This window comes from Nocardia sp. NPDC051911, from assembly GCF_040681035.1.
Taxonomy (GTDB): Bacteria; Actinomycetota; Actinomycetes; order Mycobacteriales; family Mycobacteriaceae; genus Nocardia; species Nocardia sichangensis.
In genome coordinates this window covers 1-50,516 of sequence record NZ_JBFAXY010000044.1, presented here as the reverse complement: position 1 = coordinate 50,516, position 50,516 = coordinate 1, and the positions used below count along the sequence as shown (strand labels likewise).

44 protein-coding genes, 1 tRNA gene, 1 pseudogene and 1 riboswitch are annotated in these 50,516 nt (G+C 67.9%); of the genes and pseudogenes, 13 read left to right on the top strand and 33 right to left on the bottom strand.

Annotation, left to right across the window (positions count from 1 at the left end):
- Positions 1 to 172, top strand: a 172-nt coding sequence (locus tag AB0L97_RS35125; RefSeq protein ID WP_364438387.1) for an inorganic diphosphatase, incomplete at its 5' end; no start/stop codon positions are given.
- Between the two features lie 125 nt (positions 173 to 297).
- On the opposite strand, the gene AB0L97_RS35120 is transcribed toward AB0L97_RS35125, so the two are convergent.
- The gene (locus tag AB0L97_RS35120; protein ID WP_067794586.1) at positions 298 to 540 is read right to left on the bottom strand and encodes a hypothetical protein; all 243 of its coding nucleotides are present in this window, start codon (positions 538 to 540) and stop codon (positions 298 to 300) included.
- Positions 541 to 727: 187 nt separating this feature from the next.
- On the bottom strand, positions 728 to 1,549 hold the full coding sequence (locus tag AB0L97_RS35115; RefSeq protein ID WP_355079185.1) for a crotonase/enoyl-CoA hydratase family protein: 822 nt from the start codon (positions 1,547 to 1,549) through the stop codon (positions 728 to 730).
- A 182-nt stretch (positions 1,550 to 1,731) separates the two neighbouring features.
- Here AB0L97_RS35115 and AB0L97_RS35110 point away from each other — a divergent pair, with 182 nt between their 5' ends.
- The 3 genes from AB0L97_RS35110 to AB0L97_RS35100 all read left to right on the top strand — a co-directional run bounded on the left by AB0L97_RS35110 (position 1,732) and on the right by AB0L97_RS35100 (position 3,271).
- Positions 1,732 to 2,052: a 2-oxo-4-hydroxy-4-carboxy-5-ureidoimidazoline decarboxylase gene (locus AB0L97_RS35110; RefSeq protein ID WP_355079187.1), complete on the top strand. Its 321-nt coding sequence runs from the start codon at positions 1,732 to 1,734 to the stop codon at positions 2,050 to 2,052.
- A 54-nt stretch (positions 2,053 to 2,106) separates the two neighbouring features.
- Entirely contained in the window at positions 2,107 to 2,583 is a 477-nt protein-coding gene (locus AB0L97_RS35105) for a YbaK/EbsC family protein (protein WP_356963536.1), read from the top strand.
- Positions 2,584 to 2,719: 136 nt separating this feature from the next.
- Positions 2,720 to 3,271 carry a flavin reductase family protein gene (locus tag AB0L97_RS35100; RefSeq protein ID WP_364438364.1) on the top strand — a complete coding sequence of 184 codons (552 nt, stop codon included), beginning with the start codon at positions 2,720 to 2,722 and terminating at the stop codon, positions 3,269 to 3,271.
- Between the two features lie 10 nt (positions 3,272 to 3,281).
- On the opposite strand, the gene AB0L97_RS35095 is transcribed toward AB0L97_RS35100, so the two are convergent.
- From AB0L97_RS35095 to AB0L97_RS35085, 3 genes are all read right to left on the bottom strand, one after another.
- The gene (locus tag AB0L97_RS35095) at positions 3,282 to 3,533 is read right to left on the bottom strand and encodes a helix-turn-helix transcriptional regulator (RefSeq protein ID WP_356963535.1); all 252 of its coding nucleotides are present in this window, start codon (positions 3,531 to 3,533) and stop codon (positions 3,282 to 3,284) included.
- A gap of 34 nt (positions 3,534 to 3,567) precedes the next feature.
- On the bottom strand, positions 3,568 to 3,879 hold the full coding sequence (locus AB0L97_RS35090) for a type II toxin-antitoxin system RelE/ParE family toxin (RefSeq protein WP_364438361.1): 312 nt from the start codon (positions 3,877 to 3,879) through the stop codon (positions 3,568 to 3,570).
- A gap of 112 nt (positions 3,880 to 3,991) precedes the next feature.
- On the bottom strand, positions 3,992 to 5,311 hold the full coding sequence (locus AB0L97_RS35085) for an aminotransferase class V-fold PLP-dependent enzyme (RefSeq protein ID WP_364438358.1): 1,320 nt from the start codon (positions 5,309 to 5,311) through the stop codon (positions 3,992 to 3,994).
- Between the two features lie 47 nt (positions 5,312 to 5,358).
- A riboswitch (SAM riboswitch) is annotated at positions 5,359 to 5,472 on the bottom strand.
- Between the two features lie 534 nt (positions 5,473 to 6,006).
- On the opposite strand from AB0L97_RS35085, the gene AB0L97_RS35080 reads away from it, so the two are divergent.
- Both AB0L97_RS35080 and AB0L97_RS35075 read left to right on the top strand, forming a co-directional pair.
- A complete protein-coding gene (locus AB0L97_RS35080; protein ID WP_364438384.1) occupies positions 6,007 to 9,918 on the top strand; it encodes a Pls/PosA family non-ribosomal peptide synthetase in 3,912 nt (1,303 codons plus the stop codon).
- Positions 9,918 to 11,261, top strand: coding sequence for a M1 family metallopeptidase (locus AB0L97_RS35075; protein WP_355079201.1), 1,344 nt, complete (start codon positions 9,918 to 9,920; stop codon positions 11,259 to 11,261). The genes AB0L97_RS35080 and AB0L97_RS35075 overlap by 1 nt, the downstream gene beginning before the upstream one ends.
- On the opposite strand, the gene AB0L97_RS35070 is transcribed toward AB0L97_RS35075, so the two are convergent.
- The 3 genes from AB0L97_RS35070 to AB0L97_RS35060 are packed head-to-tail and all read right to left on the bottom strand — an operon-like array spanning position 11,262 to position 12,355.
- Positions 11,262 to 11,447, bottom strand: a complete 186-nt coding sequence (locus AB0L97_RS35070) for a hypothetical protein (RefSeq protein ID WP_355079203.1) — start codon at positions 11,445 to 11,447, stop codon at positions 11,262 to 11,264.
- Between the two features lie 28 nt (positions 11,448 to 11,475).
- A complete protein-coding gene (locus AB0L97_RS35065) occupies positions 11,476 to 11,934 on the bottom strand; it encodes a DUF2752 domain-containing protein (protein WP_364438353.1) in 459 nt (152 codons plus the stop codon).
- A gap of 49 nt (positions 11,935 to 11,983) precedes the next feature.
- The gene (locus AB0L97_RS35060) at positions 11,984 to 12,355 is read right to left on the bottom strand and encodes a glyoxalase superfamily protein (RefSeq protein ID WP_355079207.1); all 372 of its coding nucleotides are present in this window, start codon (positions 12,353 to 12,355) and stop codon (positions 11,984 to 11,986) included.
- Positions 12,356 to 12,547: 192 nt separating this feature from the next.
- On the opposite strand from AB0L97_RS35060, the gene AB0L97_RS35055 reads away from it, so the two are divergent.
- Together AB0L97_RS35055 and AB0L97_RS35050 are read left to right on the top strand one after the other, a co-directional pair.
- The gene (locus AB0L97_RS35055) at positions 12,548 to 13,600 is read left to right on the top strand and encodes an alpha/beta hydrolase (RefSeq protein ID WP_355079209.1); all 1,053 of its coding nucleotides are present in this window, start codon (positions 12,548 to 12,550) and stop codon (positions 13,598 to 13,600) included.
- Between the two features lie 289 nt (positions 13,601 to 13,889).
- Positions 13,890 to 14,345 carry a hypothetical protein gene (locus AB0L97_RS35050; protein ID WP_364438348.1) on the top strand — a complete coding sequence of 152 codons (456 nt, stop codon included), beginning with the start codon at positions 13,890 to 13,892 and terminating at the stop codon, positions 14,343 to 14,345.
- Positions 14,346 to 14,353: 8 nt separating this feature from the next.
- Here the strand turns inward: AB0L97_RS35050 and AB0L97_RS35045 are convergent, their stop codons facing one another.
- From AB0L97_RS35045 to AB0L97_RS35025, 5 genes are all read right to left on the bottom strand, one after another.
- A complete protein-coding gene (locus tag AB0L97_RS35045) occupies positions 14,354 to 14,995 on the bottom strand; it encodes a hypothetical protein (RefSeq protein WP_355079213.1) in 642 nt (213 codons plus the stop codon).
- Between the two features lie 166 nt (positions 14,996 to 15,161).
- Positions 15,162 to 16,742, bottom strand: a complete 1,581-nt coding sequence (locus AB0L97_RS35040) for an MFS transporter (protein WP_355079215.1) — start codon at positions 16,740 to 16,742, stop codon at positions 15,162 to 15,164.
- Positions 16,743 to 17,120: 378 nt separating this feature from the next.
- A complete protein-coding gene (locus tag AB0L97_RS35035; protein WP_364438339.1) occupies positions 17,121 to 18,113 on the bottom strand; it encodes a small ribosomal subunit Rsm22 family protein in 993 nt (330 codons plus the stop codon).
- Between the two features lie 98 nt (positions 18,114 to 18,211).
- Entirely contained in the window at positions 18,212 to 19,465 is a 1,254-nt protein-coding gene (locus tag AB0L97_RS35030; RefSeq protein WP_364438336.1) for a SpoIIE family protein phosphatase, read from the bottom strand.
- Positions 19,462 to 20,271: an alpha/beta hydrolase gene (locus tag AB0L97_RS35025; RefSeq protein WP_355079221.1), complete on the bottom strand. Its 810-nt coding sequence runs from the start codon at positions 20,269 to 20,271 to the stop codon at positions 19,462 to 19,464. Before AB0L97_RS35025 ends, AB0L97_RS35030 begins: the two co-directional genes overlap by 4 nt.
- Before the next feature lie 207 nt (positions 20,272 to 20,478).
- Between AB0L97_RS35025 and AB0L97_RS35020 the strand changes: the two genes are divergently transcribed.
- Entirely contained in the window at positions 20,479 to 20,814 is a 336-nt protein-coding gene (locus AB0L97_RS35020) for a DUF4333 domain-containing protein (protein WP_355079223.1), read from the top strand.
- A gap of 35 nt (positions 20,815 to 20,849) precedes the next feature.
- On the opposite strand, the gene AB0L97_RS35015 is transcribed toward AB0L97_RS35020, so the two are convergent.
- On the bottom strand, positions 20,850 to 21,719 hold the full coding sequence (locus tag AB0L97_RS35015) for an SDR family NAD(P)-dependent oxidoreductase (protein WP_355079225.1): 870 nt from the start codon (positions 21,717 to 21,719) through the stop codon (positions 20,850 to 20,852).
- Positions 21,720 to 21,804: 85 nt separating this feature from the next.
- Positions 21,805 to 23,439 (bottom strand): GMC oxidoreductase, encoded by a 1,635-nt coding sequence (locus tag AB0L97_RS35010; protein ID WP_364438331.1) that lies wholly within the window; start codon positions 23,437 to 23,439, stop codon positions 21,805 to 21,807.
- Between the two features lie 377 nt (positions 23,440 to 23,816).
- Here AB0L97_RS35010 and AB0L97_RS35005 point away from each other — a divergent pair, with 377 nt between their 5' ends.
- Entirely contained in the window at positions 23,817 to 24,911 is a 1,095-nt protein-coding gene (locus tag AB0L97_RS35005) for a cytochrome P450 (protein ID WP_364438328.1), read from the top strand.
- A 104-nt stretch (positions 24,912 to 25,015) separates the two neighbouring features.
- Here AB0L97_RS35005 and AB0L97_RS35000 read toward each other — a convergent pair whose 3' ends face one another.
- The 6 genes from AB0L97_RS35000 to AB0L97_RS34975 form a co-directional block, all read right to left on the bottom strand.
- Positions 25,016 to 26,821 (bottom strand): serine/threonine-protein kinase PknD, encoded by a 1,806-nt coding sequence (locus AB0L97_RS35000; RefSeq protein WP_364438325.1) that lies wholly within the window; start codon positions 26,819 to 26,821, stop codon positions 25,016 to 25,018.
- 336 nt (positions 26,822 to 27,157) lie between these two features.
- Positions 27,158 to 27,233: transfer RNA gene (locus tag AB0L97_RS34995), tRNA-Thr, on the bottom strand.
- 63 nt (positions 27,234 to 27,296) lie between these two features.
- Positions 27,297 to 28,502: a DNA polymerase III subunit delta' gene (locus AB0L97_RS34990; RefSeq protein ID WP_364438381.1), complete on the bottom strand. Its 1,206-nt coding sequence runs from the start codon at positions 28,500 to 28,502 to the stop codon at positions 27,297 to 27,299.
- 273 nt (positions 28,503 to 28,775) lie between these two features.
- Complete coding sequence (locus AB0L97_RS34985; RefSeq protein WP_355079233.1) at positions 28,776 to 29,282, bottom strand: DUF664 domain-containing protein; 507 nt, start codon at positions 29,280 to 29,282, stop codon at positions 28,776 to 28,778.
- 37 nt (positions 29,283 to 29,319) lie between these two features.
- Positions 29,320 to 32,166, bottom strand: a complete 2,847-nt coding sequence (topA, locus tag AB0L97_RS34980; protein WP_364438378.1) for a type I DNA topoisomerase — start codon at positions 32,164 to 32,166, stop codon at positions 29,320 to 29,322.
- A 375-nt stretch (positions 32,167 to 32,541) separates the two neighbouring features.
- Positions 32,542 to 32,748, bottom strand: coding sequence for a cold-shock protein (locus tag AB0L97_RS34975; protein ID WP_011206895.1), 207 nt, complete (start codon positions 32,746 to 32,748; stop codon positions 32,542 to 32,544).
- Positions 32,749 to 33,247: 499 nt separating this feature from the next.
- Here AB0L97_RS34975 and AB0L97_RS34970 point away from each other — a divergent pair, with 499 nt between their 5' ends.
- Positions 33,248 to 35,569 (top strand): DEAD/DEAH box helicase, encoded by a 2,322-nt coding sequence (locus AB0L97_RS34970; RefSeq protein ID WP_364438375.1) that lies wholly within the window; start codon positions 33,248 to 33,250, stop codon positions 35,567 to 35,569.
- 291 nt (positions 35,570 to 35,860) lie between these two features.
- Here the strand turns inward: AB0L97_RS34970 and AB0L97_RS34965 are convergent, their stop codons facing one another.
- The 7 genes from AB0L97_RS34965 to ssd form a co-directional block, all read right to left on the bottom strand.
- Positions 35,861 to 36,208, bottom strand: coding sequence for an Rv3654c family TadE-like protein (locus tag AB0L97_RS34965; protein ID WP_364438321.1), 348 nt, complete (start codon positions 36,206 to 36,208; stop codon positions 35,861 to 35,863).
- A 162-nt stretch (positions 36,209 to 36,370) separates the two neighbouring features.
- On the bottom strand, positions 36,371 to 36,685 hold the full coding sequence (locus AB0L97_RS34960) for a TadE family type IV pilus minor pilin (protein WP_355079237.1): 315 nt from the start codon (positions 36,683 to 36,685) through the stop codon (positions 36,371 to 36,373).
- Positions 36,686 to 36,723: 38 nt separating this feature from the next.
- Positions 36,724 to 36,909, bottom strand: a complete 186-nt coding sequence (locus AB0L97_RS34955; RefSeq protein WP_355079276.1) for a DUF4244 domain-containing protein — start codon at positions 36,907 to 36,909, stop codon at positions 36,724 to 36,726.
- Between the two features lie 546 nt (positions 36,910 to 37,455).
- Positions 37,456 to 38,079 carry a type II secretion system F family protein gene (locus AB0L97_RS34950; RefSeq protein WP_355079239.1) on the bottom strand — a complete coding sequence of 208 codons (624 nt, stop codon included), beginning with the start codon at positions 38,077 to 38,079 and terminating at the stop codon, positions 37,456 to 37,458.
- A gap of 396 nt (positions 38,080 to 38,475) precedes the next feature.
- Positions 38,476 to 39,270 carry a hypothetical protein gene (locus AB0L97_RS34945; protein ID WP_364438315.1) on the bottom strand — a complete coding sequence of 265 codons (795 nt, stop codon included), beginning with the start codon at positions 39,268 to 39,270 and terminating at the stop codon, positions 38,476 to 38,478.
- Positions 39,267 to 40,451, bottom strand: coding sequence for a TadA family conjugal transfer-associated ATPase (locus tag AB0L97_RS34940; RefSeq protein WP_355079243.1), 1,185 nt, complete (start codon positions 40,449 to 40,451; stop codon positions 39,267 to 39,269). The genes AB0L97_RS34945 and AB0L97_RS34940 overlap by 4 nt, the downstream gene beginning before the upstream one ends.
- 10 nt (positions 40,452 to 40,461) lie before the next feature.
- Positions 40,462 to 41,571, bottom strand: coding sequence for a septum site-determining protein Ssd (gene ssd / locus AB0L97_RS34935; RefSeq protein WP_355079245.1), 1,110 nt, complete (start codon positions 41,569 to 41,571; stop codon positions 40,462 to 40,464).
- 576 nt (positions 41,572 to 42,147) lie between these two features.
- On the opposite strand from ssd, the pseudogene AB0L97_RS34930 reads away from it, so the two are divergent.
- A pseudogene (locus tag AB0L97_RS34930) lies at positions 42,148 to 42,924 on the top strand (HAD-IB family hydrolase); the annotation flags it as partial.
- A 489-nt stretch (positions 42,925 to 43,413) separates the two neighbouring features.
- Here AB0L97_RS34930 and AB0L97_RS34925 read toward each other — a convergent pair.
- The 5 genes from AB0L97_RS34925 to AB0L97_RS34905 are packed head-to-tail and all read right to left on the bottom strand — an operon-like array spanning position 43,414 to position 49,404.
- Positions 43,414 to 44,160, bottom strand: a complete 747-nt coding sequence (locus AB0L97_RS34925; RefSeq protein ID WP_364438310.1) for an oxidoreductase — start codon at positions 44,158 to 44,160, stop codon at positions 43,414 to 43,416.
- 51 nt (positions 44,161 to 44,211) lie between these two features.
- Positions 44,212 to 45,888 (bottom strand): ABC transporter ATP-binding protein, encoded by a 1,677-nt coding sequence (locus AB0L97_RS34920; protein ID WP_364438307.1) that lies wholly within the window; start codon positions 45,886 to 45,888, stop codon positions 44,212 to 44,214.
- On the bottom strand, positions 45,885 to 46,841 hold the full coding sequence (locus AB0L97_RS34915) for an ABC transporter permease (RefSeq protein WP_355079251.1): 957 nt from the start codon (positions 46,839 to 46,841) through the stop codon (positions 45,885 to 45,887). Before AB0L97_RS34915 ends, AB0L97_RS34920 begins: the two co-directional genes overlap by 4 nt.
- On the bottom strand, positions 46,834 to 47,760 hold the full coding sequence (locus tag AB0L97_RS34910) for an ABC transporter permease (protein WP_355079253.1): 927 nt from the start codon (positions 47,758 to 47,760) through the stop codon (positions 46,834 to 46,836). The genes AB0L97_RS34915 and AB0L97_RS34910 overlap by 8 nt, the downstream gene beginning before the upstream one ends.
- A 54-nt stretch (positions 47,761 to 47,814) precedes the next feature.
- Positions 47,815 to 49,404 (bottom strand): ABC transporter substrate-binding protein, encoded by a 1,590-nt coding sequence (locus tag AB0L97_RS34905; RefSeq protein WP_364438370.1) that lies wholly within the window; start codon positions 49,402 to 49,404, stop codon positions 47,815 to 47,817.
- 379 nt (positions 49,405 to 49,783) lie between these two features.
- Here AB0L97_RS34905 and AB0L97_RS34900 point away from each other — a divergent pair.
- The coding region (locus AB0L97_RS34900; protein WP_364438302.1) for an AMP-binding protein at positions 49,784 to 50,516 on the top strand (733 nt) is incomplete at its 3' end.

Sequence of the window (50,516 nt, the reverse complement as noted above, 5' to 3'; positions counted from 1 at the left end):
TCTGAAGGATGTCCCCGAGTTCGAGCTGGCCGCGATCAAGCACTTCTTCGAGCGCTACAAGGATCTCGAACCCGGCAAGTTCGTCAAGGGCTCGGAGTGGGTCGGGCGGGCCGAGGCCGAGGCCGAGGTGCAGGCGTCCATCCAGCGGTTGAAGGACCAGGGCGGACACTGAAGCCCTTCGGGCACAACGAAAGCGGGGAGTCCGGCAGACACCGGACTCCCCGCTTCGCGGTCGGGGTCACGAAAGGCGAAAAGGGACACCCGGAATCCGGATGCCCCTTCTCTGTGACAGGTGGCTCAGTAGTAGATGTACAGGTCGTAGCCGTCCCAGGTCTCGATGCACTCCCAGTAGTAGCCGCCGGTGCTCGGCGACTCGCCGTCGGCCCGGCACGCGCTCAGCGTGGCGTAGGTGCCGACGTAGGTGCCGCCGTAGGCGACCTCCTGGTAAACCGGTGCGGCGGAGGCCGAAGCGGCCGTCGACACCCCGGCGACGGCAGCGGTGGCCAGCAGACCAGCGGCGAAGAAGGACTTGATACGCATCGCTCTTGCTCCTGAATGCGAGATGAAATTTTTGACACCTCAAACGATATGGGCGATCGGCATCTCGCACAGCCACCCCTAGGGTGAGGGCAACGCAACCCTGAGGCGAATCACCTTGCCCACCCTCGATACCCACCCTTGGGGTCGGTGACGGCGCACCCGCCCGGGTGCGAGCGCGCCGCCGGTGTCAGTGGCCGCGGAATTCGGGCGCGCGCTTCTCGAAGACGGCCTTGACCGCCTCGGCGAGATCCTCCGACGGCAGGAACGCGGCGTTCCACGCGGAGACGTAGCGCAGGCCCGCGGCGATCTCGTCCTTGCGCCGCTGCTCCAGCACGTCTTTGACGCCCTGCACCACCAGCGGCGGGTTCGCTGCGATCTCCCGCGCGGTGGCGTGCGCCGCGTCCAGCACTGCGTCTTGGTCGGGGAAGACGTCGTTGACCAGGCCGATCTTCTCCGCGCGCGCGGCGTCGATGTCCTTGGCGGTGTAGGCGAGTTCGCGCAGGTGTCCCTCACCGATGATGCCGGGCAGCCGTTGCAGCGAGCCGACGTCGGCGACGATCGCGACCTTCGCCTCGCGCAGACTGAACTTCGCCTCCGCGCTGGCGTAGCGGATGTCGGCCGCCGCGATGAGATCCAGCCCGCCTCCGATGCACCAGCCGGACACCGCCGCGATCACCGGCTTGCGGCAGTCCGCCACGGCCGTGATCGCGGCCTGCATCTTGCGCACGTCGACGAGGAAGTCGGTGCGAGGGGCGGCCAGCGCGCGATCGGCCAGCAACGGGCCGAACGTGCCGCTCATCGCGGGCAGGTCCAGACCGTAGGAGAAGTGTTTGCCGGAGCCGGTCAGCACGATCGCGCGCACCTCCGGATCGGCGTCCAGCGCCTGGAACACTTCCGGCAGCTCGCGCCAGAAGTCGGGACCCATCGCGTTGCCCTTGCCGGGGCCGATCAACGTCACCTGCGCGACGTGATCCTTCGTTTCGACGGTGAAAGCCTGCCAATCTGTCATTTGTACAGCGTATCGAGACAAATCGGAGCCCGTGTCCCGACCCGGTGATGCGCGACTCGGAAAGAAAACCTCGCCGCGTGTAAACCCTGCGCAAATTCGCAATGGTGTACTGGTCCGCGGTGGACAGAACAGCGGATCATGAGCAAGTCAGCAAACCTCATTCACCGGCTTCGGAGGACGTCATGCTGATGCATCGCGGGATCGGTCTCGACCGCTTCAACGAAATGCCACGCGGCCGCGCGGTGCACGCGCTGTACGAGTGCTGCTGCAACGTCACGTGGGCCGCGACACTGGCCGACGCTCGCCCCTATTCCGATCGGGACGCGCTGCTGAGCAAGGCCGATGTCGAACTGCTCGCGCTGTCCCAGCGGGACGTCGACCGCGCCTTCGAAGGGATTGCGCACGAACCGGTCTCGGCGCGAGACGTGACCGAACTCGCGCGGATAACCCGTGGGCGGATCGCCGGGATGCTCGGCCCGGCCGAGGGCTATCCGGAATACTGAGCCGACCGCGTGACTTCCCCGGCGTCCCGACCGCAATCGCTCTACCCTGGTGGGATGCGCAGGTCGTCATTGCCACCGGTCGCCTGCCGGGTCGCGGACACCCTCATCTCCCGGGGCCATCACGGTCTCATCGTGGCCCAGCCGGAGCCCACCCACACCGCCGACGACGCCGCGCGGGCGCTCGGCGTCGACGTGGGCGCGATCACGAAGTCACTGGTGTTCCTGCTCGACGACGACCCGGTGTTGCTGCTGGTCTCGGGGGCGCACCAGGTCGACCTGGAGAAGACCGGCGCGCGTCTGGAAGGGACGCTGACCCGCGCCCCCGCCGACATGGTGCGCCAGGTGACCGGTCAGCCCATCGGCGGCGTCGCGCCGGTCGGCCACCCGACCAACCTGCCCACTTGGGTCGACAACGCGCTGGCGCACCATCGGGAGGTATGGGCGGCGGGCGGGCATCCGAACACCATTTTCCGCACGTCGTTCCCGGAATTGCTGCGGATCACCGCGGGTCTTCCGATCGACGTCGACTAACTGGCGCCGGCGTCGCGAGATCGTGCCGGAGGCCGCGAAACTTCGATACTCGATGTCCGCCCGGTCCAGCGACAACCGGGGTCGCGTTCGACATGTGCCACCGCCGCGGGCCGTGAGACCCGCGTAGTTTCGTGTTGTGACCGAAGCACCACGGCCCGAGACGGAACTACAGGTTCCGGACGATCTGAGCGGCATCACTGCGGAGCAATATCGCGCGTCGATGCGCCACTATCCGGCCGGCGTCACCGTCGTCACGCTGCGTTCTCCGCAGGGGCCGGTCGGCTTCACCGCGACTTCCTTCGCCTCGCTGTCGCTGGACCCGCCGCTGGTGTCGTTTAACATCGCGCACACCTCCTCCAGCCTGTCCGGCATGTTGGACGCCGAGTCCGTCGTCATCCATTTCCTCGGCGAGCACCAGCAGCACCTCGCCCACCGGTTCTCCCGCAGCGCGGAGGAGCGCTTCACCGACCGGTCTCTGTGGACCGCCCTCGACACCGGCGAACCGGTCCTGCACGGCACCCCGATCTGGCTGCGCGCCACCGTGCACCAACTGATCCCCATCGGCGACCACACCTTCGTCGTGGGGTTGGTCACCCGGGTACATGACAACACCGATGAGAAGCCCTCCGCCGCTCCGCTGCTGTACTACAACGGCCGCTACTACCGGCCGACCGCCCTCGGCGACTGATCCGAGTTCGCTACGCCACCCTCGGCCGCACCTGCACCACCAACTCGGCGTCGAGCGCACGGGCCAGCCGCTCCAGCACAGGAAGGCTGGGCACCGTCCCACCCGCCTCGAACCTGGCGACCGCGGACTGGGTCATACCTGCGGCATCGGCCAGCCCGGTCTGACTCCAGCCCCGCTCCTCGCGCATCCGCCGAATTGTCCGCCCCAGTTCATAAGCCAACCGAGCCGCTTCGTAAGCCTCCGCAGCGCCGGGTTCCTTCATCCGGCGGTTCCTGATTTCCGCCCAATCACCACGCTCAGCCATTGATCTCATCCTCCTCGGCCGTATGCCGCTCCGCGATGCAGCGGTCGAGCGCTCGTCGCGCTCGCTCGACCTCGGCATGCTCCCGCATCCTCGTCTTGACGAATACGGTCAGCATCACGATCCGACGACCAGGTGCAATCCAGTAGGTGAGCCGGACCGCGAAACTGTCCAAATAGAACCGCAGTTCCCGCAGCTTACCGTCCAGCTGCCGGGTATACGGCTCGCCGAGCAGCGGTCCCTTGTCCCCGAGCAAATCGATGTAGAACGCCACCCGGGCGAATGCGACCGAGGGGAGCCTTTCCACCCAATCGCGCACCTCCGGTTCCAACTCCACAATACCCAACCCATAGCATCAATGCTATATCGCCTGGGAGCCTTAGTACCCTTTTCGACGAGATCGAGGAACAAGCGTCGTTTCAGCCGACTAGGCAGGGAGCCGCGCCGGTGGGGGCTGTTGAGGTGAAGGGGCGCGTTTCGGGAGTCGGGTTCCATACGCCGTTCTCGGCGGCGTAGTTCCAGGTGGGGCCCGTCGCCACGAGGGTGGCTATCGCATCGATCAGGCGGTCGACGTCGGCGGAGGTGGTGCCGAGGCCGATGCTCGCGCGCAGGGCGCCGTCCAAGCCGAGGCGGGTGAGCAGCGGGTGGGCGCAGAAGCGTCCGTCGCGGACGCCGATACCGTGTTCGGCGGAAAGAAAGGCGGCGACCTGGCCGGGGGCGAAATCGTCCAGGGTGAACGCGACGATGCCGACGGAGTCGGGGCTGTCGGTCCAAATGCGCAACAGCCGAACGCCAGGAATCTCGGCCAAGCCGTCGCGGAGACGGTCGGCGAGTCGATGTTCGTGCGCGGCAAGGGTTTCGGCGTCGATGGCACAGAGCGCGTCACAGGCGGCGGCCAGCGCGGCGGCGCCGAGCACGTTCGGCGACCCGGCTTCGTGCCGCTGCGGAGCGGGCGCCCACTCGGCCGCGTCGGTACTCACCTCACGCACCGCGCCCCCGCCCGCGAGGTAGGGCCGCGCCGCGTCGAGCCAATCCCGTCTGCCCACCAGCACACCCGAGCCGAACGGCGCGTACAGCTTGTGGCCGGAGAACGCCAGATAGTCGATTCCGCTGACGCGCAGGCTGATTCGACGATGCGGAGCCAGCTGTGCCGCGTCGACCAGGATTCGGGCGCCGCACTGGTGCGCGACGGTGGCCAGCCGCTCCAGCGGAAGCACCTCGCCGGTCACATTCGACGCACCGGTCACCGCGAGCAGTGCGGCGGGCCTACTGCACAGTTCGGCGACCAGCCTGCCGATGGTCTCCTCCACCGTGTCGGCGGCCTGCACGACCCGCCTGCCCTGCCTGGTCCAGGGCAGGAAGTTGGCGTGGTGCTCGATGTCGAGCACCACGGTGTCGCCGGGCACGCAGGACGCGAGCAGGTTCAGCGAGTCGGTGGTGTTGCGGGTGAACACCACCACTTGGTCGTCGGCGGCGTCGAGGAACCGGGAGACCGACCCGCGGGCGGCCTCGTAACACTCGGTGGAGATCCGGGAGGCGTAGCCCGCGCCGCGATGCACGCTCGCGTAGTACGGCAGCAACTGCTGCACCCGGTCGGTGACCTGCGTCAACGCCGGCGCGCTCGCCGCGTAGTCGAAGTTGGCGTAGGTGGCCGTTCCGCCTTGCACCAGCGGAACGAGCAATTCGTCGCCGGAGACCCGGGCGAGAGCGGCACAGGTGTTGTCGACAGTGGTAGTCATCACGTGAATCCCGTCGGCTCAGGGACCCGCAATCGCATGATTCGTCGAGTCCGCGCTTGCCGCGCCCGGTCGGGCGGCGGCCGGGTCGTCACCCGGAGCACCCCACCGCGGAGGAGGGTTGCCGGCCAGCAAGCCGGGGCTTCGCGCTGGCACTCATGACCTGACCCGAGGGTGGCAGAAGCACCCCGGCGCTGTCAACCACGTTCGACCCCGAGTCCCCAGGAGCACCGCGTGGAGATAACCACCAGGCGTGAGCCTTTACAAGCATCCCGACGACAGCGCGCGAGCCGCTGCCTCGGGATCCCACGCGCCCCTCGGCAACTGACGCCTTCGACCGCGCTCCGAGGCGGCGGACCGGTCGCCGGCGCCACGAGCCTCGACGCCGCACGCGCCCATCCCGAGGTCCGCACCGCTTCGATGAGCGGAATCACACCCGCACACGAGCGATCTCCCGGCGAACCCGAGGGTCGACGGACCGACCAGCGATTGCCCTGTCGCGGCGGCGAATATCGATCCCACCTGCAACGACGCGCAGGACGCCCGCCGATCCGGCGTCCACTCCGGTGAACAACGAACGACGACAACCCCGGGTACCGTGGACAACTGGCCATCGTGGCGTTTGCCCTTTGGTAACCCAGCTATGACACAACAACGGGAAAGTGTGAGGCGAGTCGATGGGAGGTGCGCAGAGCACCATGCTCGAGATAGACGTCGACGCGCCCGCGGGCCCGTTGTCGCGCGGTGACCGCGCGCCGGAGGCCAGGACACTGGTCGACATCCTGACCGCGACGGCGCTCGCCCACCCCGACGCCCCTGCCATCGATGACGGCCGAGTAGTGCTCTCCTACCTGGAGCTGGTCGTCGAGATCGAGAAGACCATGGCCCGTCTCGCCACCGCTGGTGTGCGACCGGGCGACCGGGTCGGCGTACGCATACCGTCGGGTACCCGTGCGCTCTACGTGACCATCCTCGCCGTCCTGTACTCCGGCGCGGCCTACGTGCCGGTCGACGCGGACGACCCGGACGAGCGCGCCCAACTGGTCTTCGGCGAGGCGCAGGTCACCGCGATCGTGACCGCGGCGGGCATCGAGACCACCGCCGCGGGCATCCGTGCGGCGGAAGAGCAGCGCGAGGAAAGCTGGTCGACGCTGCCGACTCCCCGCGATGACGCTTGGATCATCTTCACCTCGGGTTCCACCGGCACCCCGAAAGGCGTTGCCGTCACCCACCGCAACGCGGCCGCCTTCGTCGACGCGGAAGCCGACCTGTTCCTTCAGGACGCCCCGATCGGCCCGAGTGACCGTGTACTCGCCGGATTGTCGGTCGCCTTCGACGCGTCCTGCGAGGAGATGTGGCTGGCCTGGCGCAACGGCGCCTGCTTGGTGCCCGCTCCGCGTGAGCTGGTGCGCACCGGCGCCGATCTCGGTCCCTGGCTGGTGCGGCGGCGGATCACCGTGGTCTCGACCGTCCCGACCCTGGCGGCGACCTGGCCGGTCGAGGCGCTGGAGGCGGTGCGCCTGCTCATCTTCGGCGGCGAGGCCGTCCCGCCGGAACTCGCCGAGCGTCTCGCCGGAAACGGTGATGTGGCGCGCGAGATGTGGAACACCTACGGCCCCACCGAAGCCACGGTCGTCGCCTGCGCCGCGCGGTTGGACGGTCAGTGGCCGATCCGAATCGGATTGCCGCTCAACGGCTGGGATCTGGTCGTCGTCGATGCGGCGGGTAACCCGGTGGCCGAGGGGGAATCCGGCGAACTGGTGATCGGCGGCGTCGGGCTGGCCCGCTACCTCGACCCGGCCAAGGACGCCGAGAAGTACGCGCCGCTGGCCTCCGTCGGCTGGGAGCGCGCGTATCGCAGCGGCGACCTGGTGCGCAACGACAGCGCAGGTCTGGTCTTCCTCGGCCGCGCCGACGATCAGATCAAGCTGGGCGGGCGGCGCATCGAACTCGGCGAGATCGATAACGCTCTGCAACGCCTGCCCGGAGTCACCGGCGCCGCGACGGCCATCCGCACCACAAAAGCGGGCAACAAGCTACTGGTCGGCTATCTGACCGGACCCGGACCGGATTTCGATGCCAAGGCCGCGCGCGCGGTCCTCGCCGGACAGTTGCCCGCGCCGCTGGTGCCCCGGCTCGCGGTGGTCGACGAACTGCCCACCCGCACCTCCGGCAAGGTCGACCGCGACGCGCTGCCCTGGCCGCTGCCCAACGCCGCCGAGGACGACGACGACAACGACCTGACCGGCACGGCCCTGTGGATCGCCGGACTCTGGGACGCCATCCTCGGCGCGGAGGTCGGCGATCTCGACGCGGACTTCTTCGACCTGGGCGGCGGTTCACTCGCGGCGGCCCAGCTGGTCACCGCCTTGCGCGAACGGTATCCGCAGATCGCCGTCGCGGACGTCTACGACCATCCCCGCCTGGGCGCGCTCGCCGAGCTGCTGGAGCAGACCACGCCCACCGTGGCCGTCGCCGACCGGACCGTGCGGCCGACGCCACCGCTCGCGCAAGCCGCGCAGGTACTCGCCACCATCCCGCTCACCACCCTCACCGGCCTGCAGTGGCTCACCTGGCTGGCGATCGTCGGCAACATCGCGGCCTGGTCCGGGTCGCTGCCATGGCTGCCACAGCTGTCCTGGTGGTGGACGCTGGTCGCGTTCCTGCTGTTCATCTCGCCGCTCGGCCGGATGACGATCTGCGTGGCGGGCGCGCGGCTGCTGCTGCGCGGCGTCCGGCCGGGGCGCTATCCGCGCGGGGGCTCGGTGCATCTGCGGTTGTGGGCGGCCGTGCGCCTGTCCGAGGCCAGCGGCGCGGAGAATCTGTCCGGCGCCCCCTGGATGGTGCCGTTCGCCCGCGCGCTCGGCGCGAAGATCGGCAAGGGGGTCGACCTGCACAGCCTCCCGCCGGTGACGGGGATGCTCGAACTGGGCGATGGTTGCAGCGTGGAGCCGGAGGTCGACCTGTCCGGCTACTGGATCGACGGCGACGTGGTGCATCTCGGCCCGATCACCGTCGGCCCCGGCGCGGTGGTCGGCTCGCGCTCGATCTTGTTGCCCGGCACGAAGATCGGCAGGAACGCCGAGGTGGCGCCCGGCTCCGCGGTGGCGGGCAAGGTGAAGGCGGAACAGGAGTGGGCCGGTTCGCCCGCGGTGAAGGTGGGCAAGGCCCAGCACCGCTGGCCCGCGCACACGCCGGCTCGAGCCCGCCGCTGGGTCGGCGTCTTCGGTGTCACATCGATGGCGCTGGCCGCCATGCCGATTCTCGGCATCGGCGCCGGTGGCGCGTTCCTCGCCTGGTTCGTTCGCGACACCCGCACGCTCGCGGGCGGCGTCGCGCGCGCATTCGCCGTGCTTCCCTTCGCGACCCTGCTCAGCCTGGGCGTCTACGCCGCGGCGACCATCGTCGCGGTCCGGCTGCTGAGCATCGGCCTGACCGAGGGCTATCACCCGGTGCGCAGCCGGGTCGGCTGGCAGGCATGGGCCACCGAGCGCCTGCTGGATTCCGCACGCACTTTCCTGTTCCCGCTGTATGCCAGCCTGCTCACCCCGCTGTGGCTGCGCTTGCTCGGCGCGAAGGTGGGCAAGAGCGTCGAGGCCTCCACGGTGCTGCTGCTGCCGAAGTTCACCACCGTCGCCGACGGGGCGTTCCTGGCCGACGACACCATGATCGCCGGTTACGAACTCGGCGGCGGCTGGCTGCACATCGGTGCGGCCAAGGTCGGCAAGCGCGCCTTCCTCGGCAACTCCGGCATGACCGCCCCCGGGCGACGGGTCCCGAAGAACGGGCTGGTCGCGGTGCTGTCGGCGGCGCCGTCCAAAGCGAAACCCGGCTCGTCCTGGCTGGGCAGCCCACCGGTCCGGCTGCGCCGCGCCGCGGAGAACGCCGACACGGCGCGCACCTTCGATCCGCCCGCCCGCCTGCGCGTCGCCCGCGGCATCGTCGAGACGTGCCGCTTGATCCCGGTTCTGGTGACCTTCGCGATCGGTCTCGGCGTGCTGTGCACCCTCGCGTGGCTCGCGCAAACCTTCGGCCACCTGACCGCCGGGCTGCTCAGCGGACTGGTGCTGCTGGCGGCGGGTGGCGTCGCGGGGGCGACCTCGGTGGCCGCCAAGTGGTTGCTGGTGGGGCGGATCCGCGCCGAGGAGCATCCGCTGTGGAGTTCGTTCGTCTGGCGCAACGAGGTTTCCGACACGTTCGTGGAAACGGTTGCCGCACCATGGTTCGCGCGCGCGGCGACCGGGACGCCCGTCCTGAACCTCTGGCTTCGCGGTCTCGGCGCAGGCATCGGGCGCGGGGTATGGTGCGAGTCCTACTGGCTACCGGAGGCGGACCTGGTGACTCTCGGCGACGGCGCGACCGTGGAACGCGGATGTGTGGTGCAGACCCACCTGTTCCACGACCGGATCATGGCCATGGACACCGTCACCCTCGGCGCGGGCGCCACCCTCGGTCCGCACTGCGTGGCACTGCCCGCCTCGACGCTCGGCGACGGCGCGACCATCGGCCCGGCTTCCCTGGTCATGCGCGGCGACGCGGTGCCCGCCTCGACGCGCTGGTGGGGCAACCCGATCGCGCCCTGGTTCACGGGCGATCCCGGGGCACGCTGATGGCGGGCAAGTTCTACGAAGCCCCCATCGACGAGTACCTCCCGCAGAACGGCAACCGGGGGTATCGCGTTTCCCGGTACGAGCTGGAACTGGCCTATCGGGTGTCCGCCAACCGGCTCACCGGGCGCGCCGCGATCACCGCCGTGACCACCGAGGCGCGCACCCGGTTCGCACTAGATCTCGGCCAAGCGCTGAGCGTGTCGAAGGTGTCCGTCAACGGGATCAAGGCCGCGAAATTCGCCCATCAGCACGGCAAGTTGGTCGTCACGCCGCAACAGCGGATTCCGGCGGGCGGCGTGCTCGCGCTGGTGGTGCAGTACGGCGGCACGCCGAAACCGGTGCGCGGGCCGTGGGGCGAGGTCGGGTGGGAAGAACTCACCGAAGGCGCGATCGTGGCCAGTCAGCCCAATGGCGCGGCGTCCTGGTTCCCGTGTGACGACCACCCGAGTTCCAAGGCCAGCTACCGGATCTCGATCACCACCGATTCGCCCTACTACGCGGTGGCCAACGGCACCCTGCTGCGCAAGCAGACCAAGTCCAGTCAGACCACATGGGTGTACGAGCAGGCTGAGCCGATGTCGAGCTACCTGGCCACCATCCAGATCGGTCACTACCGCAAGCACCGCATCGGTTCTTCGCAGGCGGTGCCGATGCAGGCGATCCTGCCTGCGCGGCTGCGCGCCAACTTCGACCACGACTTCGCTCGTCAGCCGAGGATGCTCGAGGTCTTCAGCGAGAAATTCGGCCCCTACCCTTTCGCGGACTACACCGTCGTCGTCACCGACGACGAACTGGAGATCCCGATCGAGGCGCAGGGCATCTCCATCTTCGGCGCCAACCACTGCGACGGCCGCCGCGGCGCGGAACGACTGGTCGCGCACGAGCTGGCCCACCAGTGGTTCGGCAACAGCCTGACCATCCGGCAGTGGCGGGACATCTGGCTACACGAAGGCTTCGCCTGCTACGCGGAATGGATCTGGTCGGAGGCCGCGGGCGGGCCGACCGCCGATCAGCTGGCCCGCGCCGCACGGCACAACCTGGCCCGCGAGCCCCAGGACATCGTCATCGGCGATCCGGGACCGCAGCGGATGTTCGATGACCGCGTCTACAAGCGGGGTGCGCTCACCCTGCACGCTTTGCGCCTGGAACTCGGCGACTCGACCTTCTTCGACCTGCTCCGGGAATGGACCATTCGCTACCGCCACTCGTCGGTGACCACCGAGGAATTCACCGACCTGGCCGGGCACTACAGCCTGGTGTCGCTACGCCCACTGTGGGACAGCTGGCTGCTCGCCGAGCGACTACCGCAGCTGCCCCCCTACGGCGGCGCATCGACGGCCTGATCAGAACACCAGATAACGCGCGGCGAGTTCCTCGACCAGCGGATCGTCCTCCGGCACGTTGGCCAGCGCGTCCAGATCGGTCTCCACGGCGATCTGCCGGGGGTCGTCGTGCTCGGTGTCCCGGGGGTCCTCGATGAGCTGGCGCAGCAGTTTCTGCTGCACCCTGGTCTTCAGCGAATCTCTCATACCTTGGGGCTGCCCGTACATTCGCGTGTTACACCGGTGTGAACAGGGTTCCCCACGGCGTATTGCGTACCACCGTGTAGATCGCCAGCAATACGAAGAACGTCCACATGGTCGTCCGGCTGATCGACGGCAACCGCATCTTCCGGCCGCGCCACCCCTGAACCGTCCAGTCCAGCACCCACACCGCGAACGCGAGAACCAGCGGAAGCGCGAGCAAGTTGCTGTGCAGAGCATCGATGACATGCCCGTCGGTGAGGTTGTGCACGGCGCGCATCCCGCCGCAGCCGGGGCAGTAAAAGCCGGTCAGCGCGTACACCGGACAGGTGCCGTAGGAACCCTCGACGTGCGGATCGCGCAGGTGCAGCAATACGCCGACGCCCACACCGACACCCGCCACCAGCAGCGGAAGCGCCGCCCCGCGCCACCCGGTCTTCGGCTCGGTTCCCAGGTCCGTCACGGGCCCGGAGGCAGGGTGCGCGATGTCCACGAGTCAACCGTAACCGGGCGATGAGGTGCGCCGCCACGGCAGCGCCCCGCTACTTCGGCTGCGCGAACCGCAGCACATTGCCGGACGGGTCGGCAAGGTCGAATCCCGGACCGCCCGGACCGTCTTCCGGACGACCAGGGTCGGCGTAGCGATAACTCTTCGCGGCGAGCTCGGCATGCCAGGCGAAGACATCGCCGACCGCGATCCACACGACGCTGCCCGGGGTGCCGTCCCCGTGGTGTTCGCTCAGGTGAAGGGTCGCCTCGGCCCGGGAGAACTGCGCGTAGAGCGGGAAGTCAGCACCGAATCGATGCTCCCAGTCCACTGCGAAGCCCAGGTAGTCCCGGTAGAACTCGTAGGTCCGCACGACGTCGAACATGCGCAGCACGGGAATCGGCGCGGCGAACTCGATAGCGGTCATGCCCCGATCTTGGCATCGCGGTCCGACAGCCCAAACGAAGCGCGTCTGACTTTTTCTTTCGAAATGATCTTTTGCCGTACCGAATCCGGGGGTACTCCCCGATATAGACCAGGAATACCGTCGTACGGCGCTAACACTAGCAAGCACCGCTGCTTGCACTGTACGGTGACGGTGGACACAAAGGAGTGCCTGATGCTGGTGAAGTCGATGAGGACGCTGGCGGACGCGCATAACGGTGCGCTCACCGCCGATTACCGTGCCGGACTGCGGTCCCGCACCTTCCGTACCGCGTCGTTGAACGCGCCGACCGCTCGCCACGCGGTCATTCCGGTTACCACCCGAGACGGCGCTCGCTTGCGAGTACACGCGTACGGTCCGGCCAAGGGCGATGTCATCGTCCTGATCCACGGCTGGAGTTGCAGCATCGAGTACTGGAACCCGCAGATCAACGCGTTCGCCGACCGGTACCGCGTGGTCTGCTACGACCAGCGCGGGCACGGCGCGAGCGAACTCGGCAAGTCCGTCCCCAGCAAGGAGTCGCTGGCCGACGATTTGTCGGCCGTGCTGAACGCCACGCTGCGCCCAGGACAGCGGGCCGTGCTCGTCGGCCACAGCATGGGCGGTATCACCGTGCAGGCGTGGGCCGCTCGCTATCCGGAGCAGGTCCGCAAGCAGGCCGCGGCCGCCGTCCTGTTGAACAGTACGTCGGGCAACATCCGCTACGACACCGATCTGCTTCCGCTGCTGAACAAGCCATTGACCTTGGCGGACCGCCCGATCACGGTGTTCGGCGCCACGGTACGGATGCCCATGATCGTGGCCGAGACGCTGCTCACCGCCCCCGTCCCGCTGCCGGGCGGCTGGCCGACGAGCGCGCTGCTCAAGGCGCGCGTGATGAACCCGCACGCAACCGCGGACCAGGTCGAGTTCGCGCTCGGCATCGTGCGCTCGTGCCGACCGCTCACCCGAGGCAGGCACGCCGCCGCACTCGCCGACATGGATCTCGCCGAAGCGGCCGCCTCCCTCACGGTGCCCACCACGGTGATCGCGGGCGCCCACGACCGTTTGCTGCCCGAGCGCATGTCGCGCCGCATCGCCGACGCGCTCGCGGAAGCCGGTCATTTGGCCGCCTACCACGTCTGGCCCACCGGGCATCTGGGCAATATCGAAGCCGCCGACCGCTTCAACGCGGAATTGGCCGCCATCGCCGAGCGCGCCCACCTGCGCTCCGCAGCCGCCGGCTGACCCCGGAGAACGTTCTCCTGGATCGGTCAACGGCGCCCGGTCCAGGAGCGGCGTTCCCGAAGTGCGGTCGGCGATCCTGTCCGCTTCGCGGCGACGCCTCCATTCAGTTTGCTAATGCGTCACCAAATCGATCGCGCCCGCGAAAAACGCTGTCGCTCATCGTGAATTTCCGGCGCGCCGACGCCGAATCGCCGCCGCCCACCGCACCCTTCGTACGCTCCCGTTAACACTCAGCGAACTCATGTCGACACAGCAGGCAGACAGTTCGAGTCCGACGAAGGGAGCAGCGGTGGATGTCCGGCATGGTGTAGCGGTCATAGCTCTGACCATCGGCACACTCGGTGTGGCCGCCCCGGTGGTATCCGCGCTTCCTCTCGGCGTCCCCCCGGCGCGAACGCTCTGCGACGGTGGGGGCGCGGGCATCGGCATGATCGCCGCCTACTACGACCCTGACCGCAACTACTCCGGTCTGCCCACGCTGTGGATCCGCCCCGAGTTCGTCTTCGCGCCCGACCGGCCCGGCGGCTCCTGCGGCGTGGAAGTCACGGTTTCCTGGCGAAATTCCGACACCGGCGTGTACGGCACCCTGCCACCGATCCGGGTCGACGACAGCACACCGGCCGAGGAGAACGCGGCAGGCTCATGGATACCGGTGCCCATTCCCTCCGGTCTGGGCCGCGTGGAAGTCCTGATCGCGACGGACGCTCCCCACGTTCCCGGAAAGGGAGTCTTCGTCGTGACGTAGTCGGCGGCTCAGCCGGTGCCGCGGCGTGACTTCATCATCCGAACCCATTGGGCGATGGCCGCCACGGCCGAGAACATCGCCGTCGCACCGGCGAACAGCGCGGTACCGGTGAGTTTCGCGGTCTCGAACTCGACCTTTCGCAGCCCTGGCAGCGGATATTGCCCGTTGCCTGAAGCCCATCGGATCACATAGCCGACCTGCGTGCCGAGGTCGGTGGGCGGGCCGGAGCCGATCATGGAGCGCAACTCCGGCCCCTTGCTGTTGAGATAGACCAGCGTGAAGGCGATGAAAAGCGCCACCGCCACCGCCGAACCGGTCGTCAAACGCGCGAGTGCCTCGGTGCGGGACCAGAGATTGGCCAACGCCGCGAGCACCGTGAGGAATATCGCGATGGTGGCGAAAATGGCCCATGTGCCGCTGAGATTGGAGTGCGCGGGCGGATTCTTCGACCAGAGCCCCACGAGCGTGGTGGTGATGTGGGTCTGGCCGAAGGCGTTGCTCCAGATCGTGCCATCCGGTCCGCCGGTGGCGAGCCACGGCTTGAACAGCAGGGTGAACGTGATGATGCTTCCGCCCGCGGCACACAGATAACCCGAGTTGTCCCGGAGCAAGACCACCAGCGGTTGCGCTGCCGCCCGGATTTGCGGCAACCGGGTCTGGAGTTTCGGCGGCCGCCCCCGAAGTTTCGGCAACCGCGACCGGAGTTTGGCGACGTCTACCCGGCGTTTCCGAGTACTGCCCGGCGAGCGGCTCGTCGCCCCCGCCTGTTGCTGCCGATCGCGATTCGCTCGCCAAGGAGTTGGCTGCACCATGTCGCTAATCGCCCTTCATCGATTCGACAACTGATGGGCCGCCAGATATCGGCTCGCTGATCAGCGGCTCTCGCCCGGCTGGCTCCTCGTGTCGACCGTCGACGGCCACCCCGGGGGCAGTTGCCGTTGGTTTCGCCACGGACAGCGGATCCGCGATGTCCTCCAAGGACTGCCCCTCCGCGTTCACTCCGAAGAACCAGGCGACCAGGCCACCGAAGATCATGAACCCGGCGCCGATGAGGTACCCCACCGTGAGCGGGAACCGGTCGGGGCTCGGGTTGTCCGCGCCGCCGACCAGATGCCCGAAGAGGAACGGCGCGACGACCCCGCCCGCGCCCTGCGCGATGGCGAAGAAGAACGAGATGGCCTGACCACGCAGTTCCAGCGGGAAGATCTCGCTGACCGTGAGATAAGCAGACGACGCCCCCGCCGAGGCGAAGAAGAAGATGACACACCAGAAGATGGTCTGGGTGGTGGCGTTGAGAATGCCCGCATTGAATGCCCACGCGGAAACGAAGAGCAACAAACCGGAGCCCACATAGGTGGCACAGATCATCTTCCGGCGGCCGATACTGTCGAAGAGCGGGCCGAGTACCAGTGGCCCGATCAGATTGCCGACCGCGAACGGGAAGAAATAATAGCCCGTGTGATCGGCCGGCACGTTGTAGAAATTGATCAGCACCAGGCCGACGGTGAAGAAGATCGCATTGTAGAGAAAAGCCTGCGTAGCCATCATCGTGAATCCGAGAAAGGAACGCGATGGATATCGTCCGAAGAAGATCCGGGCCATCTGCAGGTAGGACAGCCGATCCGCGTCCACGATGTCCAAGGCTTTGCTCTCGTCGACCGCGGGGAGCTCGATCCCCCTACTCCGCAACTGCCCTTCGATCTCGTCGACGGTCCGCTCCGCTTCCTCGGCCCGCCCGTGGGTGAGCAGCCAGCGCGGGCTCTCCGGAATGTGCCTGCGCAGGAAGATGATGATGAAGCCGAGGACGGGTCCGATGAAGAATCCGATACGCCATCCCCAGCCGGTCGGGATGAATCGCTCGTTGAACAGGATCAGGCTCGCGGCCGCTCCCAATGCCGCGCCACCCCAGTAGGTGCCGTTGATCGCGATGTCGACCCGGCCCCGATATCTGGACGGCATGATCTCGTCGATCGCCGAATTGATCGCCGTGTATTCGCCACCGATTCCGGTGCCCGCGATGAAGCGGAACAAGTACAGCGACCATGCGTTCCAGGAGAAACCGGCCAACCCACTACCGATCAGATAGATCGCCAGGGTCAGGATGAACAGCTTCTTGCGACCGAGCCGGTCGGTGAGCCTGCCGAACACGAGTGCGCCGACGACCTGACCGGCCAGGTACCACGAGGCCATCGCGCCGACCTGCCCGGAGGTCAGATGCAGCGTTTCGACGTCTTGCAGCGGTCCACCCATGCTGCTGACGATCTGGATCTCGATTCCGTCCAGGACCCAGGAGACCCCGAGCCCGACGACGATGAGCCAGTGGAACTTGGTCCACGGAAGCCGGTCCATCCGAGCGGGAACCAGACTTCGTACGACCTTGGTTTGCGTTTCCAGCACTTGACGGATCACCTCGATTTCAGAAGAAGGCCGGACCGTCGGGGGGCCTGCGCCGAGCCCCCGACCGAGCGCCACACAGGGATCACCTCGCCCCCTCACGAACTCGACCAGTGGGCGGGACCGACGCCCGGAACGCGGAAGCCCCAGCACAGCGCGGTCGTGAGCCGGGATCGCGCCTCGACATCTGCACGGGTGTCGCTCCTCAACGGCCTGAGCGGAACACGGTTACGCCCGATTTACGTAAATATTGGATCGTTGTGAATTGTGCCACTAGTTGGCGGCTCATTAAAGCCCGGCATCCTTCCCGCCCCCGGGCGACACTCGGCGCAGCTTGCCGAGCGGCGGGTCAGGCGGGGATCAATCTTCGGGCAGTGGCGATCAGTCCGCCGAGCGGTGGGATGGTGGCCAGGTGTCGCCCCATTCCGCGTCCCTTGCCTCGCGGTACGACTCGCCCTGTCGCTTCGAGACGAGGGTTTGCCGCACGCCGTCGTCGGCCGTGCAGACTTCCAGCGTGACCAGGCCCTTACGTTTGAGCGGATGTCGCAGGATTCGACCCGCGGCGGGGGCGTGCGCGGTCCGAGAGGCGATCACATAGGAGAACTTCTCGTCTTCATGGCCGAGTTCGCCCCCCTTCAACCGCCGGTGCAGGGACGTCCGGTTGATTCGCGTGCTGAAATGGCACCAGTCCGTCCCCGCGGCGAGCGGGCACATCTGTTGGTGCGGGCAGGGGGCCACGACCGTCAGACCGGCTTCGATCAAGACGTCGCGGGCGGAGAGGATTCTGCGATGGCCGTCCGGAGTTCCCGGCTCGATGACGGCCACCACTTCCGCCCCCTCGGCCGCCCTGGCCACCAGATCGGCTTGGTCTGCCTCGGAGAGTTCGCTCAGCACATAGGAAATCGTGACGAGGTCCGCTCCGCCGAATGCTTCCTGAGCGGCGAACGAGGTCCGCCGCCACACGGCGGAGCGCACCGCCGCGGAGGTGGCGTCGGCCGCGAGCTTGCGCCCTAAAAGCAGTGCTTCGTCCACCTGATCCAGTACGGTCGCCTCGGCCAAGGAAGGGAACAGTTCGCTCGCTGCCCATAGCGCCGCGCCGGTGCCCCCGCCGACGTCGAGCAGTGTCTCCGGCCGAAAGCCGGGCGCCTGCTCGGCGAACCGATCGAGCGCACTGTGCACAGCGGCCCACGTCGCGGGCATGCGATAAGCGGCGTAGGCGGTGACGTCGGCGGTCGAAGCGAGAATCGGCGCCGCCGCCGGGCGCGGGTCCCGGTAGCGCGAGATCAGCCGGTCGACCGAAGTGGCAAGCTGCCGCTGGGGAACGCCCGCGCATGCCCGGTCGAGGGCCTCGACAAGTTCGACGGGCAGTTCCACCCGGGATAACTCCTCTGGTCTGTAATGGCAGGCCCGTCATTCTGTCACTGCGGTGCCGACCCTACTTTCCTGGCGCTGTGCGGCAGCGTTCCAGTGCGTCACGCCTGGGGCGGAGGTAGCGCGTGGACGGCGAGGAGGGCGGTGTCGTCCTCCACCCCTGGTCCGAAGGAGTCGAGCAATTCCCGGATGGCTTCGATACCGCCGGATGCTGTCACGGGCGCCAGCGCGCGAGCGAATTCGAGGAGGGCTCGATCGCCGTAACGACCGCCGTTCTCCGTGACGCGAGCTTCGGTGAGGCCATCCGTATAGAGCAGCAGCGTGTCCCCGGCCTCCAGCCGGAAGCTTCTGGTGACGATCCGGGCGTGCGGGATCGCCCCGATCAGCTGGCCACCCTGGGTGTGCATCTCTTCCACGGCGCCGTCGGAACGCAGGAGCAGCGCCGGCGGGTGCCCGCCGCCTGCCAATGTGATGTCGCAACCGCCGCGATCGGCAGTGGGACGGATGAGCCCGAAGATGATCGTGCAGAACCGGGGCCTGTGACCGTGGTATCGCTCGGTGAGCGTGGTGTTGAGCGTGTCCAGCACTGCGGCTGGGTCGTGGGTGTAGGCGGTGGCCGTGCGCAGTGTGTAACGGGCCAGTGAAGTGAGTGCCGCGGCAGGAGCTCCTTTGCCACAGACGTCGCCCAGGAACATTCCCCAGGTGTCGGCAGTGATGGGGAACAGATCGTAGAAGTCGCCGCCGACCTCGTCGGCAGAGGCGATGTGGTAGTACGCGGCGACTTCGACGCCGGGGACCTGAGGCAGTTCGGGTGGTAGCAGGGTGGTCTGCAAAGTGGCGTTCAGACGCTGGAGGCGTTCGCGCTCCTCCTCGGCTTCGCGCCGTGCCCGCAGCAACTCCGTCTCGTAGGCCCGGCGCTCGCGGGCGTCGAAGACGGTGGTGCGAATCAGTAGCGGTTGCCCCTCCCTGCCGGTTTTGACGTGCGAACTCACCAGGACGGGTAGTCGCCGACCGTCGGCGGTCTTCATTTCCAGGGCAATGCCACGGATGTCGCCCTGCATCCGCAGCAGAGGTGCGAAGTGGGTTTCGTGATAGAGGCGACCGCCCACGGTGAGCAGGTCGGAGAAGTGTTTGCGTCCCACCAGTTCGTCGCGCCGCCAGCCCAGCCAGTCCAGCAGTGTGGCGTTCACTTTGGCGATGCGGCCGTCCAGCGAGGTGGAGAGGTATCCGCAGGGGGCGTTCTCGTACAGGTCCTCGGCGCTGTCCTCCAGTAGCGCGGCGAACACCGCGTCGTCGTCATCCGCCCCCGCTCCGAGAGCGCTGGCGCCGTCTCGGTCGCCCGCCGCGCTCGTCATCCGGTTTCCGCGGCGAAGGCGGCGATGGCGGCGGCGGTCTCGTCGGGAGAACTGAGCTGCGGGCAGTGTCCGGTCGCGGCGAGCGTGACCAGTCGACTGCCCCTGATCCGTTCATGGACGAACGCCCCGACCTCGGGTGGGGCGATGGCGTCGGCCGAGCACTGCAGAATCAGCGTGGGTACACCCACCGCGTCCAGATCGTCCCGGTTGTCGGACAGGAACGTGACGCGTGCGAAGACGCGCGCGATCTCGGGGTCGGTGCGGCAGAAACTATTGGTGAGTTCCTCGGCCAGCTCCGGCCGGTCCGGGTTGCCCATGATGACCGGCGCCATCGCGCCCGACCAGCCCAGATAGTTCGCATCGAGCGCCTCCAGCAGTTCCTCGATGTCGGCGGCGCTGAAACCGCCTCGGTACCCGGTGGCCGGATCATCGATGAAACACGGCGAGGGAGTCACCAGTACCAGTCCGGCGAATGCCGCGGGCTCGCGTGCGGCGGCCAGCACTCCCATCGTCGCACTGACCGAATGTCCTACGAAGACCACCGGCCCCAGTTCCAGCTCGCGAAGTAGCGCCAGCACATCCTCCACGTAGCCGTCCATGCTGGAGTAACGCGACGGGGTCCACGCCGAGAGATCCGAGCGGCCCGCACCCACGTGGTCGAACAGGACGACGGTGAAGTCACGCTCCAGAACCGGTGTGACCAGGCGCCACATGTGCTGGTCACACCCGAATCCGTGGGCGAGCACGACCACCGGTGCGCCGATCTTGCCGCGCACGATCACATGGTTCCTGCTCAACACCGCCACACAGACACCTTCGCAGAAGATCTACGCTGACGCCCACCACCGATATTTTGCCAGGTTGCCCCCTCGGGTGAGGCTCCCGGGCAGCAGCGGAGTGGATGACATCCGGCACGGCGGACCGCCGCCTCGCGCACTGGCGCGATCGGCCGCTTTCTGACTGATCAATCGATGGTCTTGCCAAGTCCTTCAGGGGTGGATAGGACTATCGGCGTGGTTGATCAACAGAACGTAGCCCGCACTGTCATGGCGGTTTCCTCGGCCGTGGTCGCCGTCTGCGCGGTGGCGGTGACGGTGAAGCTGATGGGCGCCGATCTCGACCCGGTCCAACAGCCGCGGGTGTTCGATCAGACTGCGTTGGAGCAGCAGGTGGCGAACAGGCTGCAGGGCGTGGGGGATCAACCTGCCGGTCGAGTGACCTGCCCCGGTTCTGTTGTGGTCCAGGTAGGCAACCAGTTCAAATGTCAGGCCTGGACGTACCTTCACTCGAAGGATGTGCTGGTCGAAGTGATCAGCGACCAGGGCGAGATCTCGGTGACCCGTTCGTAGCACCCGAGGCCCGGCCCGCACCTCCGGTCCGGTGTTCAGCGGCGGAACCTACGTTCCAGAATGCGCTGGGCTTGGTTGCGGTGGACAGCAGACCAGGCTTGGACCCGGATCGCCCACCAGGGGGCGATGTCGCGGGGTTTGGTCGTGACGGCGTGCGAGACGAGGTCGGAGGCTTCGTCGACGGTCAGACCGGGGGTGCGGCTGAAGTCGGTGGGGGCGCTCATCCTGGTGTGGACCAGGGGCATGTAGATCGATGTAGTGGTGACATCGTCGCAGGCGATTTCGGCGGCCACGCTGCGCAGCCAGACGTCGAAGGCCGCTTTCGAGGCGATGTAGGCCGACCAGCGTGGACTCGGCGGCAGGAGCACGCCCCAGGTGGAGATATTCACGATATGCCCCTGCTTGCGTGCACGCATATGGGGCAACAGAGTAAGCAGCAGCCGCACCGGGCCGAGATAGTTGATGTCGATGGTGCGGGTGAAATCGTGGAAGCGATCGTAGGACTCGGCGATGGGCCGCCGAATCGACTTTCCCGCATTGCTGATCACGGCATCTATGTGTCCGTACTCGGCCAGCAGTGTCCGGCCGAGCAGGTCGACGGCATCCAGGTCGGTCAGGTCGGTCGTGTACGCGTGGGCCGTGCCACCGTCGGCCGCGATGTCGGCGGCCAGCTGTTCCAGTTCCGGGCGAGACCGGGCCACCAGCGGCACCACCGCGCCCGCCGCGGCCAGCTTCCGCGCACTGGCCTTGCCGATACCGTGCGAGGCCCCGGTCACCAGCACCACCTTGCCTGCGACAGCCGCTCGTAGCGCTTCCTCGGTGGGCCGGGCTGTCGGATACAGCAACCGGATCGCCAGCCGTTCGGCGAGTGACCGTCCACTGTTCGTGGCCGGAGTCTCGTTCACAGCTCGACTGTATAAGGGCTGATCCGAGAACTCACGTGTCATGGCGAACTGGACCCGAGTCGGCGTCGATAGGCGCGCTCGCCCTTTACCCCCCGGAACGAATGATCTGTTCGATATTGCGCTCAGCCAGCGCGCTGATAGTCAATGAAGGATTCACTGTTCCGGTGCTACCCGGCACAGCTGCTCCGTCCATCACGTACAGGTTCCGATAGCCACGCACCCGGCCGTATCCGTCCGTTGCGCGCCCGATCACCGCTCCGCCCAACGGATGGGAGGTGAACGAGGCGTCCGCGTCGAAGGCGGGTCGAGAGATGGGCTGACAGTTGCAGGCCGCGTTGTTGTTGACTTCCCTCGCTCGCGCGAGATAGCCGGCAGCGCCGTCGGCCGGCCACCGCAGTTCCACGCGCCCGTCGGCCGGGTCGCAGACGAACCGGCCGCGGGTGTCGTCGAGCACGATGCCCAACGATGCGAGAAGGGTGGTGTCGAAGGGCGTCGTGCCGGGGATGTACCAGTTCTCCAGCGACACGGGTGTGCCCGCCTCGTCCAGAATCCGGCTCGCCGACGGTGTGCCCTGCGTGCCCACCTCGAGCGTGCTGAGCGGCCGCGCCAAGGCGACATCGCCGTTGCTGCCCCAGCCTTCCCCGACGTGCTCGTTCAGGTTCGGCAGCGCGCCGGTTTCCCGGGCACGCACCAGCAGTTCGGAGGTGCCGATGGAGCCCGCGGCCAGGAACAGCATGTCGCAGGTCAGCGTCCGGGTGCGGAGCACTTCACCGGTCGGGTCCAGTTTGGTCACGGCGACGCTATAGCGACCCGACGCTCCCGGTTCCTCGGCGATGGCATCCACGCGATGGCCGGGGTAGATCCGGGCACGGCCGGTGCCCTCGGCGTAGCGCAGGTAATTCTGGTTCAGATCGAATTTCGCGCCGTTGGAGTTGCCCAGGTTCGAGCAGCCGACCGTCGCCGACGGCCTCGATCGCCCGGCCAGTTCGGCGCGGATGACATCCCAATTCCAGGTGCCGTCGATGCGTTGCGGCGTATAACCGGCCACGCGGACCTGTTCGTCCCAGGCCCGCGAGTGCACGAACGCGAAAGAGTTGTAGATATCGTCGGGTATCACGCTGGGCCGCAATACTTCTCGGACCTTGGGGTAATAGACGTCGTGCATCTCGCGATAGTCGACCACGCCGCCGAACACATGGTCGAAGAATCGCTGCTCCGGCTCGATCATCACCCCGGTGAACACCACCGAGCCACCGCCCACACACGCACCGCGCCACACGTCGATGCCCGGGTAATTCGTGACATCGAGGACCCCGCCGAACGGATCGATCTGCAGCGGAATCCGGTTCACCCCGGTAAAGGTCGTGCGATGCCAGAAGCCGCGGCCATCGGGAATCGTGTCGGTGGCGAAGATGTCACGCCACGGATCATTCGGCCAGCGCGACCCGCGCTCGAGCACCGCGACCTCGATCCCCGACTGCGCCAGACGCAGCGCGGTGACCGACGCCCCGAACCCCGATCCGATGACGATCGCGGGCACATGGTCGGCGGGATCCGGCAGCGGCGCGAAGATCTCCGGCACCAACATGCGGTACATCGATGTTCTCGGGCTCGGGCTGAAATCGTCCGCCCACGCCGCAGACGCGGCCGTGCTCGCACCGGCGACACCGAGCATCGTCGCGGCCAAGCCGGCACTCTTGACGAAACCACGCCGCTCCATCGTGCCTCTCGTTCGATCCGAACGTCGCTCCACAACACTTCAGCACCCGCATGGACGACCATGCGTAGTACCTTCCTGGCCCAGCTCATCGGCACCGCCTAGTCGGCGACATCCGTTAACGCTAATAGTTCAGCAATGTAATAGCTACTCTTTATCATGAGGAGTGGGTCGGGAGTGAGGAGGCGGCGATGTTGACTCGCGCCTGGATTCGGTGGCTACTCACTCATGGCCTGTTACGGACCTATCTCCGATGGGCGGCACGCCGGGGTGACCCGCTCGGGCAAATCGCTGTCGGCCAGGATCGCTTGCTCGGCTCATCACCATATATCGAGGAGATCCGGCGGCGCGGCCGTATTCCCAGCATGTCGGGCGTACACGTGACGGCAGACTACGAACTGTGCCGACTCATCTTGCGCGATCGACGCTTCGGTGTGGTCACCCCATTCCATCCAGCCCTGCCGAAGCCGATCCGCCGGGCGCTGGACAAAACGGATCTGGGGCTTCCCAACCTCGGGGAGCCGCCTTCGATGCTCGTGACGGATCCGCCGGATCACACCCGGTACCGACGCCTGGTCCGGCACGCATTCGGTCCGAAGGCGATCGCGGCGCTGGAGGGACGAGTCACCGAAGCGACCAACGACTTACTCGATCGCCTGGAATCGAAGCCTCGCCCTGATCTGATCGAGGACTTTTCCGCACAGCTGCCCGTCACGGTCATCGCCGAGATCCTCGGATTGCCCGCCGACATGCATCCGACCCTGCTGAAATGGGGAGACACGGGTGCGCCACTGCTCGAACGTGGCCTGAGCTGGACCACCTACCGCCACGCCATCGAAGACTTGGTCGAGGTCAAACAGTACTTCGACCACTACCTCGACGAACTAGCCGCCGAACCGAACAACGACGTACTCAGCATGCTGGCGACAGACGGCGAAACCACCCGTCGCGAGCAGGTGGCCAACGCGGCCCTGCTGCTGGACGCCGGCTTCTTGACGACAGTGAATATGCTCGGCAACGGAATCGTCCTACTGACAGGCCATCCAGACCAGCTGGAATCGCTCATCGCGCAGCCGGACTTGTGGCCTAACGCAGTCGAGGAAATCCTGCGCTACGACGGTCCCGTGCGGATGACCGGCCGGGTCGCGAACTGCGACGTCGACATCGCCGGTGAGCGCATCGAATCGGGTTCCCTGGTCCTGCTGTCGTTGGCCGGCGCCAACAACGACCCCGCGGTCTTCCCAGATCCCCAGCAATTCGACGTGACCAGGGACAACGCCACGGAACATCTCGCGTTCAGCAGCGGGATACACGGCTGCCTGGGAGCCAGGCTGGCCCGGCTGGAAGGCGCCGTCGCGCTGCGAACCCTTTTCGAGAGGTACCCGAATTTGAGCCTGGACGGTCCGCCGGTCCCCCATCCCTTGCGGAATCTGCACGCCTACCGCTCCATGCCCGCCAAGCTCCTTGCCGACTAGATACCGGGTTGTGCGACGGCGTCGGTCCGGTCCGGCGGGGTCGTCGAAGGAGTGAGGTGCTTCGGCTTCTGGTTGGTGGAATATCGGCGTTGGCCGGTCTGGGGTCAGCCGGCCTGAAGTTTCACCACCGGATCGAGGCCCAGATCGGTGATGTATACATTGCCCGCCGAGTCGACCGCCACGCCCTGGGGATTCTTCAAGCCGGTGAACGGCAGTGGGGTGGGCGTCGACGCGCCGGCCGCCAACCTCACCACCCATTTGTTACCCCAGTCCACGACGTACACATCTCCCGCCGTGTCGACCGCCAAGCCCTGGGGATCTTTGAGCCCGGTGAATGGCAACATGGTCGGCGCCGACGCGCCCGCGGCCAACATCCTCACTTGCTCGGTACCCAATTCGGTGACGTATAGGTTGCCCGCCGCGTCGACCGCCACACCATCGGGACCTTGGAGCCCCGTCAACGGCAGCGTCGTCGGCGCCGCCGCGCCCGCCGCCAATTTCAGCACCCGATCATTCCCCCGGTCGGCGACGTATACGCCGCCAGCATTGTCGACCGCCACACCATGGGGATCCTTCAGCCCGGTGAACGGCAGCGGGGCAGGTGTCGACGCGCCCACCGCCAATTTCAGCACCCGATCGTTACTCGTGTCGCTGACGTATACATTGCCCGCCGGGTCGACCGCCACATCCTGGGGATTCTTCAGGCCGGTGATAGGCAGCGGGGTCGGCGTCGACGCGCCCGCCGCCAATTTCAGCACCCGATCGCTACCCATGTCGGTGACGTATACGTTGCCCGCCGGGTCGACCGCCACACCGGTAGGCAGGCTGACGCCGGTGAACGGCAGCGCAGTCTGTGCTGAATAGCCCGGGGCGATAAGTGTGGGCGAGTTGCCACCGCCGCCTGATCCGCGTTGGACGCCGACGACGACAGCTACGGCGGCCACCACCACCGCGACCGCGACCGCGAGCAGTCCGGCGTTCTGGCGCGAGAACCTGATTCGCCGCCCATGGCGCGTAGCCACGCCCACGGTGGGACTGACGGGCGAATCGCCCAGCGCGGCGCGGGCGGCCGCGGCCAGTTCACGCACAGTCTGGTAACGATCGCGGGGGTTCTTGGCCATCCCCTTCGCGATGACCGCATCGAACGCAGTCGGTACGTCGGGTGTGGTGGCGCTGGGACGCGGCGGCGGGCTGTGCAGGTGATGGGCGATCACACCCTGCATCCCGAATTCGCTCGCGAACGGCGGCCTGCCGGTCAGGCATTCGAACAACACGCACGTCAACGCGTACACGTCCACTCGGGCGTCGGCCTTGACCTCGGCGTCGATCTCCTCCGGCGCCATGTAGGCGAGGGTGCCGATGGTCTCGCCGGTCGCGGTCAGCGTACGGTCATCGGCGGCGTGGGCGATCCCGAAGTCGATCAGGGAGGCGAACTCATCGGTCCCCAGCAGGATATTGGTGGGTTTGACATCACGGTGAACCAGCCCGGCGTCGTGAGCCGCCTGCAGCGCACCGGCCACCTGGACGATGATCGCCACTGCCCGCCGCGGCGACAAGGCACCTTCCCGCGCGATCAACGTGCGCAGGTCGGTGCCCTCGATCAGGCGCATATTCAGATAGAGCCGACCGTCGATATCGCCGAAGTCGTGGATGGGAATCACATGCGGCTCGGTCAACTGCGCCACCGCCCGGCACTCCCGGCGGAACCGCTCGCGCAGCTGCTCGTCATCGGCGAAGCGCTCGGGCAACACCTTCAGCGCCACCACCCGATTGGTCAGCGAATCATGCGCCCGCCACACCTGGCCCATGCCGCCCTGACCCAGCAGCGATAACAGCCGATAGCGCCCGAACGCCTCGGCTGGCCCCGACCCCCGGGCGGTGTCCCCGCCATTCACTGACGTGTCATCCATGATGCCGTCCCGTGACCACTTGTCTGGCTAACGGCGTACTCGCTTGCAGGTGCACCCGCGAGCAGGTAGCTCCACACTAGTCGATTCAGCCAGGACCGAGGCTCGATAGTCAGGCGGTATCGTCGGTGTACCCGAGGTTATTCGGCGGCCGCTCGGTACCGCAGCAGGTGGCTGCTTCCTCACCCCGCACTGCGCAGAAGCTCGACGTACGGCGACGACCGAACCAGGACCACAACGGTTCTCGGGCAACGAGGCCGTGTTGGCTGCGGCACTGCCACGGGTCGAGGCAGTCAGGGTTGATCCCGCAAGCGAAGAAACGTCTTGTACCAGGAATGATGGAGCCGCCTGGGGGAATCGAACCCCCGACCTTTTCATTACGAGTGAAGCGCTCTACCGACTGAGCTAAGGCGGCGTGCCTTTCGGCCAGGGAAGTCTATCGTCTCGCAGGCCCGATCGCGAAAACGGGTGGTCACGGTCACTGGGCGCGGGCCGCGATGAGGGCGGCGGCCATGGCCGCGAGAGCAAAACGGGGTTTGACGTTCTGGTCGAGCGCGGTGCGGCAGGCCAGAACGGCCTCGATGGACTTCAGCAGACCCTCCGGGCGCACGCGGTCGGCCAGATCGTGAATCTCGTCGGACAGGTCGGGGTGGGTGAGCGCGACGCCGGAGCCGAGCCGGGTGGCCCCGAACCGCACGGCCAGTGCGTCCCGATAGACGCCCGCGACATCGATCAGGGCGCGATCGAGGGCGTCGCGGCCGGTGCGGGTCGCGCGGGACTTCTGCCGCCGCTCGAGGTCCTTGAGCACGCCCGCGGAACCGCGGGTGGCGCTCGCCGCGCCCTTGCCGGTACCGCCCGCGCCCAGCGCGGTCGCGAGTTCCTCGCGCTCGCGTTCGTCGCGGGCCGCGCTCATCTGCTTGGCCTCGTCGTCGGCCGCGCGCACCAGTTCGTCGGCGGCGGCATAGGCCGCACCGGGCTTCCCGGCCGCGGTGACCAAGGCCAGGGCACGCTGACGGCGGGCGCGTGCCTCCTCGTCGGTGGCGAGCCTGCGGGCACGGCCGACATGTCCGCCGCTGATGGACGCGGCCCAGGTAGCGGTCTTCTCGTCGAGGTTGTCGCGCTCGCGGAGCACTCGCGCGATGGCGGGCACCGATGGCGTCACCAGATGCACGTGGCGGCAGCGGGAACGCAACGTGATCGAGATGTCCTCCGGGTCCACCGAGGGTGCACAGAGCAGGAACACCGTCCGGTCCGGCGGCTCCTCGACGACCTTGAGCAGCACGTTGCCCGCCGCCTCGGTCAAGCGGTCGGCATCCTCGATGACCACCACCTGCCAGCGCCCCGTGCTGGGCCTGCGCGAGGCCACCTGCACGATCTCGCGCATCTCCTTGGTGCTGATGCTCAGCCCCTCCGGCACCACCCGGCGAACGTCGCCGTGCGTGCCCGCCATGGTCGTGGTGCAGGCATGACACCTACCGCACCCGGGCGTCGCCGGATCCGTGCACTGCAGCGCCGCCGCGAAACACAGCGCGGCAACGGATCTGCCCGATCCGGGCGGGCCGGTGAACAACCAGGAGTGCGTCATCGCGCCCTCGACCACGCCCCCGCGCGCAGCGACCGCGGCAGCCGTCAACTCGGACTCGACCGCCTCCTGGCCGACCAACCGATCGAAGACTCCCGCCACGTCGTACACCCTAGCCGCCCCTCCCGACAGATCCCGGACGGTCTCGGACACCACGCTCGCCACCGTCGACGGCCCACATACACCAGGCCCGGACGCACCGTCCGGCTCGCCCGCGCATGGCCCGGCCAGCCCACACCACCCGACTCCGCCACGCACCGCTCGGCCGGTCACACGCTGTCCGACTGAGCCGTGCACACGCAGCTCGGCGGGAGCGGCTGAGTCGGACCGCTATGGATCTTGTCAGCCCATGCGGCCGCAAGCCCTGTTCCGGAACTAGGAGACGCGCTGCTGCGTGCTGTTCGCCCCGTCCAGCTCCTCACGGATGATGTCGGCGTGCCCGGAGTGATGCGCGATCTCCCGCAAGATGTGCAGCACCGTGTAACGCACCGACTGCCAGATCCGCTCCGGAGTCCACGGCGTCGTGGGAGTGGGGATCGAGGTGTCGAGACTGTCCACCGAACGGATCAGCTCGGCCGTCTCCGCCGCCACCTCGTCCCAGTCGGCCAGCAGGCCGGTCAGGGTCTCCTGCTCCGCCATGACGTACTCGCCGCCGAACTTCGAGACATCCAGCTCCGCGTTCTCGTCCCGTCGCACGATCACAGAGGTCCAGTGCCGTTCGCAGCTGACCAAGTGGTGCAGCAGCCCGCCGAGGGTCAGCTCGCTGACCGTGGTCCGCCGCCGCGCCTGCTCGTCATCGACGCCGCGCAGCGTGATCCGGAAAAGCTCGCGCTGGTCGGCGAGCATCGCGATCAGATCCTCGCGCTCCTGTTCGGTACTCATGGCGCTCAGGCTACGGCTGTGGCCACGAGCCGGGAACTCACGACTTCCCGACGCCGGTCTTCTTCGCCGCCGCCTTCTGCGCCGTGGTCTTCTTGGCCACCGTCTTGGTGGTGGTCGCCTTCTTGGCGGCGGTCTTCTTCGCCGCGGTCTTCTTGGCGGGCGCCTTCTTCGCCGCGGCCTTCTTGACGGTCTTCTTCACCGGTCCGCGCGCACGCCGGTCGGCGAGCAGTTCCATCGCCCGCTCCGGGGTGATCGATTCGATCTCGTCACCCTTGCGCAGTGTCGCGTTGGTCTCGCCGTCGGTGACGTACGGGCCGAAGCGGCCGTCCTTGATCACCATCGGCTTGCCGGTGGCGGAGTCGTTTCCGAGTTCCCGCAGCGGAGCGGCGCTCGATGCCTGCCGTCCACGGCGCTTCGGCTCGGCGTAGATCTTCAGCGCCTCGTCCAGCGTGACGGTGAAGATCTGATCCTCGGTGTTCAGCGAACGCGAGTCGGTGCCCTTCTTCAGGTACGGCCCGTAACGTCCGTTCTGCGCGGTGATTTCCTCGCCGCTGGCTGGGTCGGTGCCGACCACACGCGGCAACGACAGCAACTTCAGCGCGTCGTCGAGTGTGATGGTGGCCAGATCCATGGACTTGAACAGCGAACCGGTGCGCGGCTTGGGCGCCGCGGCCTTCTTCGCGGTCTTCTTGGCGGGCTCTTGTCCCTCCTCGGCCTGCGGTTCGGGCAGGACCTCGGTGACGTACGGACCGAAACGTCCTTCCTTGGCGACGATTTCGTGCCCCGACTCGGGATCGACGCCGAGCGAACGGCCCTCCTGCGGAGTGGCGAACAGCTTCTCGGCGACCTCAGGGGTCAGCTCGTCCGGCGGGAGATCGTCGGGGAGATTGGCCCGCTGAGACACCGCATTGCCTTCGGGGTCATCGGGATCGGTGACCATCCGCTCCAAATAGGGACCGTACTTGCCGACCCGGACGACGACGTCTCGATCGGCGGCATCGCTGAACAGCTTGATGGAGTTGATCTCGCGGGCGTCGATGTCATCGAGCCGCTCCCCCACCATCTTCTTCAGACCGCCGGACCGCGCGACCGAGCCCTCCACGCCGTGATCGCCGCCGAAGTAGAAGCTGGACAACCAGTTTCCGCGCTGCTCGCGGCCACCGGCGATGGCGTCGAGGTCGTCCTCCATGGCGGCGGTGAAGTCGAAATCGACCAGTCGGCCGAAATGCTCTTCGAGCAGGCCGATCACCGCGAACGCCACCCACGACGGCACCAGTGCGCTGCCGCGTTTGTAGACGTAGCCGCGGTCGAGGATCGTCTTGATGATCGACGAATACGTCGACGGGCGGCCGATGCCGAGCTCTTCGAGCGTCTTGATCAGCGACGCCTCGGTGTAGCGCGCGGGCGGATTCGTGCTGTGCCCATCGGGATTCAGCTCGACCGCGGTGACCGCCTGGCCTTCCTCGAGTGCGGGCAGCCTGGACTCGGCGTCGTCGGACTGGCCGCCCGCCTCCTCGTCGACGCTCTCCACATAGGCCTTCAGGAAGCCGGGGAACGTGATGGTGCGGCCGGAAGCAGAGAAAACGCACTCTTCGCCGGTGCCAGCGACGCCGGTTATGCGCAACGTCAGCGTGGTGCCCCTGGCGTCGGCCATCTGGGAGGCGACCGTGCGCTGCCAGATGAGTTCGTAGAGGCGGAACTCGTCGTTGTCCAACCGCGCGTGCAGTTGGCCGGGCGTGGCGAAGGTGTCGCCCGCTGGACGGATGGCCTCGTGCGCCTCCTGCGCGTTCTTCACCTTGCGGTTGTATTGCCGCGCGGTCGGGTGCACGTACTCCGAGCCGTAGAGCTGGGTCGCCTGCGCGCGCGCCGCCGCGATGGCCGACTCCGACAGCGTCGTCGAGTCGGTGCGCATATAAGTGATATAGCCGTTCTCGTACAGTCGCTGCGCCACCCGCATGGTCCGCTCGGAGGTGAAACGGAGTTTGCGCCCCGCCTCCTGCTGCAACGTCGAGGTCATGAACGGCGGATAGGGCTTGCGGGTGTACGGCTTGGCCTCCGCCGAGGAGACCACCAGGTCGGCGCCGTCCAGCGCCTCGGCCAGCCGCCGCGCGTAGCCCTCGTCCAGCACGACGACGCCGTTGGTGGACTTGAGCCGTCCGTCCGATCCGAAATCGCGTCCGGTGGCGACCCGTGCGCCGTCGACGGTGACCAGTCGCGCGCCGAAGGTTCTCGGGTTGGTGGCGTCGCTCGCCTGGCCGTTGCCCGCGTCGAGCTTGGCGGCGATGTCCCAGTACTCGGCCGAACGGAACGACATCCGCTCGCGTTCACGCTGCACGATCACCCGGGTGGCCACCGACTGCACGCGACCGGCCGACAGCCGCGGCATGACCTTCTTCCACAGCACGGGACTGACCTCGTAGCCGTAGAGCCGGTCCAGGATGCGGCGGGTCTCCTGGGCGTCGACCAGATCGTTGTCGAGGTCACGGGTGTCCGCGGCGGCGGCCTGGATGGCCGGCTCGGTGATCTCGTGGAACACCATCCGCCGGACCGGCACCTTGGGTTTGAGCGTCTCCAGCAGGTGCCAGGCGATCGCCTCGCCCTCGCGGTCGGGGTCGGTGGCCAGGTAGAGCTCGTCGGCGTCCTTCAGCAGACTCTTGAGCTCGGTGACCTTGGCCTTCTTGTCCGGGCTCACGACGTAGATGGGTTCGAAGTCGTTGTCGACGTCCACGCCGAGACGCGCCCAGGACTGGCCCTTGTACTTGGCCGGGACATCGGCCGCACCACGCGGCAGATCCCGGATATGGCCGACCGACGCCTCGACCGTGTAGTTACGACCGAGGTACGGCGCGATCTTGCGGGCCTTGGTCGGGGACTCGACGATCACGAGACGACGCAGGGGACGGCCCTGGTCGGCTGCACCGAGGTCTCGTGTTGCCACCGGCGAATACACCTTTCCTGATCGACCCGCGCTGCGTCTTTTCCCGCTGCGCGCGGCTGGGGTGAGCGGCTGCGACGGCTGAACATCGCACCAGACACGTTTATACCGTGACGCCGCGTGTGGTCGAGTGCTTGCGACTCGAACCACCGAGCGTACGCCCGTGAGTTCGAATCAGTATGCCTTGCCGTTTCGCCACACCTGCGCCGCGGCATGCTCGGCGGACCGTTCCGCCGGCGCACGCGGGCCGTGACTACCCCAGATATAGCTCGTCCCTCACCCCGTTGCCGGTGGTGAGGGACGAGCTGTGGATCCTTGCGCCGCTCAGCTGAGCGCACGCACTCCGGTGGCCTGCGGGCCCTTGGTGCCCTGGCCGACCTCGAACTCGACCTTCTGGTTCTCCTCGAGGGTGCGGAAACCCGAACCCTGGATCTCGGAGTAGTGGACGAAGACGTCAGCGGAGCCGTCCTCCGGCGCGATGAAGCCGAACCCCTTCTCCGCGTTGAACCACTTCACAGTTCCCTGTGCCATTCTGTTCCTTCTCTTTTCTTACCGGAACGGCGGACAACTGGGTTCGTCCACCGGGTCCGTTGTGACCGCTGTACTGTTGGTTCCCCCTGCAGGAAAGCACCAAGCACACCGTTCGCAACATCGATCCTGCTGACGGTTTGGACTTTGGATCCGTCCCTCGAACACAGAAGCTTGCGACCAGGAACCAGTGAACCATGTCTTCGGGCAATTCAACAGTCGAGTTACCGACAATTTGCAAAAAAGTTGATCTTGCGAATGCGCAGGTGAGGGACACAATGGCGGAATCCAGACTTGGGGTTCGTTTGCCTGGTGATAACCGAGTCGACGTTCAGCAAAGAAGCTGTGACCCAGGTCGCTATTTGGTATCGAAAAGGCAGGTGGAGGTTCCCGGACACACACGTTTCACACTCCCCGAGCGTGTTGCGGGGTTCCGATCGTGAATCCGCCCGACTTCGCGCTGCGCGGACGGCCGGGAACCGAGCTCGGCTACGGGACATCGTTGCTGAATCGTGTCCTAGCCGGAGGCCTCGATGGCGACCCCCGGCTCACGCATGTGGCCGAGTTGCCCGCACGAGCCGCCGAACACTCCGAATGGCCCGTCTGGGCATCGCCGGAAGTGATTGCGGCATTGCGTGAGACGGGCGTGGCGGCGCCATGGCGGCATCAGGTGGACACCGCGGAGCAGGCGTTCCGCGGACGGCACGTCGTCGTGAGCACCGGGACCGCCTCGGGCAAATCGCTCGGCTATCAGCTTCCGGTGCTCACGACGCTGCAAGCCGATCCGAAGGCCACCGCGTTGTATCTGTCGCCGACGAAGGCGCTCGGCGCCGATCAGCTGCGCGCGGTCGGCGAGCTCACCCACGAAGGTCCGTTGCGCGATATACATCCGGCCACTTACGACGGCGATACGCCTGCCGAGATCCGGCAGTGGGTACGCGCCAACGCGCGCTGGATCTTCACCAATCCGGACATGCTCCACCTCGGCATACTTCGATCGCACCAGCGCTGGGCGCGGGTGCTGCGCAGGCTGCGTTACGTGGTGGTCGACGAATGCCACGCCTATCGCGGTGTTTTCGGCTCGCACGTCGCGCTGGTGTTGCGCAGGCTGCGGCGGATCGCCGCACGATACGGCGCCGATCCCGTGTTCGTGCTCTGCTCGGCGACCTCCGCCGAACCGGCGGAGGCCGCGTCGCGCCTGATCGGCGCGCCGTGCACCGCGGTCACTCGGGACGGATCGCCGCAGGGACCGCGGACGATCGCGCTCTGGGAGCCACCGTTGCTCACCGCCGTGACCGGCGAGAACGGTGCGCCGGTGCGCAGGTCCGCCACCGCTGAGGCGGCGCGGATCATGGCGGATCTGGTGGCCGAAGGCGCGCGGACCTTGACCTTCGTGCGCTCCCGCCGAGCCGCGGAGCTGACCGCGATGGATGCCAAAAGGCTCTTGGGCGAGGTCGATCCGGACCTCGCCGCACGCGTGGCGTCCTACCGGGCGGGTTATCTCGCGGAGGATCGGCGTGAGCTGGAAGCCGCTTTGTCGAACGGATCGCTGCTCGGCGCCGCGACCACCAGCGCACTGGAACTCGGCGTCGACATCGCGGGACTGGATGCCGTGGTCATCTCGGGTTTTCCCGGAACGGTCGCGTCGTTCTGGCAGCAGGCCGGGCGGGCGGGACGGCGCGCCCAAGGGTCACTGGTGCTGCTCGTGGCGCGGGACGATCCATTGGACACCTACCTGGTCCATCACCCCGAAGCGCTGCTCGGAAAGCCGATCGAGGCCACCATCACCGACCCGCGCAACCCCTATGTGCTGGGTCCGCAACTACTGTGCGCCGCGCTGGAGTTGCCGCTCACCGACGCCGAGGTGGACGAACTGGGCGCCCGTGAAGTACTGGCCGAGCTGACCGTGAAAGGACTGATCAGGCGGCGTGGAACGGGAGATCGCGCGCGCTGGTACGTGACCGCGGAGACGCAGCCGCACGACGCGGTGGACGTCCGGGGCGGAATCGGCGCACCGGTGGCCATCGTGGACGGCGAGACCGGCAGACTGCTCGGCACCGCCGATGCCGGGCGGGCCAGGGCGACGCTGCATCCGGGCGCCGTGCACCTGCACCAGGGCGAGACCTATGTCGTCGACGAGCTGGATCTCGTTGACGGCGTGGCCTTCGTGCACACCGCCGAGCCCGGGTGGACCACCAGTGCGCGCCAGGTGACCTCGATCGTGATCGACGCGGTGACCGAGCACCGCGCCCACGGTCACGTGACGGCCGGCCTGGCCCGGGTGCGGGTCACCAGCCAGGTGATCGGCTATCTGCGCACGCTGCTCACCGGCGAAGTGCTCGACCTGGTGGAACTCGACCTGCCGCCGCAGACACTGCCGACCAGGGCGGTCATGTACACGGTGACACCGGAATTGCTGGCGCTGGCGGGGATCGCGCCCCAGGACGTCCCCGGGGCGCTGCACGCGGCCGAGCACGCGGCGATCGGGCTGTTGCCCCTGGTGGCGACCTGCGACCGGTGGGACATCGGCGGTGTCTCCACCGCCGAGCACCCAGATACCGGACTGCCCACCGTCTTCGTCTACGACGGCCAAGCCGGCGGGGCGGGATTCGCCGAGCGCGGGTTCGCCCAACTGCGCCAGTGGCTTACGGCGACCTTGTCGGCCATCGAGTCGTGCGGCTGCGTGGCGGGCTGCCCCTCCTGCGTCCAATCACCCAAGTGCGGCAACGGGAACCACCCACTGGACAAGGCGGCAGCGGCGCGCCTGCTCACCGCCGTACTCGCCGAACTGTCCGCTGGTGCGGACGCGCCGCTCGATTCGTGACGGCGCAGAGCCGGACACGTGACCGATTGTCGACCTTGCCAGCGCACACGCTGGGAGGGCTGGGAGACCTCCCAGTGGAATGCCGCCGCTTCACCCCGGTCGAATAAAGAGGATTAGATTCATGTTAACTAGACTATTGCCACTTCATCGTTTGTGGACATGCGCATTCCTCCCTTTTAGATATCCCGGGTCCGCGCGGGCATTTCCCTGAGTCCGCTTTTAAACCCGCCAGTTAAGTTTCCGATTTCCGCCACTGGAAGCGACGCGGGGCCGACTGTGTATCGAACTCCATCACTCTTCAACCGGTCCGGCCCGTGCGCTCGCCCGAACGATCCGATCGCCGTACAGACCTATTGGTACATTCCTTTCCACAGCCACCGTGGCGTCCCACTCCACCGCCTCGCAAACACGGATTCGCGCACCCATCCGCCGTGCCACCTGGTCCGCCTCAGCACATGCGACATCGACGCCATCGACCAAGGCTCCCGCCGCGGTCAGTGCCGCCGAATCGGCGGCCGCCTGCGCCCGATGCCGCGCCACCACCACGGCCCCCACCTGCGCGATCAATAGCGTCACCGCGATGAGGGCCGCGAGCGCCAAGCAAGCGAACACGGTGGCCAACCCCTGTTCGTCGCTCACCCGAACCCGCAGCATGCGAGGGACACGCCTCGGGCTGCGCTCGCTGATCGGAACCCGCTCACCGTTCCCTGTCACGTCTCGCTCCGGGCAGCGTCGCGAACCGGAATCCGACCGTGACGGGCACCGCCGCCCACGAGAACCAGGCCACCATCGGCACCGCCTTCATTCGGTGGCTCCGGGCTCGAGGGTCGCGACCGCCTCCGCGCGGAGGGTGAGCAGCGGCAGAAGTGGGGTCCGCGCGGAAACCACGGCGATCACACGAGTGCCCTCGGTGCGGAGTGCGATGTCGGCCGACGGCGGGGCGATGCGCTCCGCCGCCGGGCGGGCGTTCGCGTGATCGCCCCGCGCGGCGAGGCGGGCGGCCTCGCCGGCGGCATCGACACAGCGGACCTGGGTCGATGCCGCCAGCAGGGCCCCGAGACAGAGCACGACGGTAGCGACGACCGAGGTCAGGGCGAGCGCGGCCTCGATCGTCACCCCTCCCCGATCGTCGCCGAGCCACGGTGCGGCGACAGCTACACCGATGTGTTCAGTGCCCGGTCGATGATCTTCGTCAGCGCGTTCACGATGCTGTCGCCCGTCACCACCCCGTACAGCACGGCGCCGAATGCCGCCGCCGCGATCGTGCCGATCGCGTACTCCGCTGTGCTCATGCCGTCCTCCGCGACCATCGCCCGCAGCGCCCGCGCACGCAGGCTTATATATACAGCCCGCACCCTGCGGCCCACGGACCTCACAACCCCCTGGATACGCACCCGATTCCTCCTTCCCGGCCCGTGCGGCCGGTCCGCACGAGCACGCTTCCTCCGATGCAGTGCGCGACGCTGCCGCCCGAGCACGGTCGCTTTCGCTTCGGTCCACGACGAACCGCCGACGGGTGCCGATCAGCGGCAGCGACGGGTTCCATGAGCGACCGAACGCTGGATACGGCTCAGCACGCAAAGCAGCCACCGAAGCGCCGAGTGCGTGGCACACCGCCGAGCTGCCGAGCCATAGGCGGACCGACCAGCCCCGCGACGGCCTTCCCGACCGATGGCGGCAGCGACGGTGCGGGGGCTCCGAGCGACCCACCTGACGCGCTCTCGTGAACGACGTGGGCCCGGCCGTCCGCTGTTCTCCCGATGCGATTCCAGGCGGGTCCGCGAGCGCGGGCCGCCCGGTCACGGTCCGCCGAACCTGCGCGAAAACCCGGCGTGAACGCTTCCGTGCAGACACCATGGGCGGCGTGGCCACTGCCCGGTGCGGAGTTACAGCAGCCCACCGCCTAGGACTCGGCTCGCCAAGCCGATGACCACCGGCACTATGCCGAGGCAGACGAAGGCCGGGAGGAAGCACAGCCCCAAGGGGCCGCCGATCAGGACGCCCGCGCGTTCCGCCTTCGCGGCCGCGATGTCTTCCACCGCGGCCCTGCGCTGCTCGGCCAGTTCCATCACCGCTGCCGCCAGCGACGATCCGGACCGCGCCGAACGGCGCGCCATCCGGGCCAGCGACTCGATCTCGTCGGCTCCTGGGCGCCCCTTCGCATCCCGCGCCACTTGGTGCCAGGCCGTGGCCGCATCGGCACCGAGCGCGAGCAGGTCCGCCGCCCGTCGCAGTGCTTCGCCGAGTGGTTCCGGCGCCTCCTGCGCCACGGCGCGCGCCGCCCCTGCCATGGGAAGCCCAGCACGCAGGCAGGCGGCCAGCAGGTCGAGCACCGAGGCGACAGCCAGCGGATCGGTCTCCCGGTTCACCCGGCGCGACGTCTCGGCCGGTGCGTTGCGCGTCCGGCCGAGGGCATGCAACCGCCTGCTCACGGCCACTCGTCCCGGCAGCGATGCGAGTGCGGCCGCCATCAGCAGCAACGGCAGTGCCGCACCAGAAGTGAACGCCATCAGCAGCCTTCCTCAGCGATCCTGTTGTGCGATGACCTCGTGCACGGCCCACAGTCGGGCCATACGACGGCACACCACGCCTCACCTGCGTGCCGTCGCCGAAGAGCGGACCGATGAGGCTGACCCGTCGTCGCTCAGCAGCGCGACCGTAGATTCGGCCGGTCTGCGGGTAGTCAGGGGTGAACGCGCCGTCGAGGTGGTGTGCATCCGCCGTGCGCTGCAGTCCGATTGGATCGCCGACCGGGCGGCGGCTTCGCAGGGCCGCGCCGCCTGCGACTACGGCACACACGACCCTTGGAACCGGTGTGCGCGCAAACCGCCTCTCCCCGCAGATCGCAACCGGCTTCGAGTTCGACAACTGCTTTGGCCGGACGCGACCAGCCATCGAGGAAGACTTCATATCAGCACCTTTCGGGTGATGGCATCGGTCCACAGCAGGCCCGCGCAGGCCAGGCCCGCGCCTACCGGCAACAGCACCGCCCCCGCGGACGAGGCGAACAGGACGTGCAGCGGCGCGGCGCCCATCATTTGGCCGAGGGCGATGCCGAGGAGCGGCAAACACGCCAGGACACCGGCGGTGGCCCGTGCGCCGGCCAGCGCGGCGGTGGTGCGGCCGTGGAATCGGATGCGTCCCGCGAGATCCGTTCGGGCCGCGGACAGCAACTCCGCCAGTGCCAAGCCGTGCTGCTCGGCCACCTGCCACGCCCCGGCGACCCGGGCGAGTTCCGCGGCGATCGGGGAATCCGGCCGGCGCAGCCCCTCGGCCGCCGAGCCACCGAGTCGGCTGCGGGCGGCGCCAACGGTGAACGCGCGGGACGACTCGCCCCACGCCTCATGTGCGGCGGCCTCGGCGGCGGCGCTCGGATGCGCCCCCACCCGCAATTCCGCGATCACAGCCTCCAAGGCATCGAGTAGGTACCCTTGCTCGGCTTTCCCGCGCCGGTCCCGTACCGCCCGGCGAGCCCGTAGCCCGACCGTTCCGGCGACCAGGCCTGCCGCGAGGAAAGCACCCGTACCGAAGACGGCGAGCACGATCACCATGCCTACGCAGGCACAGACGCGGAACAGCCTGCCGCGCTCCGGTATTCGGTACTCGACGCGCGCGGTGAACAGCTGTCCGAACCGGCGCTGCGACCGGGGCGCCGGAACCAGGACCAACGCCAGCGCGAGACACAACAGCGCGCCGCTCAACGGTCGAGCCGTTCGGCGAGCAGGCTGGACAGGTCCGCGGCGGCGGGGGCCACACCCGTGGTATGCCAGGCGGGCGTGATCCGCACGGCCCCATCGCCGTTGCGGTGCACGAGGCCGACCTCGCGCAGCCCCCGCGAGCCGTCGGATCGGCGGTGCATGTGCAGGACGACCTGCACCGCGGCGGCGAGTTGACTGTGCAAGGCCGCTCGATCCATGCCGCCCAGAGCGGCGAGGGCTTCCAGCCGGGCGGGGACTTCTTGCGGCGAGTTGGCGTGCACGGTGCCCGCCCCGCCGTCGTGTCCGGTGTTCAACGCGGTCAGCAGGTCGACCACCTCGGCGCCCCTGACCTCGCCGACCACGATCCGGTCCGGCCGCATGCGCAGCGCTTGACGGACCAGGTCACGGACGGTGACCTCGCCGACGCCTTCCACATTCGCGGTCCTGGCCACCAGCCGGACCACGTGGGGATGCGGTGGCGCGAGCTCCGCCGCGTCCTCGACGCAGACGATCCGCTCGGACGGGCCCACCGTGGCGAGCAGGGCCGACAGCAGCGTCGTCTTCCCGGCTCCGGTGCCGCCGACGACCAGGAACGCCAGCCTCGCCCGGATGATTCGTTCCAGCAGGAGCTTCGCGTCGGCGGGCACCGAGCCCGCCACGGCGAGCGCGGACAGCCCCTGGGTGGCCGGACGGAGTACCCGCAACGACAGACAAGTGCCGCCGTGCGCGACCGGCGCGAGGACCGCGTGCAAGCGGACCCCGAACGAATCCCCTGATGCCGCAGCGATTCCGGACAGCCGACCATCCACCCATGGTTGTGCGTCGTCGAGTCGGCGGCCCGCCGACAGTGCCAGGCGCTGCGCCAGCCGCCGGACCGCGGCCTCGTCGGAGAAGGTGATCGAGGTCTTCTCCAGACCGTGCCCGCGATCGATCCACACCGCGTCCGGACCGGTCACCAGGACGTCGGCCACTCGCGGATCGTGCAACAGCGGTTCGAGTACGCCCGCGCCGGTGAGTTCGGTCTGCAGCAGTCGCAGAGCCCGCAGCAGGTCGGTGTCGCCGAGCACCCCGCCCGCTTCGGCCCGGATCGCGGCGGCGACCTGCGCCGGATCCGGGTCGCCGGTCTCGCCCGCCAGGCGCTCCCGCACCCGGTCCAGCAGCTCGCTGGTCAGTATCGCGCTCATCGCCCCCTCCTCACCGCCGTTGTCCCGGTGGTGCACTCAGTACGCCGAGGACGGCGTCGGCCGCATCACGCAGCGGCCCGCGGCGGCCTACCGACATCCCGCCGCGCTCCAGCCGGTGCGCGAGACCGGACTGGGCGCGAACGGCGGCGAGCAGCGGGAGATCGAGCACCTCGGCGACCTCGGCTCCGCGTAGGCCGCCGGGCGCCGGACCGCGAACGATCAGGCCCTGGTTCGGGTTTCGCCGCGCGATATGGGCGGACACCGCTTCGGCGGCGGCGACCGCACGCAGCCGCGCCGGAACGACCAGAACCACGAGGTCCGCGGAGTCGAGCATCTGGTCGGCATGCGGCCCGCGCTCACCGGAAATATCGCAAACTATGAAATCGCCTGCGACACGGCCCGCTTCGATGACAGCGCGGACCGCGGGCGCGCCGAGCTCACGTGGCAATCGTCCCGCACCGCAGCGCCCACAGGACAGCACCGCGAGCCCGGGCGCCGCGACGGGTAGGGCGCCGTGCAGCGCGGTCGCTGAGACGCGCCCGTCCTCCACCACCAGGTCGGGCCAGCGCAGTCCCGCCGCGTTCTCGACACCGAGCAGCAGGTCGAGACCCCCCGCGAAGGGTGCGCCATCGACCAGCAAGGTCTCGCGCCGGAACCCCTCCGCGGCGGCGCGCAGCGCGACCGCGACGGCGAGGGTGGACGCACCGGCCCCGCCGCCCGCGCCGACGACGGCGAGCACCACGCCGTCACCCGCACGCTGCTCGCCGTATTCAGCAAACATCTCGATGAGCCCCACCGCCGCGCCGGGCAAGGCGATAGCCCGCTCCGCGCCGACCGCGGCGGCGGCCTGCCAGTCGAGCAAACCTGGCTCACCATCGGTTACCACCACGACGCCGGCGCGGCGCAGGTAGCCCGCGGCGGCCGCTTCGCGTGCCGTATCGGTGTCCAGGATGACCAGTGGAGCGCCGGTCCAGGCATGTCGGCCGACGAGTCGCGTCCGCTCATCGAGTGGCCGTTCGGCGGCCGCCGCGATACGCCGGACTTCGTCGCGCAGACGGTCGTCATCGATGAGCACAAGGGCGGGCGCCGGCCCACTCGGCTCCGATGCATCGAGGTTCATGCAGGTCAGCGTCGCGGAACGGGAGCAGGGACAGAAGGGGCGATATGCCGAATGTGGACAACTCCGGGCTTGTGGACAGCTATCCGAACCCGATGTCGTAGCGCACTGTCCCTGAAATAGAGGACGGCCCCAGCCGGGGGGGGAGGAGGCTGGGGCCGTCGGGGTTCAGCCCCGGGGGGTCGGGCTGAACGCGCCTGGACCATGTCCAGGTGCCAGCAATACTACACCTAAGCCCCGGCCACCACGCAAGTCTGCCGACGGACATCTTTGTGGCCCTCGTGGCTTCGGCGTCTGCGGGGCAAACTTCATCGCCGCACCGGCCGCAGCCGCGCCACGGCGGGGAACACGCGTGCCGACCAGCGGCAGCCGTGGTGCAGCCGCCGCCCATCTGCGGCCGATCGAAGGCAGGACGGCCACACAACAGGCGCGGTGGCCGGAGAGCGCTGCCACAACCCGCGGTCGGACCGACCACGGGGACACAGCAGCCGCACCACACCTGACGCCTGGCCGAGCGGAGACCATACCGCCGCCTATCCTGGTCGGGTGGACAAGTCAGCCACTGCAGGTGGACGCGTCGCGGCCTTCTTCGATCTGGACAAGACCGTGATCGCGAAGTCGAGCACGTTCGTATTCAGCAAGCCCTTCTACGCGCAGGGGCTTTTGAACCGCCGCGCCGTACTGGAAAGCAGTTACGCCCACTTCCTGTTCCTGCTGTCGGGAGCCGATCACGATCAGATGGAACGGATGCGCGCCCACCTGACCAGCATGTGCGCGGGCTGGGACGTCGAGCAGGTGAAATCCATTGTGGCAGAGACATTGCACGAGTTGGTCGATCCGCTGATCTACGCGGAGGCGGCCGACTTGATCGCCGACCACAAGATCCGGGGGCACGATGTGGTGATCGTCTCGGCCTCCGGCGAGGAGATCGTCGGCCCGATCGCCGAAGCGCTCGGCGCCTCACATACCGCCGCCACCCAGATGGTCGTGGCGGACGGAAAGTACACCGGCGAGGTCGAGTTCTACTGCTACGGCGAGGGCAAGGTCGCCGCCATCGAGAAACTCGCCGCAGACGAGGGGTACGACCTGTCCCGCTGCTACGCCTACTCCGACTCGATCACCGACCTGCCGCTGCTCGGCGCGGTGGGCCACCCCACTGCGGTCAATCCGGATCGCAATCTGCGCCGTGAGGCCACCACGCGGGGCTGGCCGATCCTGACCTTCTCCAATCCGGTGTCGCTGTGGGCGCGCTTCCAAGCGCCGTCCTCGACGACGCTCGCGGCCACCGCGGCGGTCGGCTTGAGCGCGGTCGTGGCCGGCGCGATCAGCTACCGGATGCTGCGCCGCCGACGCTGAGATCGGACGCTCGAGCAGCCCGTCCCACCTGGGTCGCCAGCGGCTTGCCGTTAGCTCAGCCAACTTGCCCGATGGCGCCGCGGACCAGGCATTTAACCACGAAACGCCGAGAAAAACGCCGATTGTTCAATGTTCTCGCATCCCTTGATGTGAGTGCAGTCACAGGTGTAGAAAGGTAACTACGGAAGGACGGAAGGCCAAGGCAGCACCGGAAGAGAAGGCACTGTCTCCCGACCCTTCTTCCCAGCACGGGCACCAGGCACCCACGCGGAGCGCGCCGCGACAAGGGCAGAAGCGTTGTGGGCCTGCGAAATTCGGATAGTCGACGGCGAAGGCCTCGCACAGGTTGCGGGGATGAACCGGCCGATGTCCGGATTGTCGCCGAGGCCGCAGAACACAACCCACCTAGCACGCTTGGTAACCGGGTAGTCCGTGCTAGCGGGCGGTGAGGTCGAGAGACAACGCCGCCCGCTTTGACGTGTACGGGGGTTATCCCGCCGCCGAGTCCGCGATCGACGTGGCCTCGCGCGCGCCGTCCTCGAACGCCCCGCAACAGAGGATCACCCAGCCGCCGACCGCCTCCGCCTCCCCGGTTCCGAATCCCGCGGCCGCGTCCAGATACGCCTGACGCCTGCGCAACCAGAACACCTCCGGTACGCCGAGGCTGTGCGGATCCAGCCCACTCGACACCGCGACCAGCCGGGAGGCCGCCCGCGCGACTACGCCATCGGCCGTGCCGAACGGCCGCAGCGCCAGTAGCTCACCGTGTACTACGGCGGCGAGCACCGGCGCGGGCGCTCGCGAACCGAGCACCGTCTGCGCCAGCAGATCCAGCCGCTGCGCGACGCCCGAGTCGCCGCGCGGCCTGCCGAGCGCCTCTTGCTCCGGGATCAGATCGGCCGCGGCGAGCAGATGCAGCCGCGCCAGCGCCTGCAGCGGGGCACGCTGCCAGGTGCCCACCAGATTCCGCAGCGCGTCCCCGTCCAACGCCTGCCCGACGCGCAGCGAGCCGGCCAGGATCGGGTCCGCAACCCGGCCGTCGGCGGGAATGTCCGTGCTGCCGCCGTCGATGGCCGCCGAGGACCGGGCCGCACGCACCGCGGCCTCGGCCGCCGTGGTGGGCCACCCACGCCGGTTCGCCTTGTGCCGGTGCACCTCGGCGAGCGCGTCGCGGGCACGGTCGGCCGCGTCCCGGACACCGGGAAGATCGACGAGGGGCTGTAGCGGATCGGTCACGGCATACGAGGCTACTTGCGCTCGCGCGGACCGATCCGCGCGCCCGGCTCGCTATCCGGCCAGCAGATCGCGTCCCGGTATCGCGTCGAGCAGTTTGCGCGTGTACTCCTGCCGGGGATCGTCGAACACCTCGTCGGTCGTCGCCGCCTCGACCACCTTGCCGCGCTGCATGACGAGCACGTCGTCGGCGATCTGCCGCACCACGGCCAGATCGTGGGTGATGAACAGATACGCCAGCCCGAGCTCGGCTTGCAGCTCGTTGAGCAGGCGGAGGATCTGGGCCTGCACCAGCACGTCGAGCGCGGACACCGCCTCGTCGCACACCACCACTTCGGGCCGTAGGGCGAGTGCCCGCGCGACCGCCACGCGCTGACGCTGCCCACCGGACAGTTCGTTGGGGTAGCGCCGCAGCACACCGGCAGGCAGCGCGACCTTGTCGAGCAGTTCCCGCACGGTCGCCTCCCTTTCCTCGGCGGTACCGATCCGGTGGGTGCGCAACGGCTCCTCGATGGTGCGGTAGATCGTGTACATCGGATCGAGCGAGCCGTAGGGATCCTGGAAGATCGGCTGCACCCGGCGGCGGAAGGCGAAGGATTCCTTACGGTCCAGGGTGGTCACGTCCTTGCCGTCGAATGTGACGGCGCCGGAGGTGGGCGCGAGCAGTCCGAGGACCATCTGCGCCACCGTTGTCTTGCCCGAACCGGATTCGCCGACGATCGCCGTGGTCGACCCGCGCCGCAGCCGGAACGACACATCGTCCACCGCGACGAACTCGGTCGACTTCCACGGCGTGCGATCGCGAAGGTGGAACGTCTTCGTCAGATGCTCGGCCACCAGCACGTCGTCCGGCACCACCGTGTCGGCTGCCGCCACCTGCACGGCTTGCGCGCGGACCTCGGCCCGGCGCCGCACCGCCGACCGCCGCTGCGCGGCCAGCGACGGCGCCGAACTCACCAGCCGTTTGGTGTACAGGTGCTGCGGATCACGCAGAATCCGCAAAGCGGGCCCGGACTCCACGACACGGCCGCGATACATCACCACCAGGTGTTCGGCACGCTCCGCCGCCAAACCCAAGTCATGGGTGATCAGCAGCACCGCGGTGCCGAGTTCGGCGGTGAGCCGCTCGAGATGGTCGAGGATCTGCCGCTGTACGGTCACGTCGAGCGCCGAGGTCGGCTCGTCGGCGATGAGCAGTTGCGGCCGGCAGGACAGGCCGATCGCGATCAACGCACGCTGGCGCATGCCGCCGGAGAACTCGTGCGGATACTGGTTCACCCGGCGTTCGGCGTCGGGCATGCCCGCTTCCTCGAGCAGTTCCACCGCTCGCTTCTCGGCGGCCTTGCCCTTCGCGATGCCGTTGGCTTCGAGCGTCTCGCGGATCTGGAAACCGATCTTCCATACCGGATTCAGATTCGACATCGGATCCTGCGGGACCAGGCCGATGCCGCTGCCGCGGACCGCGACGATCTCTCGTTTCGAGGCCGCCGTGAGTTCCTTGCCGTCGAACCTGATCGAACCGGAGGTGACCCGGCCCGTGCCGGGCAGCAAGTCGATGATCGCGTGCGCGGTGGTCGACTTTCCCGAGCCCGATTCCCCGACGATGGCCACGGTCTGCCCCGGATACACCGACAGGCTCACGTCCCGGACCGCGGGCACCGGCTTGCCGTCGGCGGTGAAGCTCACGTTCAGATCGGTGATCTCCAGCAGCGGCCGGTCGGCCTCGCTCATCGCTTCCTCGCCTTCGGATCGAGGGCGTCGCGCACGGCGTCGCCCAGCATGATGAAGCTCAGCACGGTCAGCGCCAGCGCCGTCGCCGGATAGAACAGGATGGCGGAGGTGCGGATCTCCTTCTGACCCGTGGCGATGTCCGCGCCCCAGGACACCACGGTGCGCGGGAGACCGACGCCGAGATAGGACAGCGTCGCCTCGGTGACGATGAAGACGCCCAGCCACAGCGTGGTCACCACGATCAGCGGTCCCGCCGCGTTGGGCAACACGTGGCGCACAAGCGTCTGCGGTCGAGAGACGCCCAAAGCTTTCGCGGCCGTGACGTAATCACTGTTCTTCGCTTGGATCACCGCGCTACGGGCGATCCGCGCCGCCTGCGGCCAGGTGAACGAGGCGAGGATGACGATCACGGTCCAGATCGTCCTTGCGTCCAGCAGCTGCATGATCACGATGGCGGCCAGCATCAACGGAATCGCGTAGAAGACCTCCGCGACCCGCGAGACGATCGAGTCCAGCGGCCCGCCGTAGAAGCCCGCCAGCGCGCCGAGCGTTCCCCCGATCAGCACGAACAGCAGCGTCGCGCCGACTCCGGCGAGCACGGAAGCCCGCGCTCCGTAGACGGTGCGGGCGTAGATGTCGCACCCCTGCTTGTCGAAACCGAACGGGTGCCCCGCGCCGCGCGGGTCCATGCTGAAGTCGCCGTTGCAGTACCGCGGGTCCTGATCGGTGAACAGCCCCGGCCAGATCACCACGATCAGCACGAACACGATCAGCACCGCCGCGACGATGAAGATCGGGTTGCGCCGCAGCTGCCGCCACGCGTCGCGCCAGATGCTGGTCGGCGCGCCCGCATCCAGCACGGCGTCGGTGGCGAGCACCTCGACCTCGTCGGGCGGCGCGACGAAATGCTCCTGGCCGCGGCGCGGACTCGCGGCCTCGGTGCGGTCAGGCATAGCGGATCCTCGGGTCGAGTGCGGCGTAGAGCAGGTCCACGAGCAGATTGGTGAGCAGGAAGATGACGATCAGCACCGTGACGAAGGAGACGACGGTCGGCGGCTCCCCCCTGGTGATGGCCTGGTAGAGCGTGCCGCCCACGCCGGGAATGTTGAAGATGCCCTCGGTGACGATGGCGCCGCCCATCAGGGCGCCCAGATCCGCGCCGACGAACGTGACCACCGGAATCATCGAGTTGCGCAGGATGTGCACGGTCACCACGCGTGGCCTGCGCAGGCCTTTGGCGGTCGCGGTGCGCACGTAGTCGGCGGACATGTTCTCCGCCACCGAATTCCGGGTCAAGCGCAGGACGTAGGCGAACGACAGCGAGCCGAGCACGATCGCGGGCACCAGCAGTTCGCCGACGGTCGCCTTCCCGGAGACCGTCACGGGCGCGATGCCCCACTTCACGCCGAGCAGGAATTGGGCGAGGAAGCCCACCACGAAGACCGGGACCGCGATCACGACCAGGCTGATCACGAGCATCGCGGAGTCGAACAGCTTGCCTTTGCGCAGTCCGGCGATCAGGCCGAACAGCACGCCGAAGACCGACTCGATCAGCACCGCCATGAAGGCCAACTTGATCGTGATCGGGAACGCACGCGCGAGTTCGTCCCGCACCGGCCTGCCGGAGAAGGCCGTGCCGAAGTCCAGCGTGACGATGCCCTTCAGATACAACAGGTACTGCACGAGGAACGGCTCGTCGAGGTGGTAGCGCGCCCGCAGTTGCGCCTCCACCGCGGGCGTCATGGGTTTGTCACCCGCCAGCGCGTGGATCGGGTCGCCAGGGACGAGGAACACCAGTGCGTAGACGAGCAGGGTCGCACCGAGGAACACGGGGATCATCTGAAGCAGACGCCGCCCGACATACCAGGCCATTTCGCCTCCTGAACAGGACCGCCGAGCGTCACCCGGACGCCCGGCGGCCGGCGGCTACTTCTCGATGTTCTCGAAGTCGAACAGTCCGTTCCAGGCGAGTTCGGCCTTGCGCACCCGGTCGGAGCGGCCCGCGGCGGCCACGTAGTCGAACACCGGGACGTCGGCCAGGTCCTTGATCAGCAGGGACTGGGCCTGCGCGATGATCTTGTAGGACTCGTCCTGGCTCGGCGCGGCCAAGGCGGCATCGAGCAGGCGGTCGAATTCCGGGTTCTTGTAGTCGACGTTGTTGGTGTCGGAGTAGCTGTAGTACTGCGAAGTGAGGAACTGCAGCATGGTCGGGTAGTCACCCTGCCAGCCGTAGCGGAAGGCCTTGTTGATGGTGCGCGCGTTCACTTCGTCGCGGATGTTCTTGAACGTCGGGTACGGCACGCCGATGGCGTCGACGCCGAGGGTGTTCTTCACGCTGTTGGCCACCGCCTCCACCCAGGCCTGGTGGCCGCCGTCGGAGTTGTAGGCGATCTCGTAGCGGCCCGACCACGGCGAGATCGCGTCGGCCTGTGCCCAGACCTTCTTGGCCTCGTCGGGGTTGTACTTCAACACCTCCGAGCCGGGCAGGTTCGGGTCGAAGCCGGGCAGCGTGCTCGCGGTGAAGTCGCGCGCCGGGATCCGGGTGCCGTGGAAGATGTTCTGCGCGATCTGTTCGCGGTTGATCGACATCGAGATCGCCCGGCGCCGCAACAGCCCTTCCTGGCCGGCGAAGTGCGCGACGTTGGACTGGATGCCGATGTGCTGGTTCTGGGCGGTCGGCTTGGTGATCGCGCGGTCACCGAGATCCCGTTCGTAGGAGGTGAGCGCGCTGTCGGGCACGGTGTCGAGCGCGTCCAGATTGCCCGCTTGCAGATCCGCGTAGGCGGTGTCGAAGGACTGATACATCACGAACCGCAGCCCTTTGTTCTTGGCCGGGCGGCCGCCGGGGTAGTCCGGGTTGGGCGCCAGATCGATCTTGACGTTGTGCTCCCACGCCCCGGACCGGGCGAACTTGTAGGGGCCGTTGCCGATCGGGTTCTCTCCGAACGCTTTCATGTCCTTGAACGCGGCCTCGGGCAGCGGATAGAACGGCGCGTACCCGAGTTCGGTCTCGAAATCGATCGAGGGCGCCTTCAGCTCGATGGTGAAGGTGCGGTCGTCGATCACCTTCAAGCCCGACATCGTCTGTGCCGTAGGCTTTTCCGCGGACACCTCGTCGAAACCGACGATGGGACTGAACACATAGCTCTGTAACTGGGCGTTGGTGCCGAGCGCGCCGTAGTTCCACGCCTCGACGAACGACTTCGCCGTCACCGGGGTGCCGTCGGTGAACTTCCAGCCGGGTTTGATGGTCACCCGGTAGCTCTTCCGATCCGTGGTCTGGATCGACTCCGCCATCTCGTCGTGCGCCTTGCCGCTCCCGTCGTAGTACTTCAGGCCCGCGAACAGCCGGTCGACCACGCGGCCGCCCATATTCTCGTTGGTGTTGGTAGGCACCAGCGGATTCTGCGGCTCGCCACCGTTGACCGTGACGATGTCGGCATCGGCGCCGTCGCCCGAGGAACATGCGGACAGCCCGAGGCTCGTGGCCAGTACGACCGCCGCGGTCAGCGCCATCGCTCTGTGGAATTTCAACGCGTCCTCCCGGTGCGAGAAGGGGGTAGCCGATCGGCACCCGCAGGAGGCCCGTCAGCGCATGCCGACGCGATCCCCCTGTGTGGTTGGCAGAGTAACCACCGGCGCGGGCACTGTCACCTGATTGATCCGAGTTCGTTGTACTTGTTACCGATCCGGCAACATCGCCGAAACACCCCGAGTTTCGTGCGGAAACGGCCGCGCGGCCGGAGCATCGCGTTCGCAGCGGGAGGCAGGCGCGGCGGCGTGACGCGGGCGAAACCCGATCGACACACCGCACGCGGCATGGGTCACAGTTGATTACTGTCGAACTCGGCTGCGTCGAATCGTGCGCTCAGGCTACGTGGAAAGAAGAGACGAGATGACCGAAACCAGCGCCGAACACAGGGACTCGTATCCGCCGAACGCGGAGTTCGCCGCCCAGGCGAACGCCGACGCCGGACTCTACGAGCGGGCGGCGGCCGATCGCGACGCGTTCTGGGCCGAACAGGCCGGGCGGCTGCACTGGCACGAACCGTTCACCCAGGTGCTGGACTGGAGCGGGGCTCCGGTGGCGAAATGGTTCGTCGGCGGCAAGCTCAACGTCGCCTACAACTGCGTGGACCGCCACGTCCTGGACGGACACGGCGACCAGGTCGCCATCCACTGGGAAGGCGAACCCGGCGACTCGCGCGCCATCACCTACCGCGAACTGCTCGACGAGGTCTCCCGCGCCGCGAACTACCTCACCGAACTCGGCCTGGAGACCGGTGACCGGGTGGCCATCTACATGCCGATGGTGCCCGAGGCCATCGTCGCCATGCTGGCCTGCGCTCGCCTCGGCCTGACCCACTCCGTCGTCTTCGCCGGATTCTCCCCCACCGCGTTGCGCCAGCGCGTCGACGACGCCCGAGCCCGCCTGGTGATCACCACCGACGGGCAGTGGCGGCGCGGCAAAGCCGCCCCACTGAAGGAAGCAGTCGACGAGGCCCTCTACGCCCACGGCGACACCCCATCCAGCGTCGAGCATGTGCTGGTGGTGCGCCGCACCGGCATCGAAGTCCCCTGGACCGAAGGCCGCGACCTGTGGTGGCACGACACCGTCACCACCGCCG

Bases quoted from the DNA above. Each gene is read 5' to 3' on its own strand.
- AB0L97_RS35085 (WP_364438358.1), bottom strand. From the start codon at position 5,311: ATGACTACCACTGTCGACAACACCTGTGCCGCTCTCGCCCGGGTCTCC.
- AB0L97_RS35060 (WP_355079207.1), bottom strand. From the start codon at position 12,355: ATGACCGCTATCGAGTTCGCCGCGCCGATTCCCGTGCTGCGCATGTTC.
- AB0L97_RS35115 (WP_355079185.1), bottom strand. From the start codon at position 1,549: ATGACAGATTGGCAGGCTTTCACCGTCGAAACGAAGGATCACGTCGCG.
- AB0L97_RS35070 (WP_355079203.1), bottom strand. From the start codon at position 11,447: ATGAGAGATTCGCTGAAGACCAGGGTGCAGCAGAAACTGCTGCGCCAG.
- AB0L97_RS34985 (WP_355079233.1), bottom strand. From the start codon at position 29,282: ATGAGTACCGAACAGGAGCGCGAGGATCTGATCGCGATGCTCGCCGAC.
- AB0L97_RS34920 (WP_364438307.1), bottom strand. From the start codon at position 45,888: ATGAGCGAGGCCGACCGGCCGCTGCTGGAGATCACCGATCTGAACGTG.
- AB0L97_RS35000 (WP_364438325.1), bottom strand. From the start codon at position 26,821: ATGGATGACACGTCAGTGAATGGCGGGGACACCGCCCGGGGGTCGGGG.
- AB0L97_RS34975 (WP_011206895.1), bottom strand. From the start codon at position 32,748: ATGGCACAGGGAACTGTGAAGTGGTTCAACGCGGAGAAGGGGTTCGGC.
- AB0L97_RS35055 (WP_355079209.1), top strand. From the start codon at position 12,548: ATGCTGGTGAAGTCGATGAGGACGCTGGCGGACGCGCATAACGGTGCG.
- AB0L97_RS35030 (WP_364438336.1), bottom strand. From the start codon at position 19,465: ATGACGAGCGCGGCGGGCGACCGAGACGGCGCCAGCGCTCTCGGAGCG.
- AB0L97_RS35080 (WP_364438384.1), top strand. From the start codon at position 6,007: ATGCTCGAGATAGACGTCGACGCGCCCGCGGGCCCGTTGTCGCGCGGT.
- AB0L97_RS34910 (WP_355079253.1), bottom strand. From the start codon at position 47,760: ATGGCCTGGTATGTCGGGCGGCGTCTGCTTCAGATGATCCCCGTGTTC.
- AB0L97_RS35075 (WP_355079201.1), top strand. From the start codon at position 9,918: ATGGCGGGCAAGTTCTACGAAGCCCCCATCGACGAGTACCTCCCGCAG.
- AB0L97_RS35110 (WP_355079187.1), top strand. From the start codon at position 1,732: ATGCTGATGCATCGCGGGATCGGTCTCGACCGCTTCAACGAAATGCCA.
- AB0L97_RS35095 (WP_356963535.1), bottom strand. From the start codon at position 3,533: ATGAAGGAACCCGGCGCTGCGGAGGCTTACGAAGCGGCTCGGTTGGCT.
- AB0L97_RS35010 (WP_364438331.1), bottom strand. From the start codon at position 23,439: ATGGAGCGGCGTGGTTTCGTCAAGAGTGCCGGCTTGGCCGCGACGATG.
- AB0L97_RS35120 (WP_067794586.1), bottom strand. From the start codon at position 540: ATGCGTATCAAGTCCTTCTTCGCCGCTGGTCTGCTGGCCACCGCTGCC.
- ssd (WP_355079245.1), bottom strand. From the start codon at position 41,571: ATGAACCTCGATGCATCGGAGCCGAGTGGGCCGGCGCCCGCCCTTGTG.
- AB0L97_RS34950 (WP_355079239.1), bottom strand. From the start codon at position 38,079: ATGGCGTTCACTTCTGGTGCGGCACTGCCGTTGCTGCTGATGGCGGCC.
- AB0L97_RS34940 (WP_355079243.1), bottom strand. From the start codon at position 40,451: ATGAGCGCGATACTGACCAGCGAGCTGCTGGACCGGGTGCGGGAGCGC.
- AB0L97_RS34915 (WP_355079251.1), bottom strand. From the start codon at position 46,841: ATGCCTGACCGCACCGAGGCCGCGAGTCCGCGCCGCGGCCAGGAGCAT.
- AB0L97_RS35105 (WP_356963536.1), top strand. From the start codon at position 2,107: ATGCGCAGGTCGTCATTGCCACCGGTCGCCTGCCGGGTCGCGGACACC.
- AB0L97_RS34905 (WP_364438370.1), bottom strand. From the start codon at position 49,404: ATGGCGCTGACCGCGGCGGTCGTACTGGCCACGAGCCTCGGGCTGTCC.